Annotated in this window: 49 protein-coding genes and 1 pseudogene (1 of these 50 running past the window's edge); 24 read left to right on the forward strand and 26 right to left on the reverse strand. The window is 61.7% G+C overall.

Annotation, left to right across the window (positions count from 1 at the left end):
• Positions 1-279: 279 nt before the first annotated feature.
• A complete protein-coding gene (locus KBZ14_RS06000) occupies positions 280-765 on the reverse strand; it encodes a hypothetical protein (protein WP_255117413.1) in 486 nt (161 codons plus the stop codon).
• A 17-nt stretch (positions 766-782) separates the two neighbouring features.
• Positions 783-1,199, reverse strand: coding sequence for a hypothetical protein (locus KBZ14_RS06005; RefSeq protein WP_255117414.1), 417 nt, complete (start codon positions 1,197-1,199; stop codon positions 783-785).
• A gap of 562 nt (positions 1,200-1,761) precedes the next feature.
• Between KBZ14_RS06005 and KBZ14_RS06010 the strand changes: the two genes are divergently transcribed.
• Positions 1,762-2,337 carry a tyrosine-type recombinase/integrase gene (locus tag KBZ14_RS06010; protein WP_255117415.1) on the forward strand — a complete coding sequence of 192 codons (576 nt, stop codon included), beginning with the start codon at positions 1,762-1,764 and terminating at the stop codon, positions 2,335-2,337.
• 572 nt (positions 2,338-2,909) lie between these two features.
• Here KBZ14_RS06010 and KBZ14_RS06015 read toward each other — a convergent pair.
• Both KBZ14_RS06015 and KBZ14_RS06020 read right to left on the reverse strand, forming a co-directional pair.
• Complete coding sequence (locus KBZ14_RS06015; protein ID WP_255117416.1) at positions 2,910-3,632, reverse strand: hypothetical protein; 723 nt, start codon at positions 3,630-3,632, stop codon at positions 2,910-2,912.
• Entirely contained in the window at positions 3,632-4,969 is a 1,338-nt protein-coding gene (locus KBZ14_RS06020; RefSeq protein ID WP_255117417.1) for a hypothetical protein, read from the reverse strand. The genes KBZ14_RS06015 and KBZ14_RS06020 overlap by 1 nt, the downstream gene beginning before the upstream one ends.
• Positions 4,970-5,187: 218 nt before the next feature.
• On the opposite strand from KBZ14_RS06020, the pseudogene KBZ14_RS06025 reads away from it, so the two are divergent.
• Positions 5,188-6,325, forward strand: a pseudogene (locus KBZ14_RS06025) (IS5 family transposase).
• 240 nt (positions 6,326-6,565) lie between these two features.
• Here the strand turns inward: KBZ14_RS06025 and KBZ14_RS06030 are convergent.
• The 5 genes from KBZ14_RS06030 to KBZ14_RS06050 all read right to left on the reverse strand — a co-directional run bounded on the left by KBZ14_RS06030 (position 6,566) and on the right by KBZ14_RS06050 (position 12,047).
• Positions 6,566-6,748 (reverse strand): hypothetical protein, encoded by a 183-nt coding sequence (locus KBZ14_RS06030; protein WP_255117418.1) that lies wholly within the window; start codon positions 6,746-6,748, stop codon positions 6,566-6,568.
• 179 nt (positions 6,749-6,927) lie between these two features.
• Complete coding sequence (locus tag KBZ14_RS06035; RefSeq protein WP_255117419.1) at positions 6,928-9,492, reverse strand: AAA family ATPase; 2,565 nt, start codon at positions 9,490-9,492, stop codon at positions 6,928-6,930.
• Entirely contained in the window at positions 9,489-10,010 is a 522-nt protein-coding gene (locus KBZ14_RS06040; RefSeq protein ID WP_255117420.1) for a hypothetical protein, read from the reverse strand. Before KBZ14_RS06040 ends, KBZ14_RS06035 begins: the two co-directional genes overlap by 4 nt.
• A gap of 351 nt (positions 10,011-10,361) precedes the next feature.
• A complete protein-coding gene (locus tag KBZ14_RS06045; RefSeq protein ID WP_255117421.1) occupies positions 10,362-10,601 on the reverse strand; it encodes a hypothetical protein in 240 nt (79 codons plus the stop codon).
• 183 nt (positions 10,602-10,784) lie between these two features.
• Positions 10,785-12,047 carry a site-specific integrase gene (locus tag KBZ14_RS06050; protein WP_255117422.1) on the reverse strand — a complete coding sequence of 421 codons (1,263 nt, stop codon included), beginning with the start codon at positions 12,045-12,047 and terminating at the stop codon, positions 10,785-10,787.
• A gap of 1,087 nt (positions 12,048-13,134) precedes the next feature.
• Here KBZ14_RS06050 and KBZ14_RS06055 point away from each other — a divergent pair.
• The 3 genes from KBZ14_RS06055 to KBZ14_RS06065 all read left to right on the forward strand — a co-directional run bounded on the left by KBZ14_RS06055 (position 13,135) and on the right by KBZ14_RS06065 (position 15,183).
• A complete protein-coding gene (locus tag KBZ14_RS06055) occupies positions 13,135-13,629 on the forward strand; it encodes a DUF2493 domain-containing protein (RefSeq protein ID WP_255117423.1) in 495 nt (164 codons plus the stop codon).
• 61 nt (positions 13,630-13,690) lie between these two features.
• Positions 13,691-14,317: a siphovirus Gp157 family protein gene (locus KBZ14_RS06060; RefSeq protein ID WP_255117424.1), complete on the forward strand. Its 627-nt coding sequence runs from the start codon at positions 13,691-13,693 to the stop codon at positions 14,315-14,317.
• A gap of 89 nt (positions 14,318-14,406) precedes the next feature.
• On the forward strand, positions 14,407-15,183 hold the full coding sequence (locus KBZ14_RS06065) for an RAD52 family DNA repair protein (protein ID WP_255117425.1): 777 nt from the start codon (positions 14,407-14,409) through the stop codon (positions 15,181-15,183).
• A gap of 52 nt (positions 15,184-15,235) precedes the next feature.
• Here KBZ14_RS06065 and KBZ14_RS06070 read toward each other — a convergent pair whose 3' ends face one another.
• The gene (locus KBZ14_RS06070; protein WP_255117426.1) at positions 15,236-16,156 is read right to left on the reverse strand and encodes an Abi family protein; all 921 of its coding nucleotides are present in this window, start codon (positions 16,154-16,156) and stop codon (positions 15,236-15,238) included.
• A gap of 183 nt (positions 16,157-16,339) precedes the next feature.
• Between KBZ14_RS06070 and KBZ14_RS06075 the strand changes: the two genes are divergently transcribed.
• From KBZ14_RS06075 to KBZ14_RS06090, 4 genes are read left to right on the forward strand one after another with little or no spacing between them, the layout of a single operon-like run.
• A complete protein-coding gene (locus KBZ14_RS06075; protein WP_255117427.1) occupies positions 16,340-16,624 on the forward strand; it encodes a galactose oxidase in 285 nt (94 codons plus the stop codon).
• A gap of 7 nt (positions 16,625-16,631) precedes the next feature.
• On the forward strand, positions 16,632-16,919 hold the full coding sequence (locus tag KBZ14_RS06080) for a DUF1651 domain-containing protein (protein WP_255117428.1): 288 nt from the start codon (positions 16,632-16,634) through the stop codon (positions 16,917-16,919).
• A 56-nt stretch (positions 16,920-16,975) separates the two neighbouring features.
• A complete protein-coding gene (locus KBZ14_RS06085; protein ID WP_255117429.1) occupies positions 16,976-17,218 on the forward strand; it encodes a hypothetical protein in 243 nt (80 codons plus the stop codon).
• 9 nt (positions 17,219-17,227) lie between these two features.
• A complete protein-coding gene (locus KBZ14_RS06090; RefSeq protein ID WP_255117430.1) occupies positions 17,228-17,650 on the forward strand; it encodes an NUDIX hydrolase in 423 nt (140 codons plus the stop codon).
• A gap of 122 nt (positions 17,651-17,772) precedes the next feature.
• Here the strand turns inward: KBZ14_RS06090 and KBZ14_RS06095 are convergent, their stop codons facing one another.
• The 3 genes from KBZ14_RS06095 to KBZ14_RS06105 are packed head-to-tail and all read right to left on the reverse strand — an operon-like array spanning position 17,773 to position 19,093.
• Entirely contained in the window at positions 17,773-18,207 is a 435-nt protein-coding gene (locus tag KBZ14_RS06095) for a hypothetical protein (protein WP_255117431.1), read from the reverse strand.
• The gene (locus KBZ14_RS06100; RefSeq protein ID WP_255117432.1) at positions 18,204-18,815 is read right to left on the reverse strand and encodes a DUF4236 domain-containing protein; all 612 of its coding nucleotides are present in this window, start codon (positions 18,813-18,815) and stop codon (positions 18,204-18,206) included. Before KBZ14_RS06100 ends, KBZ14_RS06095 begins: the two co-directional genes overlap by 4 nt.
• Entirely contained in the window at positions 18,764-19,093 is a 330-nt protein-coding gene (locus tag KBZ14_RS06105; RefSeq protein ID WP_255117433.1) for a hypothetical protein, read from the reverse strand. Before KBZ14_RS06105 ends, KBZ14_RS06100 begins: the two co-directional genes overlap by 52 nt.
• Positions 19,094-19,278: 185 nt before the next feature.
• Between KBZ14_RS06105 and KBZ14_RS06110 the strand changes: the two genes are divergently transcribed.
• The gene (locus KBZ14_RS06110; protein WP_255117434.1) at positions 19,279-19,833 is read left to right on the forward strand and encodes a thermonuclease family protein; all 555 of its coding nucleotides are present in this window, start codon (positions 19,279-19,281) and stop codon (positions 19,831-19,833) included.
• Between the two features lie 63 nt (positions 19,834-19,896).
• Here the strand turns inward: KBZ14_RS06110 and KBZ14_RS06115 are convergent, their stop codons facing one another.
• The 3 genes from KBZ14_RS06115 to KBZ14_RS06125 all read right to left on the reverse strand — a co-directional run bounded on the left by KBZ14_RS06115 (position 19,897) and on the right by KBZ14_RS06125 (position 24,599).
• Entirely contained in the window at positions 19,897-20,361 is a 465-nt protein-coding gene (locus KBZ14_RS06115) for a hypothetical protein (RefSeq protein ID WP_255117435.1), read from the reverse strand.
• A 941-nt stretch (positions 20,362-21,302) separates the two neighbouring features.
• Positions 21,303-22,202, reverse strand: a complete 900-nt coding sequence (locus KBZ14_RS06120) for a hypothetical protein (protein ID WP_255117436.1) — start codon at positions 22,200-22,202, stop codon at positions 21,303-21,305.
• A gap of 198 nt (positions 22,203-22,400) precedes the next feature.
• Positions 22,401-24,599 carry an AAA family ATPase gene (locus tag KBZ14_RS06125; protein ID WP_255117437.1) on the reverse strand — a complete coding sequence of 733 codons (2,199 nt, stop codon included), beginning with the start codon at positions 24,597-24,599 and terminating at the stop codon, positions 22,401-22,403.
• Between the two features lie 127 nt (positions 24,600-24,726).
• Between KBZ14_RS06125 and KBZ14_RS06130 the strand changes: the two genes are divergently transcribed.
• The 3 genes from KBZ14_RS06130 to KBZ14_RS06140 all read left to right on the forward strand — a co-directional run bounded on the left by KBZ14_RS06130 (position 24,727) and on the right by KBZ14_RS06140 (position 33,598).
• Entirely contained in the window at positions 24,727-25,641 is a 915-nt protein-coding gene (locus tag KBZ14_RS06130) for a hypothetical protein (RefSeq protein WP_255117438.1), read from the forward strand.
• A gap of 115 nt (positions 25,642-25,756) precedes the next feature.
• The gene (locus KBZ14_RS06135) at positions 25,757-28,672 is read left to right on the forward strand and encodes a DEAD/DEAH box helicase (RefSeq protein WP_255117439.1); all 2,916 of its coding nucleotides are present in this window, start codon (positions 25,757-25,759) and stop codon (positions 28,670-28,672) included.
• 3 nt (positions 28,673-28,675) lie between these two features.
• Positions 28,676-33,598 carry an Eco57I restriction-modification methylase domain-containing protein gene (locus KBZ14_RS06140; protein WP_255117440.1) on the forward strand — a complete coding sequence of 1,641 codons (4,923 nt, stop codon included), beginning with the start codon at positions 28,676-28,678 and terminating at the stop codon, positions 33,596-33,598.
• A 97-nt stretch (positions 33,599-33,695) separates the two neighbouring features.
• On the opposite strand, the gene KBZ14_RS06145 is transcribed toward KBZ14_RS06140, so the two are convergent.
• Genes KBZ14_RS06145 through KBZ14_RS06155 form a run of 3 tightly spaced genes read right to left on the reverse strand, consistent with a single transcriptional unit; the run spans position 33,696 to position 35,351 of the window.
• The gene (locus tag KBZ14_RS06145) at positions 33,696-34,568 is read right to left on the reverse strand and encodes a hypothetical protein (RefSeq protein ID WP_255117441.1); all 873 of its coding nucleotides are present in this window, start codon (positions 34,566-34,568) and stop codon (positions 33,696-33,698) included.
• A 19-nt stretch (positions 34,569-34,587) separates the two neighbouring features.
• The gene (locus KBZ14_RS06150) at positions 34,588-35,046 is read right to left on the reverse strand and encodes a helix-turn-helix domain-containing protein (protein WP_255117442.1); all 459 of its coding nucleotides are present in this window, start codon (positions 35,044-35,046) and stop codon (positions 34,588-34,590) included.
• Between the two features lie 8 nt (positions 35,047-35,054).
• Positions 35,055-35,351 carry a type II toxin-antitoxin system HigB family toxin gene (locus KBZ14_RS06155; protein ID WP_255117443.1) on the reverse strand — a complete coding sequence of 99 codons (297 nt, stop codon included), beginning with the start codon at positions 35,349-35,351 and terminating at the stop codon, positions 35,055-35,057.
• A gap of 141 nt (positions 35,352-35,492) precedes the next feature.
• On the opposite strand from KBZ14_RS06155, the gene KBZ14_RS06160 reads away from it, so the two are divergent.
• The 11 genes from KBZ14_RS06160 (at position 35,493) to KBZ14_RS06210 (ending at position 53,654) form a co-directional block, all read left to right on the forward strand.
• Entirely contained in the window at positions 35,493-42,029 is a 6,537-nt protein-coding gene (locus KBZ14_RS06160; RefSeq protein WP_255117444.1) for a DEAD/DEAH box helicase, read from the forward strand.
• Positions 42,030-42,100: 71 nt separating this feature from the next.
• Positions 42,101-44,335 (forward strand): 3'-5' exonuclease, encoded by a 2,235-nt coding sequence (locus KBZ14_RS06165; RefSeq protein WP_255117445.1) that lies wholly within the window; start codon positions 42,101-42,103, stop codon positions 44,333-44,335.
• Positions 44,332-46,551: an McrB family protein gene (locus tag KBZ14_RS06170; protein ID WP_255117446.1), complete on the forward strand. Its 2,220-nt coding sequence runs from the start codon at positions 44,332-44,334 to the stop codon at positions 46,549-46,551. The genes KBZ14_RS06165 and KBZ14_RS06170 overlap by 4 nt, the downstream gene beginning before the upstream one ends.
• Positions 46,548-47,615: a 5-methylcytosine-specific restriction endonuclease system specificity protein McrC gene (gene mcrC / locus KBZ14_RS06175; protein WP_255117447.1), complete on the forward strand. Its 1,068-nt coding sequence runs from the start codon at positions 46,548-46,550 to the stop codon at positions 47,613-47,615. The genes KBZ14_RS06170 and mcrC overlap by 4 nt, the downstream gene beginning before the upstream one ends.
• Positions 47,612-48,214, forward strand: coding sequence for a hypothetical protein (locus tag KBZ14_RS06180; protein WP_255117448.1), 603 nt, complete (start codon positions 47,612-47,614; stop codon positions 48,212-48,214). Before mcrC ends, KBZ14_RS06180 begins: the two co-directional genes overlap by 4 nt.
• Before the next feature lie 138 nt (positions 48,215-48,352).
• Positions 48,353-48,625: a hypothetical protein gene (locus tag KBZ14_RS06185; RefSeq protein ID WP_255117449.1), complete on the forward strand. Its 273-nt coding sequence runs from the start codon at positions 48,353-48,355 to the stop codon at positions 48,623-48,625.
• A 277-nt stretch (positions 48,626-48,902) separates the two neighbouring features.
• Entirely contained in the window at positions 48,903-49,532 is a 630-nt protein-coding gene (locus KBZ14_RS06190; protein WP_255117450.1) for a sigma-70 family RNA polymerase sigma factor, read from the forward strand.
• A gap of 250 nt (positions 49,533-49,782) precedes the next feature.
• Positions 49,783-50,379 (forward strand): hypothetical protein, encoded by a 597-nt coding sequence (locus tag KBZ14_RS06195; protein WP_255117451.1) that lies wholly within the window; start codon positions 49,783-49,785, stop codon positions 50,377-50,379.
• A 168-nt stretch (positions 50,380-50,547) separates the two neighbouring features.
• Positions 50,548-51,267, forward strand: a complete 720-nt coding sequence (locus KBZ14_RS06200) for a hypothetical protein (protein ID WP_255117452.1) — start codon at positions 50,548-50,550, stop codon at positions 51,265-51,267.
• A gap of 782 nt (positions 51,268-52,049) precedes the next feature.
• The gene (locus KBZ14_RS06205) at positions 52,050-53,078 is read left to right on the forward strand and encodes a Fic family protein (RefSeq protein WP_255117453.1); all 1,029 of its coding nucleotides are present in this window, start codon (positions 52,050-52,052) and stop codon (positions 53,076-53,078) included.
• A 252-nt stretch (positions 53,079-53,330) separates the two neighbouring features.
• Positions 53,331-53,654 (forward strand): hypothetical protein, encoded by a 324-nt coding sequence (locus KBZ14_RS06210; RefSeq protein WP_255117454.1) that lies wholly within the window; start codon positions 53,331-53,333, stop codon positions 53,652-53,654.
• A 45-nt stretch (positions 53,655-53,699) separates the two neighbouring features.
• Here the strand turns inward: KBZ14_RS06210 and KBZ14_RS06215 are convergent, their stop codons facing one another.
• The 7 genes from KBZ14_RS06215 to KBZ14_RS06245 form a co-directional block, all read right to left on the reverse strand.
• Entirely contained in the window at positions 53,700-54,260 is a 561-nt protein-coding gene (locus KBZ14_RS06215) for a collagen-like protein (RefSeq protein ID WP_255117455.1), read from the reverse strand.
• Between the two features lie 70 nt (positions 54,261-54,330).
• Positions 54,331-54,798 (reverse strand): hypothetical protein, encoded by a 468-nt coding sequence (locus tag KBZ14_RS06220; protein ID WP_255117456.1) that lies wholly within the window; start codon positions 54,796-54,798, stop codon positions 54,331-54,333.
• A complete protein-coding gene (locus KBZ14_RS06225; protein ID WP_255117457.1) occupies positions 54,798-55,586 on the reverse strand; it encodes a hypothetical protein in 789 nt (262 codons plus the stop codon). The genes KBZ14_RS06220 and KBZ14_RS06225 overlap by 1 nt, the downstream gene beginning before the upstream one ends.
• The gene (locus tag KBZ14_RS06230; RefSeq protein ID WP_255117458.1) at positions 55,583-55,978 is read right to left on the reverse strand and encodes a hypothetical protein; all 396 of its coding nucleotides are present in this window, start codon (positions 55,976-55,978) and stop codon (positions 55,583-55,585) included. The genes KBZ14_RS06225 and KBZ14_RS06230 overlap by 4 nt, the downstream gene beginning before the upstream one ends.
• A 4-nt stretch (positions 55,979-55,982) precedes the next feature.
• The gene (locus KBZ14_RS06235) at positions 55,983-56,420 is read right to left on the reverse strand and encodes a hypothetical protein (RefSeq protein ID WP_255117459.1); all 438 of its coding nucleotides are present in this window, start codon (positions 56,418-56,420) and stop codon (positions 55,983-55,985) included.
• A gap of 3 nt (positions 56,421-56,423) precedes the next feature.
• The gene (locus tag KBZ14_RS06240; RefSeq protein WP_255117460.1) at positions 56,424-57,353 is read right to left on the reverse strand and encodes a major capsid protein; all 930 of its coding nucleotides are present in this window, start codon (positions 57,351-57,353) and stop codon (positions 56,424-56,426) included.
• An 84-nt stretch (positions 57,354-57,437) separates the two neighbouring features.
• Positions 57,438-57,671, reverse strand: partial view of a hypothetical protein gene (locus tag KBZ14_RS06245; protein ID WP_255117461.1) — the 3' portion only. It continues 162 nt past the right edge of the window; 234 of the gene's 396 nt are visible here — the last part of the coding sequence; the start codon falls outside the window, past its right edge — the gene reads right to left on this strand; it ends in the stop codon at positions 57,438-57,440.

The following is a 57,671-nucleotide window of genomic DNA, read 5'->3' on the forward strand; positions in this document are numbered from 1 at the left end:
AGCCCAAGGTCGCTGAGCATGGGGACAACGTCTACCAGAAGGAGCCCGCACAGAAAAATCACGGTGAAAGCAGAGTTGCTGCGTCCCGCGAACGGATCAAGACCCGTTTGTCCAGAGATTCCCTAGGGCCAGAGAGGCTCCTCAGTAGCCCCTGGAGGCGCTCGTGTTGGCAGCGCAAGAACCGCTTGCGCTGCCAACTGTCGTAAGCCTCAGGCTCGAAAACGCCCTCCGAGTCCCCTGCGTGGAGCATGAGCGCCTGTTCCTGAGGGTCTTCCTGTCTCAAGTCGTTGAGACCGAAGCGTTGACGTTGAAGGCTCTGACGTGAGCTGCAGCCGCCTCTTTGGAGGCGATGAGCTGGCGTTGGAGTTCCTCGGGGGATGGGGTTGCTTCGGCCCTGCGGGCTCTCTCCGCCTCGAGGTTTTCCTCCATCCGGCTCAGAGCAGATTCGATTTGCGCGTTCTGCATCAGCTCGTGCTGGAGAGGGCGCTTAACGCCAAGCTCACTGGCCAGATCCGGAGTCATCTCGGCGTGGCCGTCCAAAGCGGCTTGCAGTGCCAAGGAGATGGCGGGCCCGTAGGCGACTTCCGCCTGCTCCGCCATCGCCGGGTTGAGTGCACGGAAGGCGGTTTGCCAGGCAAAGGCACGGCTGTCCTTCCAGCTCCAAGGGGTTACGTCGCTTGGGATAGTCGACGGATCGATCTGAGCAATTTGTGCGGCTTTCAGCAGTTCAGCGATGAGCAGCTGGGGTTTGTCGGTGGATTTCATGGATTGGCCCTGCAGGGTTAGATGTCGATCACCTGCGCGTGCTCGACGCCATCTTCGATGGATTGGAGCTGGTTGCGAATGGCCTGGAGCTGCTTCCGCTGCTCGGCTTCCAGGACGTTTTGGTTCAGGATCTTGAAGCACTCGGCGATGGCACTTGTTCGCGCGTAAGCCTTCACCGCAGGGTCGAGGGCGATGGCCACCAGCTCCTCTGCAAGACGCGGGGCGGCATTGGCCAGGATGCCGTTTGCATTGTTGAGATTTTCGCGGACAACCCGTTCGATGAACTCAGTCGCTCGGGGGTCCTTGGCGTAGCGCCGCAGGGTTGGAGCCTTGATGCCCACTGCTTCTGCGGCTTCTGCCCACTTACTGCCGCTAGCCGCAAGCGTCAGGGCCGTCAGGATCCTTGGCGGAAGTGGCTTTTCGTTGATCACCATCACAACTCCTGCATGGGACAACGTTTACGTCGTGGCGTCACCCCACGCCCGAGTCGTTTGGCGAGACCTGGGGCCCTGCGGCAAGCAAGGTCCTCGGGTTCGATTCCTTCGAACTGCCACTTAGCCCAAGCCATTTGCCCCCAAGCATCTGCTGCAGAGCGGTCTCTACCGAAAAGGGTGGTTGCGACACGGTTGATCCGGCTGAGTTGTATCCACTCCTCCATGGACAAGTGCGCGTCGGCCAAGGGCTGAACTAATGCTTCCCAAAGTGTAACTGTGTTTCGCGATAAATTTCTTTTGTGCTACATTGCTGTCGTCGGTATTTGTGGTGCCTTGTCAGGTTCCCTGGGTGTTGCAAGGCATAAGCAAAACTTGAACCCTGCCCCCTCGGGCAAGGCTTCTCTATGACAGTAAAGCTCATATAAAGTGGCAAAAGTATTGGCAATGCTGTTGTTGGGTCTCTGGCTCTTGGGTTCTACTGTTGCACGCTAGCCGCGTAAAATGTCAGTTAGACGCGGTGCCCCTCTGGCACTGGGTTCTAGGACCACCCAAATCCAATCCAATGAAAACGAATCGCTTTGGTCAGGCGGCGGTTCTGAGCACGGATCAGCTCGATCGCCTCATTGCGGCCCTGCCTGGGCGTCATCACCAAGTTCTGGCAGAAGTGTGCCGTCGGACCGGTTGCCGGATCTCGGAAGGACGCCAGCTCACGTGGGGGTGCGTTTGCCGCGGCGGTGTCACGTTCCCGAAGACAATCACCAAGGGCAAGTTGGCGTCTCGGACGGTGCCCGCTACGCCCAGGCTCCAGGAGATCTTCGCCTGTTGGCGTGAGGACTGGTCGCATCTGAATGGGCGCGATCCTGCAGGCAGTGACTTTGTGTTTCCCGGTCGCTTTGCCGGCCAATGTCTCTCCAGTCGAGCCTTCATGGATGCTCTTGAATTGGCCGCCATGGAGGTGGGCCTGGAAGGCGTCTCAAGCCACTCTTTTCGGCGTTCCGCTCTATCTGCCGCAAGCGAAGCTGGAGTGCCATTGGCGGCGCTTAGAGCGTTGTCTGGGCACCAGTCACTGTCGACACTGCAGCGTTATCTGGAAATCAGTCAGACAGCGAAGGAACAGGCGGCTGCGGCGTTTGCTTGAGGTTCTGAGAAAATGTCGCAACATCGAGATTGTCGCATTTTCCGACAACCTCAGAGGCTGCTGAAAAAGGTTTCTATACCCCCTCCCTTATCCGCGAAGTGCACCAAAGGTGTACTCCAAGATGTTGGTGTTGACGGAGGGGGTATTCAGGCACCCAGAACCAGATTGAATCGGGAAGATTGCCTGAGATTGTCAATAGTGCGGAGGCTTTTCAGCAGCCTCCCAAATCTCTGCAGCACTGCCAGCATTCGGAAAAAGATATGCACGCCACTGCTCTTCTACGGCAGCGCCGGCAGCGGCCTAATGCTCTCGAAATACTTCGTGGCCAACCGGCAGATGGTGGTGACCCGCTCCACTAACTTTACATAGCACTGAATCCATGGTGATCCCGACAATCCACGCAACCGGGGCTACGTGAATAACCTTCTACGCCTGAACATCGCTGAGCTGGCACAGCTGTTCGCCGAGGACTTTGCAAGGATGTGGGGCTATGGCACCCATGCTGACATTTATTCAGCCATAGCCCCTATCAACTCGTCCCTGGCACTGCCATTGCTAGCAACAGTACTGGCCTACTCAGAAGACCGTGGCTCCTTTCTTAAAAGAGACTCAAGCACCTCTGGATCAGAGCCAGAAATTACAACTAGTATATTTTCAACAGTGAAAATAAGTTCTGAGTGCTCCGCGCTGCGAGCGGCACCGCCCCATATAACTCCTTGCGCAAATCTCATCGCATTCTCGGCATCGCCTTCGCTTCGATACTCGAAATAATAAAGCGTACCTCGCTTCCCATTACACGCAAACGATTGGTAATCCTTGCGCTCCGGGTTCATTGCAGCATTTACCGAGGACTTTCCGGAGATAGAGAAAAAAAGACTAGCGTGCGAAGAAGAGGCATGCTCGCCATTGATAGACGCACACTTTGGCGCAATGGCTTTTTCGCTAAGCCTGACATCTGCTATCCCGCGAGCATAGCTCGGCGCAATCTTGCTTCCGACAAAGAGGCAACAAGTAGCAGCGAAGCATACTTGCAAGCAAAGCCTGCTCAGACTTTTTCTTGGCATGATCACTTTAGCCCTCCACAACCACGAATAAAACCAGCATTCAGCAGCCAGATTGACTGCCAACAACATCAGCTTCACTTTGACCCGAGACGACCAGATGCCGACCAAGGGCGGCATCTGTGAAGACAGATGATCCGAGTCACGATTAAGACGGTGATCCACGCATTCCGGCTGGATGTACGTATTTGGCTGGCGCCACTCGACGCATTGCGTATTTTTATCCCATGCCATTATCGCAACGGAATAAGTGTGCTGCCGTTGAATAGGTAAAGACCAGGACTGTGCGGAGGTCTCGCTACCGCGCAAACAACTTGACCGCCCAAGCCCTTAATCACCATTGGATAATTTGAGCAGGTGGGATCTAATGTGAGACCCAGTACACTCTTTAGATCTGATTCAAGTGAGCTCACAGTGCCCGTGCCAGGCAAAGGATAAGAGGGGTTATAGCTTCCATTATTTCCGCCAAAAGCCTGTGGATAAGGTGATGCTTGCTGAATTGGGGCTGGAGGGCGAGGCTCAGAAGAGGGGCGCCCAAGATTACTCAAAAGATTGCCGAGCAATGCAGCGCCGGAGTTAATGAGCGTCATTGTCATCTCCTGCTTAGATCTTTGAGCATCAAGATTTTCCTGCGCTATACGAGAGCGACTTTCCTGCTCAAGTCGCAATGCCTCAGCCTGAGAGTTGAGCGTATTTAACGAGGGTGTGAACACAGATTCTGCGCCGCTATCCCTTATTGCAGGCACAAGAGACCCGCCAGCCAGAGGGCCTGGAGGAGAAGAAGGGAATGGCGAAGCTTGAGTTGTCGCGTCTCTGGGGGCTCCAATTGCTTGTCCTATTACCCTCTCGTAGCCTTCAGTTTTCACAAGCACACCCTCATTGGTCCTAGTGTATCCATTGAGATTAGGCTGCCTCCCGTAAAGGATCTGGCACGACAACATGCCATGCTCTCTGTGCATCTTCGCAGAGATCTGTCCAACTTGTGGTGGCATCGGATATCCAAAAGCAGCCGAAACAGCGGTGATTGCAGCGGGCTCAGCAGCAACAAGAGACTCCACTAGCGCACCGCACATATCAGCGCCAGACATTGGAATCGTTTTCAAGGTTATATAGGTAGCCTGAAAGTCTGGATTCGCGCATGTAGCAGCCCCAGCAGTCATACACACTTTTGCAGCGCTCTTAATCCCTTCGCCAATAGCATCTCCCACTGGCTGAAGGAATTCCTCGTCAAACCCCCTTAGAGCCTTTCGGACATCAGAGTTCTTATCCAAAACGTCTATTGATCTAAGCCCTTTGCGGATTCCTGAGCCCTTGCAAAATACATCAAAGTAGCCACAGCCGGCATTGGCTGGAGCTGCCGTTATGCCGACCATGGCATTCGCAGAAATTGCGGCCAGGCATAAGAGGCCGATAGACTTTGTTTGGGCAAGCAACTGTCGCCCCTTTGGCGTTCTCAGCATTGCCTTGGCCTCCTCTTGGGCTTGTAGTGGATTGGAGGATCTCGCTTTCCACCAGCAGGTATTAATTCCTGGAGACTGCAACTCTGCCGCAACCGAAGTCGCAAGCTTCATCAGGCTATTAATCCTGACTGACGTACAATCTCAATATGCTGAATCACAAGAATCATGCCCCCTGCTCAAAGCCTGGCGCTTGAGCTTTGTCTAGCAAAGGGAAGCAGCGTAGGTGCACTGATTCAGTCACGAGTTCGCAACGGCATGCAGCAGCTGATCTAGGAGGCTGCTGATAAAGCCAGCCAACTGCGGGAGAATGGTGCAACGGCGTTGAGTTGATGCGCAGCCAGCAGGAACGCACCGGTCCCCTGTTCTCGTACATCTCCACAGAAGACCGCATCCCGGCATCCCATCCCCTGCGTCAGGTACGGCGCCTGGAGGATCAAGCTCTTGATCGACTGAATCCGACCTTCTGCAAGCTCTATCCCGAGGGCGGGTAGGCCCTCGATTCCGCCGGAGCAGCTGCTCTTGGCCCTGTTGCTGCAGGCGATCTACGGCATTCGCTCGGAGCGCCTGTTGATCGAGCAGCTTGACTACAACCTGCTGTTCCGCTGGTTTGTCGGCCTCAACGCCGATGATCCCGTCTGGCACCCGACCTCATTCACCAAGAACCGTGATCGGCTGTTGAACGAGGCGCTCATGGCCAAGTTCCTTGAGCTGCTTCTTGCTGCATCTGAGGTGAAACCCCTGCTGAGTTCAGAGCACTTCTTGGTGGATGGCACCCTGCTTCGGGCCTGGGCCTCTCACGGCTCATTGGAGCGGATCGATGGGATCGACGACGACCCGCCATCGCCGAGTGGTGGCAAAGGCTTTGGCGCTTTTGCCAACACTGGTAAGACGCGTGCCAAGGGCGACTTCCGCGGCCTGTTCCTCTCCAACCAGACCCACCGTTCGACAAGCGACGACGAGGCCTGGCTGTTCAAGAAGTCTCCTGGCGTCGGCGCCTTCCTGAGCTTCATGGGGCACTGCGTCATGGTGAACCGCAACGGCCTGGTGGTAGCCAGTGAAGTAACCAAAGCCACCGGCAAAGCTCAACGAGAAGCCGCGCAGCGAATGGCTCGTTCCCTCAGGGGTGCACACCAGAAGCCCCTCGGTGCCGACAAGGGCTACGACACCCGGGAGTTCGTGGTTGATCTGCGCATCAAGGGCATCACGCCCCATGTCGCGCAGAACCTCACGCGCCGAGGTGGATCGGCGATCGATGGCCGCACGGCGTGGCATCAGGGCTGTGCCCAATCGATCAACTCCCGCAAGCGAATCGAGCAGGTGTTTGGCTGGATCAAACAGTCAGCCGGGCTGAGGCAACTCAAGGCTCGGGGTAGGACCAACGTTGGAGCGGTGTTCCGGCTGCATGTAGTGGCCGATAACCTGATCCTCATCACCAACCTGCTCAGGGCACAGGCGGTGATGGCATGAACGCAGCCGGGAAAGGAGCCAAGGGGCGGGACAGCTGGTCTCGAATCATGGACTCAGGCCCGGCTGAGGCACCGGCCTGTCCATTGATGGCGGTCAACTTGATTGACACGCCGCGATCAACGGTCATGAATCGGCCAGCGGGCCGGCTTTACCCCGGATTTTCAGAAGCCTCCTCAGGATGTGTCTCAACAAGACGTTGCCATGCGTCGCGTGGGTTTTTCTGCCCACCTAGCACCTTGATCATGTCGAAGACGCTCGGCCTGCCGTCCGCTTGGGTTCGATCACTAGGTTCAGGCGCCAGGGGGAGGGCGGCAGCTCCTCTCCGGGGTTGACTGTCAATAGCTCCAGCACCGGCGGGTTTTGAAGGATCGTGAGGCGATTGGCCCTGCGGAGCAGGGATGCGAGTTCGCGGCTGTTGTCCATGGTGACGGCGGCAGGTTTCCCCTCAGGATGGCGGATTTTCAAGACGGCGATTTTCTGTGCGCTATCGGCCCTGCAGGCTCTCGTGATGAACAAAAAATAGTTGTCTTCTCTGTCCTTTCTGTCTTTTCAGTGAGTGCCCCTGCAGGGCCATAAAGACAGAAAGGACAGGAAAGACACGTTTATCCGAGAGCTGATCGCACCTCAATTGCTCCCGAATCGGTCAGTGACCACACCTGTTGGGTCGCCGCACCCGAGAAGCCACCGCGTAGGACATCGCATTGGATGACGCCTTGCTTCTCGTAGTGCTTGAGTTTCCGCTCAAGACGCTTGCGATTGGTGTCGCTCTTGAGATCAGCCGTGATGCGCACAGACTGATCACACCCACCCGCCAGCTTGAGAAGCTCCAGCGTCGAAACCGCTTCCAACCCTTTGTCACGGCGTTCAAGCAGCTTTCGGAAAGCGTCCTGAATTAAGCCACCCTCTTTCTGAAGCCCCATTTCCATCTTGGATCCATCCTGTTGGTTCAGGTGTTCCTCAAACGTCATCACTCGACGAAAAGCCCCCGCAGGGCCAATCGACACCACAAGATCAGTCGCCTCACCACCGGACCTGCCTTCCCGGAACAACCGACGCTCGGGGATGGTCTTCTGAGCTGTCTTGCCGTCCTTACCAATTAGGTAGTGCAGTGTCACCACGCTGTTGCCGGCCCCGGGAATCGACGAGTGGCCTGATAACGCTTCCACACCCACTTCGTTTGACGTTTTCGAGGCGTGATGGATCATCAACAGCGTCCCCCCAGCTGCCATCACTGCCCCCTTCAAGTCGTACAGCAGTACACCAAGGGCCGCATCGTTTTCGTTGCTGGTCAGTCCACGGCTGATGCTGCGGAGGCTATCGACCACAACAACGGCGCCAGGATTGGCCTTGATGTCGTCCAGCAGCAGATCCAGTTGCTGTTCATCCAAACGAAACTTGCTCGACCACAGCAGCCGTTCGTGATCCCATAGGCCCTGCTGCTTCAGCATCGTGCGGGTATCTCTGTCGCCTTGGTCATCGGTTACGAGAATCACCGTGTGCTTCTGACCGGTGGATGGGAAGCCAAGCCAGCTCTCACCATTGAGCAGGCAACGGATCAGATAGATGACAAGCAGCGTCTTGCCGACCTTTGGCCGTCCACCAAAGAAGGTCAGATCATTTGCCGGGATGACACCGGGCACAAGCCATTCCACATCGGACAACACCAATGCCTTACGCGCGGAAGCGGTGAGCGATTGATACACCCCACCCATCCGCTTGGACATTGCCGCGACCACCCGCTCCGGCAAATCCGTTGGTTTGACCAAGCTGGTGAGATCCAACTCCTTCAACACAGCCCGCAGGAACACCAGCCGCCGAAATGGATTGCGATGGCGTTTGAGCGATAAGTGCAGGTACAGCTCGAATGCTCGCAGCTTTTTGTGTAACGGCAGCTCCTTTAGATCGACTTTCTTCGCGGAAGCAGCATCAGCCTTTGCACTAAACCCCTTCCCACTTCGGAAAGAAGCGGGTTTCCAACGCCATTGGCCGTTCTCCTCTGCCCACTTAGCGATTGCGCGCCGCAGGGCCGACTTACTGAAGTAACCCTCCCCCACGTCTTGTGGGATTGCGCAGTGTCGTGCCCGGAGATCTTCTAGGTCCTGCTCCCCCTGTCCAATACCAAGCCAGTTGCTGTTGCGGCAAAAGGTATCGAACAGATCTTCGACGCTTGGTGAGGCAGCCACCTCGTGGCCCAGCGCTTCGATTTGTGCTTTGGCTTCCTGCGCTTCACGCGAGAGAAGGAAGGCTCGGACCGGCCTTTGGTTCCCTTGCTGCCCGGTGTGGATTAGTTCAAGTGACTCCTTCCGCATCGCAACGGTGATCGGCACTGGCTGCGACAGCTCATCGGGTGTCGGGTATTCCCCTGGCTTCACCACATCGCCCGGATCATCAGCACGGAAGAGGTTGTCGGAACTAGCGACAACCTTCTTCTGCTCCTTCACCGGACACGCCGCCATCACCTCTTCGAAGCTGTACCGCTTGCCGGTGACGTTGATCAGAACGCTCCGCTTGCCGGTTATGGGATGGATGCCACCCGCCAGCCGCGATGGCTGGTGTGGTGAGTGCATCGAATGATCGGTCTTCATGCCTGTCGCCTGCTCTATCGCCAGTGACAACCTGGCCCTGCCTTCCCGAATCTGCTCGGCACTCACCATCCGATCCAGCACCCAGATGTGGTGGATGCTTTTTCCACCCGTGTCGAGCTGGTATGTCGGCTCCGGCAGCTTCGCCAGTTTCCAGATACTGGCCTGGAAGTCTTTGTCCAGCCCCTCCTTGTCGATCTCTGCAATCAGAACGCGCCCTTCCTTGATCTCTTGGCGACTTTTGATCGCTGTCCCCCCGGGACAACTGATGTAGCCAGCGTTCGGCGTCCTCCCGTCCGGGTTGGTCAGATGCCTTCGCAGGGCCGAGTAGTCACGCCCTCCAAGTGCCGCTTGGGCAGTCACCGCATCCCAGTCGTAGGGGGTGTCACCCCCACCTTGCCGCTGCGGCACGTACCGGTTGGTGCCGTCCTTCTTGTTCAACGGGTAGGCGCACAAGATCACCGGATCGTGCGGTCCAATGCCGTTCAACGCCAAATGCCGTTCCCCTTCTGCTTCGTCGATCGGCTCCGGCTTTGCCGCTGCAGCCACCAACGTTTGCAGCTCCTCTTCCAGTGTGCGCTTCATCGCCCCAACTCCAGGAGTTCCTGCACTTGTGCAGTGATCGCATCCCGACGCGCTTGCATCAGCTCGGCCCTGCGGCACACATCCATCCAGCTTTCCTTACCCCAAAACAGCCGCGGCGGATCAAATAGCGCGAAAGCAACCGCGAACAATTCCCAAGTGCTGGGCATTTCGGAGATCTCACCAAATAGCCGCTTGTACGTCCCCAACACCAACTGCCTTGGCAGGGCCAAAACACCAAGGATCAGCCTCGTCTCGCACGCTATCGAGCGGTACGGGTCGGCACCCTTGTATCCGACTTCTGATCGAGCATGATCGCGGTAACGCTGACCAATGTCGTCCCAGGCTTCTCGACGGCCCTGCAGCTCTTCGGGGGGTGCAACCTCCTGCAGGGTGCATTGAGGAAGTCGCGGTTGGAGGTTCTGGATTCTTCCAAATCGCCCTAGAACCAACTCCCAGTTGACTGGATCCTGCCAGTCGTCAGAAGACGAGCACGATGTGTGCTGTAGCGTTGTCGCCACGGTAGACTCCTTTTGTGTGGATCGAAATGCCGTACGGGCGTTGTGGATCTGACAGCAAGCCACCCCTGGCTGGGGGTGGTTTTCTTGTTTCAGACGCAGGTGCGTGAGAACCCTTGGGAGGTTGCCCACTTTTCGACGGCGTAGCGAAGCACTGTGGATTCGCTAACACCTTCGGTCAGTGCTGCCGCCTTCAAAAAGACAGCAAGCGGCTTCGGAAACCTTGCGTGCACCATCGTTTTCAGCGGTGCACCTCGGCTTTCCTGTTGCGCAAACTCGTGAATGGACACGTTTTGTTCGCCGGGGGTGTCACACAAATTGTATACCCACAAAACGGAAAAGATGCCTGGCTGACTAGTCAGACTGCTCAATAGTCCCAAAAAAGATGAACCCCTTTTCCAGGAGTTCTTTTCTGCACTCCTCAATGCACCAGCCTTTGCTGCTGTTGGGATACGGCCCGGGCTTCCAGTGCTTGCCTTTGCGTAAAAAGCCTGTTTCTGGGTGTCCGTAGTAGCGCTTCAGCGTCTGCGGATTGATGCCGAGGGGCTTCGCTGCCTTTGATGTTGGCAGCCAAGTCTGAACTGGATGCTCCATGCTGTCTGGTGCGAATTGCTGTGAGGTCGTGTTTCTCACGACGCAAAACTAAAGCATCTGAAACGACGTGTAAACGCCCTATTCTTTACTGTGTAACTCTACTCGCTGTTTTTTGGCCACTTTCTGCTTTGCGCGTGCGCAGGGCCTTCCCGTGCCGGGCGTGATTGCTATTCCTTATGAGTTCTAATTGTGTAACTCTATGGAAGCGTTGCCTCGGTTTGCGGCGGCAAATGCGGCTTTGACGCCTGTGATGTCGAACTGTTGGGCGTACGTTCCTACGTGAACGGCGAAGCTGTGTCCCATCGCTGCCGCTGCTGCTCTTGGGTTCACTGGCGGTGACGCCATCGCGCATCTCCACGCGAACAAGTGCCGCAGGCTGTAGACCGAAATCCTTTCGCCGTGTGCTGCCTGCACCGCTTGCTTTAGTTCGTTCCAGACCGCATTGCGCCTTAGGTAGACACTGATCGCGCCTGAGGCTTCCGAGTCGGAGCTGCCAAGCGGCGGAAGTTCCACGATGCCGCTCTCAAGCGTCAGGAGGAGTTGTTTCCCCAGTCCAGCTCGGCCCTGCGGGTCCAGGATCGGAACCAGCCTCTGCTTGGTGGAGCCTTTCACAGTGTTCTTCTGGTAACCCACCCACAGGCCGTCCTCCCTGGCTCCGACGTAGTTCAGCTCCACCCCTCGTAAACCGAACTGGCCGATCAATCCGACCGCTAGGCGCCACTTCGGGTTCGTGATCGAATCCAGCAGTCGTAGGAACTGTTCATCTGTCAGGGCTCGCGCCTGCCCCGCATTGTTCGCTTTGGGTGCAGTCGGCTTGGTTTTGCCGATCAGTTGCCCCATCCGCGTCTCGTCTGGGGGCAGCCACCGCCTGTCCAGTCCGACCTGCTCCACCGCGAATCGCAGCATCTGGGCTGCGTACTGGATTCGGAGTTTGCGTCCGCGACTTCCCGGCTCCCCACCCTGACCATTGCGGCCAACTCGCATCGCCTCAAGCGCCGTCTCCCCGTTGTTCGCTCCCGCAGGGCCGTTGAGCTTGTCCACCAGCCACTGCAGGCGTGGCTCGTATTCCTTGAGCCAGGTGCTGTCCTTGACGGCGCCTGATTCGAGCTTGTGCGTGCGGAACCGGGCCAGCACCTCCTGCCAATTCACGCGGACAGACGGCCCTGCGCTCACGTCGAACGTCAGCCGCACCGCCTCTTTGAGGCTCAAACCACGCCCGATCGCGGCGTTGATGCCGTGCAGGGCGTTCAGCAGCTCCCGTTGTGAGGTGGGGTGCCATTCGAGGGGGAGTGAGGCGCTTTCTCGTTTGCCGGTGTCCTGCCAATACCGCTGAACCGCCACCTTCCCCTTCATCTCTCGGATGGAGTAGCCGAAGGGGTGGTGCGCCCTTACTGCTTCCCGAAGGCGCACCTCCCATGGCGCTTCGTTGGCCCTGCGCTTCGGCATGGTCGAGCGGGCTCTCTGTTGGCACGCAAAACTACCCTGCAGCACGCAAGGCGGCACGCAGAAGGCACGCAAAAACCCTCAAGTCAGCCTTCCGACACGCAGCGTCACGTTCTGTCTTATTGCGTGAAACCGACTGCGCTGCAGTCGGTTTAAGAGACGCCCCCTGTTGGACTCGAACCAACGACCGGCTGCTTAGAAGACTCAGGGTGTAATCTCCGTAATCCCTTTCTGCATCTGGGGATTGTGGCTCTAGTGCTTTGGGTGTGAGAAGGTATGTGAGAAGTTTTCCTGGTTTCACGCGCTCCGGACGCCTGGGGAATCCCTGGACTTCGAGCAGCTGCTTCCAGGGCAGCTGCTCGATAGAGGGGGCTGGAGAGGCATGCGCGCATGCGCCCCGGAGGCTGCGGCGGAGTTAGAGAGCTGCGCTGGATGCGCTAACGCCCCCTCCCCCTTATTCAATGGAAGGGCCGATTCTTTCAGCAAGGCGAAGGCTTAATCAAGTTTCCTGCGGAAGTGCCCCTATCGATGTGCGGCGCCAAGTCACCAATGCGCTTTGATCGCTCTTCTCCACAGCGTCGGGCTTGCCGACGTAAGGCGTGCCACAAGTTCTGCGGGCACCGGCAGGGCTCCGTTCGGCAGCGGCCGTCCTTCAGCGTGCCACGGCTGTGCCGTGGCCTGCATCGGCCAGCCGCCGCCGCCCTCCGCTCCGGGGCCGGTGTTGGGGTGGCAGGCAGGGCTGCTCTCCCGCGGCTGCGGTGGCCTAAGGGCTGGTCACCGGCGGTAGCTGCCATAGGGGCCCCAGCGTTTCTCTCGCAGCTGCGCGGCGGGGGGTATTCGGCCCAGATCTGATGGTCTTGATTCTCAGTGAGCCGGGGCTCCTCTATGGAGCTCCGCTTTTAGTAGATCCATTGCATTGCAGTGGTTTTGCTGCCTCCGGAGTGCATCTGTACTGGTAGGATAAGGGCTGCGCCAAAGGCCCCGAGCCCATCGCCTGCGGCAACCTCATCCCCTGATCTCGCCATCAAGGCCGCGTATTTCTGAGCGGTTGTGATGCCCCGATTAGTTGTCACTTTTGGCAGCTGATTCCATGGCTATCTGTAATTCACTCGAGCCACGTTCTGGCTCTGCTTATTCGCTTGTGATCGCGGCTGGTGGCGGCCGAGATCTGGCCTGGCCGCATCAGCGGGTCGCCGCTGAGTTGCTCGCCCGCAGCGGCGGCCGGCTGGTGCACCTGCTGCTCCATGGCGGTGCCCGTGGCGCCGATGCCGCCATCGGCCGAGCGGCCCAGCAGCTGGGCTGGTCGTCTCTGGTGATGCCCGCTCAGTGGCAGCGCAACGGCCGAGCCGCTGGGCCGATCCGCAATCGCGAGCTGCTGGAGCAGGCCATTGCCCGAGCGGTGGCTCACACCTCCTCTGGCTCGATCGCCTCGGTGCTGGTCGTGGCCTTCCCCGGTGGAGCTGGCACCGCCTCGCTGGTGCAGCAAGCCCGCCGCATGGCCGCCCGATCTCCGGTCCCGATCTCGGTGGCCCAGGTCAGTCCCTCGGCAGGGATCTGGGCTGTTCCTGCTTCCGCCCGCTCCTGAAGGTTTCCGCGCCATCGGCGCTTCGTTCTCACTCCAGTTCCTTTATTCCTCTTCCATCGTCATGACCGTTCTCACCCCCATCCCCGCCTCTGCTGCTGTCGTTGCGTCGGCTCCCCCAGCGGAGGGGCCGGCCTGCTCCCTGCAGCGCTCCGGCTCCCTCTGGCAGCTGGGCATCGAGGCCCAGGAGCTCACCACCGCCATCTCCCAGCTGGCCGAGCAGCTGGAAGCTGATGATCCCGAGCAGCGCGCCCTGGCCCTGGCCGAGCTGGAGGCGGCACTGCTTGCTGAGGAGGGCAACAAGGCCGCCCTGGCGGCCAAGGCCGATGCCACCTGCTGGGTGATCGACCATCTGCGCGGTCAGGCGGTCTATCGCCAGCAGCAGGCCAAGCGTCTCAGTGATCTGGCCCGCAGCGATGCCGGCCGGGCCGATGCGCTGGAGGAGTCGCTGGTGTTTGTCCTCACCCAGCTGCAGCCCACAGCCACCCGCTTCTCGTTCCCGAATCACGAGCTCAGCAGCCGCAAGTCCTCCTCAGTCGTGATCGACGACGAGCAGGCCCTCGATTCCGAATGGCTGGCCATCAAAACCACCACCCAGCCCGATAAGGCCGCCATCAAGGAAGCCCTCAAGGCCGGCCGTCAGATCACCGGCGCCCAGCTTTTCTCCCGCCGTTGCTGGCGCATCCACTGAGGGGGCAGAGCCCCCTTTCACGTGGGTCCGTTTCAGGCGCGGGCCCACACCCCTTCCACCCAAATCCCTTCTCACATCGCAGCATTCCCATGGCCACCGCTGTCTTCTCCCCCGAGCAGCTCGCTGCTCTCAGTGCCCCACTCGATCGCGCCAAGGTCCAGACCCGCAGCCAGGCCGGCCGCTCTCTGGCCTACCTGGAGGGCTGGCAAGCGATCGCGGAGGCGAACCGCATCTTTGGTTTTGATGGCTGGCAGCGCGAAACCATCGCCGTGCAGTGCGTCTCTGAGCGCGAGCGCACCCTTGGCAGCAGCAGCCGTGCCGGCTGGGGTGTCACTTACACCGCTCGCGTTCGTATCCGTGTCGGGGATGTCATCCGAGAAGGCAGCGGTGCCGGCCACGGCATCGACGCCGATCTGGGCCAGGCCCACGAATCCGCCCTCAAGGAGGCTGAAACCGATGCCATGAAGAGGGCCCTAATGACCTTTGGCAATCCGTTTGGTCTGGCGCTCTACGACAAGCAACAGCGGGAGGTAACCAGCTCAACTGCTTCCGCACCAATCCGCCACGCACCAGCACCTCAGCGCACCACCACGCCTGGCGAGCCAACAACAGAGGTGGGCCTGGAGCCCCTCGATCCAGCAACCGTCAAGCAGATCCTGGCCACCGTGCGGGGATTGCCCCGCCCTGCTCTGGAGCGCTTCACCAAGGCATTCCGCAAGCGGTTCCAGGTGCCAGCCGAGGCCGCTTCAATCGCCGATCGAATCTGCCAGCGGAGGCATCACGAATGGATCGAGACCTTTCTGGTGTCGCACACCGGCGACAGGCATCCCGTGGTCGCTGCCGGAGCTGCGTCAGAGGCCAGATGAGCGGACCCGAAGTGGATCCACCTCCTTGGGCTATGGGCGTAAACGGGACCGCTCAGCTCCAGATCTGTTGCTGTTGCCAGCCCACAGGGCAGCCCATGGCTTCTTGCTGCTCGCTTGGCATGGGTGAAATGACTTTCGCCATGCGCGATGGCCAGGTGCTGAGAGGCGCAACCTTTCGCACAATGATTGCCATCACGACAAGGTAGTTGTACAAATTCTTGGATGGCTGGACCCCTTCTCCGTCAACATCCTCCAGCACAAGGAGGTGCTGGAGCTTCTTGATCTTTGGGAGCCGCTTGACGATGAGACGGTTCCAGAGCCTGCCGTGGTGGGCGCTGATATTTCTGAGCAGATTCAGGGAGTGCAAGACACCATTCAGCACCTGGGCCGACGGCGTTCCCAGGGATCGCGCCACCTTGGTCTTGCTGTCCAGTTCTGTTGCCTCAATCCAGGTGCGCAGTGTGCCAAGGGAAATCAGCTCCGTCATTGCCCAGATCGGAGGAAGCTCGGGCTCTGAGTAGGTCTGCTGGTAATGAATCACGAAGGTTTCATTGCTTTGCTGCAGTTGATCGCGCAGCTGCTTGATCTGTTTTTCGTGATTAAAGTCAGGCCTGAATAGATGCTGGTCAAGGTAACAGTGGGGGCCATGCTTGATGCTCAGCTCTTGAACCCAAGCTGATCTGGCGGCGATTTCGATTCGCTCAATGGCGTCAATCACCAGCAACCGAATCAGACGGTCCCTGTCATAGAGCTCAATTACCTTCTCAAGACTGGAGCCAGGCTTGAAGCGGTGGCTTCTGGTCTCCCCTGGAGCTGGAGGTTCTTCAAAAAACAACCAATACGCGCTCAAGCGGTAGTAGCCGATCAATTCGAGAGCATTCAGCGCTAGGTCGTCTGACCCAATCAGCAGGCCTCGATCGCGTAACTGCTGGAGCTGATCGGAAATGTTCAGCGGAGGCTTGGAATACCTCAACAAGTGTCCGCTGGGAATAGTGACCCTCCTGTTTGGGCATGCCGGAAGCCGGCAGAGGCCTGGAGGGTGTTGCTCCCAGAAAAATAGCAGGCTCGTCAACCGCCTCGAGGTCGGCCCAGCAAATCTGTGGCAGCCAGAAGACTGGAGGCGTGCTAGTACAGGTGTACGCATCTGGAGCGGTTCATGGGTGTCCACCTCCCACGGCCTGCGGCCCTGGCCGCCCGGCTTGAAATCCCTATCGAAGAGTGGCGTTACCTCGATGAGGCCGTGCTGCTCAAGACCCGCAGCCGCAAGGTCTGCATGACCTGCCATTGGTTTAGGCATCACGCTGGGGTGAACTGCATCCCGGTGCTCACCTGCCAGCTGCACCAAGGGCTGATCGCCCACGGCGAGCACCTCACCAGCCGCTGTCAGGGCTGGACTGATGACATGACGCACAGCCGCGGCTGGGCACCGGAGGTGGCGTGAGCGGCCGATGAATGTCACGGACAGGACCGGCCGGCCGCCGCTCTCCCCTCAGGAGGGCTGGATCAGTGATGGCTGCCAGGTGCTGCACTTTCGGCCGCGCCGCTACGACCATTGGAGCCAGAGCCTGGAGGTGACGCTGGGAGAAGTGATGACCAGTGGCGAGCCGCCGCTGCTGAAACGCCGCAAAGAGCTAACGCGGGAGCAGGCGATGAAGCTTTGGGCCCAGAAGCGCCAGCAGGGCTGGCAGGTCTGCAAACCGCAGTGGACGCCGCCACCGCTGCCGCCCAGAGCTTGAGTGAAACCACCGCACCCGGATCGGCCCGCCAGCATGAGGATGGCTGTGATGACACCATGCTTCTGAACCCTTTCTGCCCGTTGAGCATCGCCAAGGTTCTGGCCCTCAAGACCACGGTGCTGCTGCTACTCACCCTTTTGATCAAGGCCAGGGTGCAGATCGCGGCCGGCTCGGCTCTGGGGTTTGTTCTACTGCTGCTGCAGACCCTGGTGTTTCTGGCCATCAGCGGTGGCTTGGTTCTAGCGGCTGGTGGAGCTGCGGTCTACGCCACGCAGCGGCGTCGGCCGGCAGCAGCCTGAGGCAGATATATGGCTGTTGAAGTCGCCCTGGCAATGCTGCAGCGGGATGGCCGCTGGCTGATGCAGCTGCGCGACGAGATCCCCACGATCGTCGCGCCCGGCTGCTGGGGGCTTTTTGGTGGGCACCTCGATCCGGGCGAAACGCCGGAGCAGGCGCTTAGGCGGGAGCTGCTGGAGGAGATCAGCTGGCAGCCCCTCGCTGTGGAGCTGGTGATGGTGCATCACATCCACCGGCGCACGGCCCACGTGTTCCGAGGCGAGCTGTCCGTGCAGCTGGAGCAGCTGCAATTGCTGGAGGGCCAGGACTTGGGCTTGGTGAGCCCGGAGGAGCTGCTTGTGGGATCGATCTGGAGCACCAAGCTCGGCAGCCATCGCCCCCTCGCCGATGGACTGCTGGAGGTGATGCAGCACGTCCTCACTAGGCAGGAGTGAGCACAACAAAGCGCGGTGCGTTGGCCCCGGGCGTTTTCCTGCTCAGTAGTGGTTTTTTCCCGAGGGATCGGGCCTAAGTGGGTCGGACGCAGCTGTGCGTGGGCTTGTAAGTGGCAACCGCATCACTCCAAATCCACCAGCTCAAACTCCACAGCCAGACGCACCACCTCCTGGATGCGCTCGGTGATCTCCAGTGCCCGTGATTGTGCAGTGGCGCCATCGAGGTCTTCGCAGACGTAGCTGCAGACCCCATCCCAGCTCGCCACCAGCTCCAGCTGTTCCTTTGCCTCACCGCTCAATCCGGTGGCTTCAATCACCTTGGGCACCAGATCGTGGTCCCAGATCAAGGAGCCCCAGCCACTCTCACTCAGCAGGTTTTCGCGCATCAAGCGCAGGATCTCCAGCACCATGGCGGCCGAACCCCCATCCGCTTCGATTAGGGCGTCGATCAGGGCATGGCCGTGGAGGCGCAGCCAGGCTTGGTCGCCTGGGCTGCAGCGCACCGCCTCAGCAAAGTCCCGTACCAGTAGCGGCATGGCATCGAGCTCAACGCTCATCCCACTCTCCGCTGATCGGCGCTCAACCGCTGCGCCAGCTGCACCGCCTCGATACAACGCTGGGCGCGGCGTTTGGCATCGTCCTGGCCCTGGGCTCGCAGCAGGTAGGCCTCCATCGCCTCATGCGTCTCGATCAGCGCCAACAGGCCCGTGGTGCGCGCAGAGAGTGAGCCATCTGCGAGGAGGCGGCTTATCAGGCCGTGCTGCCAGAGCTGTTCCCCGGTGGAACCGGGAGCGAACAGCTCTCTGTGCAGAACCTCAAGCAGCGACTGCTTGAGGGCATCGAGTTGGCCGGGCCGCAGCCGGCGGCTGTTGGGTAGACCCGCTGCAGGGCCAGCAGGGAGCGCAGCGGGGTGATCAGTGGTGTGCTCCACACTCCAGCTCAGGCCGGTGCCCGGCAGCCCCACGGTGGTGCGGGCCCCGCCGCTGCGGCTCACCGGGATGTTGAACGAGGCTCCCCTGCCGCCAACGGAGATCGAGCTGAGGCCCCCCTTGCTGAAGTTGAAGCGCAATGGGCCCAGCCGGGCGGAGCGGCGGAAACGGAAGCCCATGGCGATCAGCGGCTTTTGACGCAGTAGCCGTTTGAGCCGTACCAGCCCAGAGGGCACGACTTACCCACCTTCTCGATGGCCTCACGGTCGTTGCTGGGGCTGCTGACGCAGTAGTTGCCCGAGCCATAAAAGCCGAGAGGACAACTGTTGCCGCTTTTCTCAATGGCGCCAAGGGTATTGCCGCCACTGCTCGGCACGCAGTAGCTCCCGGAGCTGTAGTAGCCCAGCGGGCAGCTTCCCACTTTTGGGAGAGGGCGAATGGGCTGCTGGGCTAGGGCGCTGCCGGCTGCAAGAGCCGCCAGAGCAAGGGGGATCAGCAGGGGAGTGCGGCCCATCGGAGGCAGAAGCAGAGGTCCAGATTGGCCTGAATCACACCAGCCCGCCCAGACGATGCAGGGGCTGCATGGAAACGGCGCCGGTGCAAACTCCGGCGATGGTCAGACGGGTTCTGCTGGGTGTCGCGCTCTGGGTGTCCTTGGCCGGGCCAGCTGAGGTCCATGGCCAAAGCGTCAGGGCCACCGTGCTTTCCATCGGTGACGGCGACACGATTCGTGTGCGCCAGGCCGGCCGGGCTCTGACCGTGCGGTTGGCCTGCATCGATGCCCCCGAGACGGCCCAGAGCCCATACGGGCAACAGGCCCGCACGTATTTGCAACAGCGGCTGCCAATTGGCCGGGAGGTGACCCTCGATGTGAAAACCACCGATCGCTACGGCCGATCTGTGGCGGAGGTGATCAGTGACATCAACCTCAACCTGGCGATGGTGGAAGACGGTCAGGCCTTTGCCTACCGCCAGTACCTGGGTGTTTGCAATGCCAAGGGGTATCTGGATGCCGAGCACCGGGCGAGCAGGCGGCGCTCTGGCATTTGGCAGGTGCCAGCTGGCATCACTCGACCGTGGGACTACCGCCGCGCCCGCCGTTCAGCCTCCATCGCCGATGGAACCACTCCCGGGGGGCGCCGTTACCGCTGCAGCGAGATCGGCGCCTACGACCGTGCCCAGGAGCTGTTGCGGCAGGGGCACAACTATCTCGATGGCAATGGCGATGGCGAGGCCTGCGAAAGCCTGCGCTGATCGCATTGCTGCAGGCCCCCTGTTCGGGGCTGCCTGAACAGGGGGATCTGACAGGGATCGCCGCTACGGGAAGTGAATCCACATGGCCGTCGGGAGCTTGAGATCACGGGCCTGCTTTGCCACGGTGGTGGCCAGGTCCGTGAGGGCAGAGGCTGCTGAACCTGTGCACGTCGGAGCCGTGCTGCTCGCTGGCGGATCTTCCTCTGCAAACAGTGGATCTGGCAGTCCGTCGAATTCCATGGACGACGACGAACAACAGGTTTCATCGCAGCTGTCGCTGGTCTCGATGGTCTGTTCTGCCCAGGGCCTGAGCTTCAGTCCGCTGCGGGTTTGCAGCAGGTTGACCTCGTGGCCTTCCAATTCGCTGAGCTTGTCGAGGTCGCCAAAGAGCTTGCTGCAAGCCAGTGCCGTATGGGTGTTGCCGGCAGGATCAATCATCAGAGCTACGGCATAGGGATCTCCGTAGGGCGATGTGCGTTGATACAGCACCTGATGCAGCAGGCAGCGGGTGGGAAAAGGCTCAGTCATGAATTCCACCTCCAGTGAATGCAGTGCCGTACTGAGCAGCAGCAGCAGAAACGATGCAGGCCACACCAGCACGATGCCGGCTGGGTAGAGGTGGATTGACCAGCTCTGACAGTTCTGTCAAGGGGCTGAGGTCAATTGCTGAGATGTATCGCGAAAGGGGTAAAAAAGACGGTCTGTGGGTCACCATGAATCTGCTGACAGAAAGCAGCACCCCTCAAGGGGAGGCCCAGGGAGGTGATATTCCCTGGGCCTTTCTTTGCGAAAAGCCCGGGTCTCCCCGTGTCGCCCGGCCAAGACCGGGAGTGCCACCCCTTGCCAAGGCGCCCATCAGTTCTATCAGCACCGGTGGGGGCCTGAACCAACCGCCACCACCACTGGTGGTGTCAATTCCCAACCAGACCCTGAAGCAAAGCTTAAATATTTGGCGGGTGGGCCTAGAGTCGCGCGCTGGTGATTTCCTGGCGCGAGTGTCTGAGGGCTGCGCACCACGGGCTCGTATGACCAAAAATAATCGACACTTTTGAGATCAATTGCAGTGCAAGCGATCTTGCTGTCTTCTCGCAGGTCTCATTCTGAGTGGGTGTGGCGATTGTGAATCTGGCGCGGCGCGGTAATCAGGTGTCGGCATGGGCCATTACCCCTGGCCAATCGCGAGATTTCCATGCCGTTTGTGCATCGTTGTCTGCAGTTGCGCACGTATAGCTGCGCCCCTGGCTGATTGGTGAGGTTCGGTATTCACGCTCTCTCGTAAGTGCTGGCCCTCGATCTAGGTCCAGCGCCTGCGGACTTCAGGCTTCAATAAGTCGTTGTGCCTCGTGCCAGCTCTGTGGTGTCAGCAAAGTGATGCAGGTTTTGCATCATTTCCATGGCCAGTTCCTGCGCCTCTGTTGCTCAGGCTTTTGTCTGGGGTGAGAGGCGCTGCCGATGCCGGCGCTGATCGCTCAGCATTGTTTCAGCGTCTGTGCCTGCTGCTTGTAGGTCGCCGCCCATTGCCTGAGGCCCGGCTTGGAATCCAGATAGGCCTGCCACTGCTGGTCGGTCGATTGGGTAGCCAGGTCTTGCATGGGCGGCAGCTCCAGCTTGCGGCGCAAGGCATTGATGTGCTCAACCATGCCCGTGTAGGCGGCACTGTCTGGATTGCCGCTGAGCTTGATGGTTGAGCACCACGGCTTTTTGTTGTTCACCACCAGAAGCGGTTTCTTCAAGGTCTCCAGCTCAAGCAGCGATTGCTTGAGTCCGGCTTCGTAAAGGGGTTTGGTGGTTTCAGGTCCGCGCCTGGTGCCTGCAGCCAGCCCCGTGGAAAACCGCAGCAGCTCCATCGCTGGCCTGGGGCTTTCGATGGTGGCGAAATCAAGGCTGACATCTTTGCCGAACCGATCGATGGTCTCAACCTGAAAGCCCGTGATGGTGTAGTTCTTCACCATGAACGGGGCCGCCAGCATCATCGGCCAGAAGAACAAGGCGCCAGCAACGGCAACGCTCACGGCGCTGCTGGCGTCGGTTCCTGAGCCTGCGTTTGCCGATTTCCAGCTGATGATCTCGACTGGTTTCAACACCAGGCTTTCTTTGTTCTTGCCGTAATCGAGCGTGATCTCACTGCCGTCTTTGGAGAGCAGCGTCAAGCCAATCTGCTTCCCGCTGGTTGGTTCAACCGTCAGGAAGCCAGGCCGGGAGAAGGGATAGGTGGGAGGCTGCAATTCATCCGCTTTTTTCTTGGCGGCTTGGGCCTTGGCCGGGTCTTCCGCGCAGCGGGCTTCTTGGTCGGGGGTGAGTCCGCGACCCGGCGGATACTTGCAATACAGCGGCATCTCGTCCGCCAGTACTGGAAGCTGGCTGCTCAATAGCGCAGCTGCGGCGAACAGGCTGAGCGGACCATGCTTTGACTTCACGATGCAATTGCTCCTGTTGGCGACGGCTGGGCTCAGGCCTTTATGTAGACGCTGGCGTGGGCCATTCAGGAGCGCGGTGATGAATGGTTGTAGCCATGCGAAATCCGCATCGAAATAAGACCTCTAGAGGTCGTGTTGGGGCAGGCTTGATTACAGCAACCGCCTCTCTTTGCGCAGGCGATTTACAAATTGAGTCGATTGAGAGGGCTGGTCCTCGGTATTGGCTGGGCTTGCTGGCCCACCATTGGCCTCCATCGCTTCTTGGCAGCGCCGCAGCAGCTCCTGTCTAAGGGCATCGGGTTGTTCGATGCGGATGCCGCCGCCAAAGGCGAACAGCCAGCTGCGTAGGTCGATGTCGGCGGCCAGGGTCCAGGGCGGTAGATCCAGCTCCACCGGGTAGGGATGGCTGGAGCTGACTGGGCCGGGTTCGAGCAGGTGCGGGGCCTTGGGGTGGTGCCACCAGCTGTCTGCGGGCAGGGGTTTTGAAAAGCGGGTGTGCTCGATTGGGTAGCGCTGCAGGCCCTCGCGGATGAAGGCAAAGGCCCAGGGGCTGCAGCAGAAGCGCAGGGTTTGCAGGATCTGGTTGCGCCGCGAAGCTGAGCTACTTGCCACCGCCAGCTGCTGGTCTATGTCACCGCCGAAGTAGATGCCGCCGCTGTGGTGCAGCAAGCGCTCCAGCCGGTTGATGGCGGCGGCGTGCTGCCCTGGGGAGCGGCGTAGATCGCCATCAGTGCGGGGCATGGCGAGGCGATCGAGCCGTTCGCTGCGGATTAACCCCTGCTCACGGCCGATGTGGTCTTCCTCGAATAGCAAGTACCAGCCCACGTTGTGGAAGATCAGCTGCAGGGGCCACACCCGCAGCTCGCACCCGGGGCTATCGGCAAAGCCGCCCACGCCGGGGTAGCGCTGCAGCAGCACGCGGCGGTGCTCCACGATCGCCGCCTCGATCGCCTCGGCGCGGCGGGGTGCGGCCAATGAATCACGGCGCACCAGCTTGGTGTCGACGACCGCATGGCGGGCATAGCTGCGCACTGGTGGCAGCCCGTCGGCGCTGATGCCGGCCCAGCCCAAGCGTTGATCGAGCTCTGCCAGCAGGTCTTGAGCGGATGGATCGGCCAGCTGGCCTGCCGCCTGCCGCACCACGTTGTGCACCTCCTGCAACCGGGGCGGCGAGAGCACGGCGGTGCCCAGGCAGTAGCCATGGCGCACGTTGTCGTGGCGATTGCGGAAGCCGTAGGGGGTGAGCAGTTTTTCGAGGTCCTTGCGCAGGGTGGCGGTTTCGCCGCTGAGGTAGGCGCCGGGGATCGTTTCTGTGGCTGCGATCAGGTGCTGATGCAGGTTGCTGCCGCGCTCGGCTGGCCGATCAAGGGGCACCTGCAGCAGGTGGCGCAGCAGGGTCATCACCCGCACGAATACCGGCCCATCGCCCATGGGCGGGATCCCGCCATGGATGGCTCCGGCGGCCCGGGGCGCTGGCGCCAACTGAATCGGCGTGGTGGAGGGAAGCGCGCTGCAGAAGCCAGCGGCTTCCAGCCAGGCCAGATCAGAGCGAATGGCGCTGACATCGGCAAAACAGGCTCCGTGCAGTTTGCCGAGAAAGGCCGCCGCCCGATCGGCCAGATCGCCCTGGGGCAGGGGCGAAAGGATCGCGTCGAGCTCTTCTGCGCTGGCGGGGTCGGTGGCGGCCAGATCGGGCCAGGTGCTCAACAGCCGGATCAGGTGAAGCAAGCGCTCGAGATCGAGCAGGCGCGAGTAACCATGGCGCTGCAGCCTGCGCTCGCGGTTGGTGGCTGAGCGAATGCGCTGATCGAGGCCGGCCAGTTCGGCCTGCAGCACTGGCACTAGATCTTTGTGGTGGCTGGGCACCACGGCGCAGAGTGCCGCGAACCCTTCCGCCCGTGATGGCCCGAAATGGGGATCGGCCAAAGCGGCGGCCATCTCCTGGATTACCGGCACCGGTACCGCTCGCTTGCGCTTGGCGTTCCAGGCGAGTGAGGTGGGCAGGTCGGTGTAGAGCCACCAGCCGATCCACTCCACAGGTGCCGGCAGGGGTAGGGCCTGGGTGATCGCCAGCCGCCAGGCGCGGCGGGCATGGGTGGCATCCACGATCACCGGGATGCCTGCGGCCACGCACTCTTGGATGCGCTGGTGCAGCCGTTGCTGGATGTCGATCCAGGGCCCCTGCACCGCCGCATCACCAAATATCTCTGCGCGAATCGCGTCGGTGGAGAGCAGCTGGGCTGGGGGATCACCCGGGCCCGTGAGCAGGGGCGCCAGGGCCTTGGCCAGGGTGGTTTTGCCGCTGGCGGGCTGGCCGATCAGCAGGTGGCAGCGCAGCGCAGGCGGCATGGACAACGGCAACTGAGGGCGCACATTCGCAGGCGCATCCTGATCCGCCTGCTGCTCTTTCGCACGAAAAACAGCTCGGTTTGCGATTGCGGCGCTGACGCTGCAGCCAGCAACGCCCAAGTTCGCCGTGGCCCCATCCAGCAGTCCTGCTTTCAGCAGCCCTGCCCTTAGCAGTTACGCGCCACCCACGGCGCTGGCGGACCTGCACATCCTCGACTTTCTTGAACTGGCCGGATCCCAGGCCAAGGCGGGCATGGCGCTGTCGATGCACCAGAGCACCGTGAGCCGCAGTGCACAACTGATGCGGGCGCAGTTTCGGTTGATGCCCCGGCAGGGATCCTCGGTGTGCCGCCATGGGCACAACCCCTGCCTGCAATTTTTGCGGCTGGCCTCCCGCGAACACCGCTTGATGGAGGGCCTACTGCGCATCGGCACCGATCTGCTGCACCAACGGCTGCTGCAGAACTTGGCTGGGGTGCAGCTGGTGCCACCGCGGTTTCGCAGCGCTGGGAACTGGGCGGAGTTGGTGCGTAATGGTCTGCTGGATGGGGCGCTGCTGAGTTCGTTCGGCCTGGAGGGCAGGCTGCTTGCGGGTCAGCTGCCGCAATGGGAGGGGCTGGTGGTGCTGCCGCTGGGCCAGCTGCGCCTGCTGTTGGTGGCCCCTGTGGCGACGGTGGCTACGGGCCGCCGGGTGCTGCTGCCCCGCAGGGCTGCCGCCCCCCTGCTGCATAGGGCGGTTGCGGCCCAGGGCTATGGGGTGGAGCAACAGCCAGCGGCCTGCCAGGAGCTAGAGGCGTGGATCAAGCGGGCCCGCGACCGCCAACTGGCGCTACCGATCTGCCCGGAATTGCTTGAGCCGAGCTGGGTGGAGCGGCATGGCTTGATGCCCCTGGCCGATCAACCGCTGCTGGAGGAGCAGCTCTGGCTGCTGCTGCCCGAGGGAGCAACCAACGGATCCGCTGCCCGTGGGGCAGTGCGGGGGCTGCTCCAGCAACTGCGTATCGCCGAAACAATGCAGGATCCGCATGAAACCCAGCTCTGATCGGCGTTTCGGTGGGTGCGGATTGGCTGCAGATGGAAGCAAAGCCACGCAGACTTGTTCCACACCAAACCGCGCTTTTCGTGGGCCCTGCTCCCTTCAGCACAGCCCCCCTGTGATGCCAGAAGCCGTCCTCGCCCCTGGAGCCCGCATCGAGTGCCGCAGCGCCGAATGGCTGGTGCGCAGCCTGGGCCGCAGCTCTGACGGCCAGCAGGTGGTCGACGTGGTGGGCGTGTCGCCATTCCTGCGCGAGAAGGAGGCCCGCTTCCTGGTGGAGGTGGAAAAGGCGGCAGGCAGCTTCAAGGTGCTGCAGCCGGAAGACACGGCTCTGGTGAGCGACCCTTCGCCCCGCTACCGCGACAGCCTGCTGTTCCTCGAGGCGCACCTCCGGCGTTCGGTGCCCACCGACAACGCCCTGGTGGTGGGCCATCGCGCGGCGATGGATGCACTGCCCTACCAGCTGGAGCCAGCTGCCAAGGCCCTGGCCATGCCCCGCCAGCGGCTGCTGATCGCCGATGCGGTGGGCCTGGGTAAGACGCTGGAGTGCGGCATCCTCTGCAGCGAGCTGATCCGTCGCGGCCGGGGCAAGCGGCTGCTAGTGGTGACCACCAAAAGCATGCTGGTGCAGTTTCAAAAAGAGTTCTGGACACGCTTCTCGATCCCGCTGGTGCGGCTGGATTCGGTGGGCATTCAACGGATCCGCGAGCAAATCCCCACCAACCAGAATCCGTTTCACTACTACGACAAGGCGATCGTCTCGGTCGACACGCTCAAGAACGACCGCGACTACCGCTATTACCTCGACAACGCCAACTGGGACATCATCGTGATCGATGAGTGTCAGAACGTGGCCGAGCGGGCGCGAGGTGCCCAGAAGAGCCAGCGCGCCCGGCTGGCGGAGCGATTGGCAACCCGATCGGAGACATTGCTTCTCCTGTCGGCCACACCGCACGACGGCAAACCAGAGAGCTTCGCGAGCCTGATGAACATGCTCGACCCCACGGCGATCGCCGATCCGAGCAAGTACACCAAGGACGACATCAAGGATCTCTACCTGCGGCGCTTCCGCAAGGACGTGATCGCCGATCTGCGCAACAGCGTCAAGGAGCGCGACACCGCCGATGTTGAGTGCCCGGCGAGCGAGAGGGAGGAGTGGGTGTTCGCCCTGCTCAAAGACCTCAAGCTCCCCGACAGCGACGCCAAAGCCAAGGCCGGCCAGCTGTTCAAGACCACCCTGGCCAAGAGCCTGCTCTCCAGCCCAATGGCGGCGCTGGAAACGGTGCGCAACCGGCTGAAGCGGCTTGCAGCTGCTACGACACCGGCCCCCGCCGATCAAGCAGCCCTGCAGGAGCTGGAGCCCTTGCTCGCCGCCATCGGCCCGGTGGAGTTTTCCAAATACCAGTGCCTGCTTCAGCTGATCCACGCCGACTGGGGCTGGAACGGCAAGGACCCCAGAGACCGGATTGTGCTGTTCACCGGCCGCCGCGAAACCCAGCGCTTCCTGGTGGAGCACCTGGCAGCCGATCTGGGCCTGCCGGCAGGCGCGGTGGTGGGCCTCGATGGCGCCATGCCCGATGTGGAACAAACGCGGGTGGTGGAGCAGTTCGCCCAAGAGAAGGAAGCGGTGCGGATCCTCGTCGCGACTGAGGTCGCATCCGAGGGCCTCAACCTGCACTACCTCAGCCACCGGCTGGTGCACGTCGACATCCCCTGGTCGCTGATGACGCTGCAGCAGCGCAATGGCCGCATCGACCGCTACGGCCAGGCGCAGCAACCCCAGATCCGCTACCTGCTCAGCTGCTCCCGCAGCGAAGGCATGGGCGATGCCGAAAAGGTACTGCGGTTGCTCAAGCGCAAAGACGAGCAGGCTCAGCAGAACATTGGCGATCCGGCGGTGTTTCTCGGCGTCTACGACGCCGTGGGCGAAGAGGAGGAGATCAGCAAGGCCTTTGAGAGCGGCACGGTGGAAGCGCTGGAGCAGCGCATGGATGCCAACGCCCAGCCCTATCTGGAGCAGGGCAGCGGCGACAACCTCTTTGAAGAGCTCTTTGGCAGCGGCCCATCAGACGGCGCAGACATAACTGCCGACGCCACTCCTCCTCTTGAGGTGCAGCAGGGCCAGCCCTTCAGCCTGTTCCCCAGCCTCTGGACCTACGTGGACACGGCCCTCGAGGCGGTGGGCGAGCAGATGGAGCGCCGCGCCGAAAAGCTCGATCTCCGCGCGGATCATGAGCAGCAGCGTCTGGAGATCACACCGCCCAGCGATCTGCAGCGCCGCTACGACCGCTATCCACGGGAGCTGCAGCCACCGCGGGGGCAGCGCCTGGATCTCTCCACTGAAGTGGCGGCACTGCAGCGGGCCCTTGAGCAGAGCCGCCGGCAGGATTCCAGCCGGCCCGAGCTGGAATACCTCTGGGATCTGCACCCGCTGGTGGACTGGCTGGCTGACAGGGGCCAGATCACTTTCCAAAGGCACTGCGCACCAGTGCTTCGGCTGAGTGATGGCCTGGAGGCAGGCGAAGTGGTGATGGTGTTTCAGGGCACGATCCCCAACCAGAAAGGCGTGCCGGTGGTGCAGGAGTGGGTGGCGGTGCGCTTCGCCGGAACGGGTCTGAATGTGGAGGCTGTGGAGCCCTTTGAAGCGGTGGCCGAACGCTTACAGCTGGGCCGCAAGCCCTATGCCAACCCCAACGCCGCGATTCCCGAGCATCTGCGTAAGCAGCTGCCGTATGCGGTTCGCAAGGCCAATGACTACCTGATGAGCTGCGCCGATCGGTGGACGGCTCGCATGCAACCGGAATTGCAGGCCCAGCGGGAACGCCTGAAGCGATTGCGAGGCCGCCAGGTGGAGCAGCTGCAGCTCAGCTTCGCGGCGGATCAACGGCCGCAGCAGATCAAGGAGAAACGGCGCCTGGCCCAGCAGAAGGCGATCGACGTGCGCTTCGACGACCACGAACGCTTTGTGAATGAAGTGATGACCATCGAACCCGCCCCCTACCTGAAGGTGGTGGCCGTGCTGCATCGGGAGGCTTGATCCATGGCACTACCAGGCATCAGCAACGCCAACGAGTTCTATTCCGCCCACTACCTCGAGAGCGTTCTGACGAACGACATCAAGAAGGTGCGCGAGCGCTGGGCTGAGGAGGCCACGGCTCAACTCCAGGCCGATCCCCTTGCCGATGTCTCCACACCGGAGGCGCAGTTCAAGGCCCTGCGCAAGCCATGGCAGAAACTGCGGGAGGCGGAGCTGGGCATCACCGGTGATCCCGCCGAGCGCCTGAGGCTGCAGCGGCAGCTGTTCTTCCAGCCGCTGTGCGAGGCCCTGGGCTACCCCTACGCCCCCAAGGCGGAGCCCGTGTTAATCGGCGGCGAGGCGTATCAGATTCCGCTGCTGGCGGAGGTGAGCAACGCCAAGGGTGAGCCGTGGCTGTGGGTGGTGGAGTGCTTCAACCCCAGCGATGAGCCGGCCGATCCGCTGGAGCTCACGATCGCCACCAGCTGGGCCTGCCAGATCAACGACCCTTCCCTGGGCACGGTGCTCACCGGCGGCGATGGCCAGGGCAGCGAGAGCTGGGAGGAGCTGATCAGCGAGCGGGTGTTTGGCCAGGAGATCCCGCCGCGCTGGGTGCTGGCGGTGAGCCGCGACCAGCTGCTGCTGATCGATCGCCAGAAGTGGGCGGCTTCAAGGCTGCTGCGCTTTGAGCTCGACACCCTGCTGGGCGACAGCAATGCCGATGCGCTGCTGGCGGCCGCCACGCTGCTGCACCGCGAGCACACCTGCCCCAGCGGTGGTGGCACGCCGTTGCTGGATGAGCTGGATGAGAACAGCCACAAGCACGCCTATGAGGTGAGTGGCGACCTCAAGTACGCCCTGCGCAAGTCGATCGAGCTGCTCGGCAATGAGGCGATCCACTGGCGCCGCAGCAAAAACGAGGGCGTGTTCAAGGGCAAAACCGACGCCGACCAGCTCACGCTCGAGTGCCTGCGGTTTATGTATCGGCTGCTGTTCCTCTTCTACATCGAGAGCCGGCCGGATCTGGGCTATGCGCCGATGGGCAGCGATGTGTATCGGCTCGGCTACAGCCTCGAAAGCCTGCGCGACATGGACACCGCCGAGCTCGGCAGCGAGGAAGACAAGGAAGGCACCTACATCAGCGATTCACTCGATCGGCTGTTCCAGATGATCTGGGAGGGCTACCCCAAACGCGACGACGCCACCGCCCAGCTGCCATTGGCGGACAGCGATGATCCGTTCCACGACAGCTTCCGGCTCACGCCGCTGAAGGCACACCTGTTCGATCCCGAGCGCATGCCCACGCTCACGCGCGTGCGCTTCCGCAACGTGGTGCTGCGCGAGGTGATCGAGCTGATGTCGCTCACCAAGGAAGGCAAGGGCAAACGGCGGGGGCGGGTGAGCTACTCGCAGCTCGGCATCAACCAGCTCGGCGCTGTGTATGAGGCCCTGCTCAGCTTCCGGGGCTTCTTCGCCGAGGAAGACCTCTATGAGGTGCAACCCGCTCCAAAGAAGAAGGCCGCCAGCAGCGATGACGATGACGACCTCGAAAGCGAGGGCGACGGCGCCGACGAGGCAGACGACAACACCAAAGCCAGCGGCGCTGCCCACGACGAGCTGGAGGTGGGGCACTTCGTGAGCGCCGAGCAGCTCAAGGCCTACAAGGCCGAGGAGATCGTGCCCGATGCCGGCACCGGCAAACCGAAGTGCTATCCCAAGGGCAGCTTCATCTACCGCCTGGCGGGGCGCGACCGGGAGAAAAGCGCCAGCTACTACACGCCCGAATCTCTCACCCAGTGCCTGGTGAAGTACGCGCTCAAGGAGCTGCTGCCGGGCAAAACCGCGGCAGACATCCTGACCCTCAAGGTGTGTGAGCCGGCGATGGGCTCAGCCGCGTTCCTCAACGAGGTGGTGAACCAGCTGGCCCAGGCCTATCTGGAGCTGCGCCAGCAGGAAACCGGCAAGGGCATCCCCCACGAGCAGTTCGCCACCGAGCTGCAGAAGGTGAAGATGCGCCTGGCCGATCAAAACGTGTTCGGCGTGGACCTCAACCCGGTGGCGGTGGAGCTGGCGGAGGTGAGCCTGTGGCTCAACAGCATCTTTACGCCGGAGAACGGCCGGGCTTTTGTGCCCTGGTTCAGCCAGCAGCTGGTGTGCGGCAATTCGTTGATCGGGGCCCGCCGGCAGATCTACCGGCTGAACCAGCTGCCCACGGGCACCGGCCGCAAAGCGAAACCCAGCAAGCTCTGGCATGAACACGCTCCAGAGGAACTGGCCTGGGATGCGGAACTCCCGGGCGACGCCATCTTCCATTTCCTGCTGCCCGATCCGGGCATGGCGGCTTACACCGACAAGGTGATCAAAGAACTGGAACCCGAGGCGATTGATCGCTGCAAGCGCTGGAACAAGGCGTTTGTGGGTGAGGCTTTTTCAGAAGCCCAGATCGCCCACCTGCTGCGGCTGAGCAAGCTGGTGGATGCCCTCTGGAAGGATTGGGCTGAGCAGCAACGGCAGCTGCGCCAACGCACCACCGATCCGCTGCCGGTGTGGAACGACCCCACCGGAGCCGAGGAGGGCGACTGGACGCCGCTGAAGCTGAAGGACCGCATCCAGGAGCAGGAGGTGCTGGGCCGCGATGTGGCCAACACCAATGCGCGCCTGCGCTTGAAGTGGGCAATGGACTACTGGGTGGCGCTGTGGTTCTGGCCGATTCGCCAGGCGGGGTCGCTACCCAGCCGCGACACCTGGCTGCTGGAGCTGAGCATGATCCTGGGCGACCTGGAGCAGGGGGTGACGCCAGAGCTGGGCCAGGGAAATCTGTTTGCCGACACGCAGCCGCGCCAGCTGGCGGTGGATTTCTCGGATCGCCACGGGTTTGTGGATGTGCAGAAGCTCAAAAGCGAATTCGAGCGCCTGCGCCAGGTGGAAGCGGTGGCCCAGCGCATCCGGCCGCTGCACTGGGATCTGGAGTTTGCCGATTTACTGGCGGCTGGCGGCTTTGATCTGATCGTGGGCAACCCGCCCTGGTTGAAGGTGGAGTGGGAGGAGAAGGGCGTGATCGGCGACACCGACCCGATGGTGCTGATCCGCAAGGTGAGCGCCAGCGCGCTGGCCAAGCGCCGCGGTGATGCTTTTTCAGGCCACCAGGATCTCCGGGAGGCTTATCTGCAGGAGTTTGAGGGGCAGAACGGTAGCCAGGCGTTTCTCAATGCGCAGACCAACTACCCGCTGCTCAAAGGCAGCCAGACGAATCTGTTCAAGTGCTTCCTCCCGCAGGCATGGCGGGTGGCGTCATTTCAAGGGGTGCAGGGTTTCCTGCATCCGGAGGGGGTCTATGACGACCCGAAGGGCGGGGAGCTGCGGGAAGTCCTCTATAGCTGGCTACGTTGTCACTTTCAATTCGAAAACGAGTACAAGTTATTCGCAGAAATACATAATACTGTCAAATACAGCATAAATGTCTACCAAAATCCTGCCCAGAGATCACGCCATATTCGCTTCGTCTCTATAGCCAATGTCTTTGGCGCTTCAACACTTGGCGAATGCTTCAGTTCTATTGAAACTGGTTTAGTTCCAGGAATTAAAGATGTCAATAGCCGCTGGGAGCTGAGAGGTCACCCTCAAAGAATATTACCCGTTGATGACCAGACACTAAGTCTATTTGCTCGTCTCTACGATGAACCAGGCACCCCATGTGCCCAAGCACGTTTACCGGCAGTTCATTCGCTGCAGCTGCTCAATGTGTTGGAGAAGTTTGCGGATTGGCCGATGCGCCTTGGTGAGCTGCAGGGAGAGTACATCGCATTAGAAATGTGGCACGAGACTAATACGCAGAAAGAAGGAACAATTAGACGAGAGACGTCCTTCCCTTCGGACCCGTCGGAGCTAATTATCTCCGCCCCTCTGCTCGGTGTTGCCAACCCCTTGTATCAGACGCCCAAAGCAGTTTGCAACACCAACAGATCTTACAAAGGGCTAGATCTTGCCTTCATACCAGATGAATACCTTCCCAGAACGAATTATCAGAGGAATGTAGCAACGGCGAAATACCGCGATCGAATGCCGGATGTTCCATGGGACCCCGGCAGAAAAGTCGTTGATTTAACAAGGGTTATTGCGAGACGAATGCTTAGCCAGTCAGGAGAGCGGACTCTGATAGCGACGCTGCTTCCAATGGGTGCAGCACATATAAATACTGCTTTTTCAATTGCATTCCAGGATGCCAGAAAAGCATGCGCAGTGGCTGGACAAATGGCTTCGTTGCCAATGGACTTTTTTGTAAAGACAACAGGAAAGGCTGATTTTAGAAATGAGATAGCTCGCCAACTGCCCTTCCTTAAGACATCTGGGAATCTTCTGGTGCGCACCCTAGGGCTCAATTGTCTCACCAGCCACTATGCCGATCTCTGGGCCGAATGCTGGGATGAGACCTTCGTGCAGCAGCGCTGGGCCAAGCAGGATCCCCGGCTGCCATACAGCTTTTTCACCAACTTGTCTCCCGGCTGGCAGCGCGATTGCGCCCTGCGCAGCGATTACGCCCGCCGCCAGGCCCTGGTGGAACTTGATGTGCTCGTGGCCCAGGCCCTCAAGCTCACCCTCGAAGAACTGATCACCATCTACCGCGTGCAGTTCCCGGTGATGCAGCAATACGAACGCGACACCTGGTACGACCGCAACGGCCGTATCGTGTTCACATCCAGCAAGGGGCTCACTGGTGTGGGGTTCCCGCGCAAGGGTTCAGGGCGTGGGGCGAACAAGAGCACGGGTTGGGAAGACATCCAGACCATGACCTCCGGCACGGTGTCGCGCACGATCATCGATGCCACGCTGCCTGGGGGGCCGGTGGAGCGCACGATCACCTATGAGGCGCCGTTTGACCGGTGTGATCGGGTGGGGGATTATCGGGCGGTTTGGGAGTTTTTCGAGCATGCAGACCAAATGAAGTGACAACTAATGCAGAGCACTTTCTGGTCATTCTTGCATTATTAATGCAATCAGGTCCGTTCGCTACTGCGTCCAATCTGCTCCGTCAATGATAATTGCTTCAGGAGTCTTTCAGCATGAACTCCAGGATTCTACCGATCGATTCTCTAAAATGTGATTCAAGAACAATATCGCCCATCCTCTTCTCGCTTGCCGCCCATTCTCTGAAGCATTTTGCTCCTTTTACGCCTGATACGTAGAGGATTGTTCCCCTAGCCGTCGCGAGAGGCTCCCAAATATGCCGATCTGGTGCATGAACACGTGCGCCAATAACAGAGACTCTATCTGCCTTCTCAACAAGTGCTTTGAACTTTGCGCGTTCCCTCTCGATATAGTTTGCGCCACTCACCGTGAACTTGCTAGGCTCATAATAGGACATGACTGGAGGGAAAACATTTGACGCCTTCTCTCGTATAAACTCTCTTCTATCGTGAAAATATCGGACCCGCCCTGATGTCGCAACGTGGCCGCTATAGGTTACTCCCCTGTTGCCCGAGACGTTGTCGCAAAAAAGCGCCGCGTTGCCATGGGGGAGGCACAAAGAGAAATGTTTTTCATCAACACCAGAGAAGTCCCGAGCTTGAAATAGCAGCGTCTCATAATTAAGCGTGGCAAATGCAATTCCCTTGATGTGTTGTTGCAGCCCCCTGATCAAATCAACATATGCACTTGTGGGTGTCACTTGAAATTCCCCATAGAAGAAATCTGCCATATCCCATTGATACGGTGCCGCAAAGTCGCCTTTAATTAAAAATGAGCTCATCGCGGCTTCGAAGTTGTCGCGAAATCGCTCAGGCCAGGGAGGTAGCAATGAGCCCCAGGTGTCAGGAGCAAACTTGGCTAGCTCATCAAACAGCTGCTCACCAAGAGGCGGGACTCGACCTTCTAGTTCGGAGCCAAAGCTTGCGCCAGCACCAAATAAAATTACTTTCATGTAGGCCAGTCAAAAACGACTACACCGACACGCGGGGCTTCACTCGTTTCGCCCGAGTCATGGCAATGCCACGCCCCCGCGAATGCCCTGTGGGTGTGAGGCCCTGGGCTGCAGAGCTCCCTGTGCGACGAATCAACACATCAGCCGGTAGGTCAAACTTCTCTACCAGCTTTCGGATCATGGCCAGCGTTAGCGAGCGCTGGTTGTTCATCACCTCTGAGATACGCCCGCTGCTCCCGATGACTCCTTCTAGATCTTTCCTCGACAGCCCGCGTTGCTCCAGTACAAATTCAATCGCTGCAATGGGCTCAGGTGGGCTGATGGGGTGATGCTTGGCCTCATAGTCATCCACCAACACAGTCAGCACTTCAAGCCGATCCCGTTCAGGGCTGCCTGATGCGGCATCCAGGCAGCGATCAATCTCTTGAAGGGCAAGCTCGTAATCGGCTTCGTTGCGAATGGGTTTGATGGGTTGCATGGGCTGTCTCAGATTGTGGATGCGTCGATCTTGTCGTATTCGGCGTGGCTGCCAATAAAGCGGATGTAGACCGCTCGAAACTCGTATTCAACCTTGACGACAAGCCGATACTTGTTGCCACTGATGTTGAACACCACCCTGTTATTGGCAAGAAAACTGGCGGTTGAGAATTTGGCCTTGATCTCCTTGGGATGACTCCAGCTGGCCGACTTGACCAGAGCGTGCCAGGACTTGAGGGGTTGTTCGGCATCGCCATGGCCTGACTCCCAGAACCGCACCAGGGTTCTCTTGGCGATGACGCGCACACGGCTTTGCGGCTCCTCCCATTATGGGAGGAAGAGGCCTCGCTGCCGAGCGGGCTCGGAGTATGCATGGAATGCATGGTTCAGAATCGTTGGCAGCACTGAGATCTCGCCTAGCCTGAGGGTGCAGCTCTGCCGCATCCCTTGCTCCCCTCCGTTGTTGCCAGCGAACTGGAGCAGGTGGCCGCTGATGCCATCCGCACCGCCTTCCACCCCACCACGCCCGGCTTCCGTGGGCTGATCGATCGCTTCCTGGCTGAACGCGAGCAGCTGCTCAAAGGTCCCTATGTGTCGGTGGCATTGCCCTTTCACCAAGGCACCGGCCGCAACTGGTTTCCGCAAATCACCCTTCCCTTCCCGCCCTACCGACACCAGGAGAAGGCCTTCGAGCGGCTGTTGCCAGGCAGCCCGCGCAACACTCTGGTTGCCACGGGCACCGGCTCGGGCAAAACCGAGTGTTTCCTGCTGCCGCTGCTCGAACACTGCCGCCAGCAGCAGGCCCAGGACCAGCGGGGCATCAAGGCGATCCTGATCTACCCGATGAACGCCCTGGCCACCGACCAGGCCAGGCGCATCGCTGATCTGATTCACTCCATCCCCTCGCTCGCTGGCCTGCGGGCCGGGCTCTACATCGGTGCGTCCGATGACGCGCCTACGGCGGCCATGACCGCCACCAGCGTCATCACCGACAAGGAGGCCTTGCACAAGGCTCCGCCCGACATTCTGCTCACCAACTACAAGCAGCTGGATTATTTGCTGATCCAGCCCCATGTGCAGAGCCTGTGGGAGCACAACGGGCGGCTGAGCGATGGATCCAGCGTTCTTCGCTATCTCGTCGTCGACGAGTTCCACAGCTTCGATGGCGCCCAGGGCACAGACCTCGCCTGTCTGACCCGCCGTCTGCGTGATCGGCTCCAATGCCCCGGTGACGAGCTGGTGTGCGTGGGTACCTCCGCCACCCTTGGCGGCCCCGACTCCCGCGAGGCGATGCGCAGCTATGCGGGGCAGATTTTTGCCAGCAGCTTCGAGGCCGCCTCTCTGATTGAGGAGGAGCGCCTCAGCCCCGAGGAGTTCTTCACCGGTCACACCGCCTATGGCGCTGAGGGGCTGCGACTCTTGCCCCTGCCAGGGCTGGAGGCACTGGATCAGCTCGATCCTGAACATGCCGCCAGCGCAGATTCTTACCTCGCCGCCCAGGCGGCGCTCTGGCTAGCGGACTCGCTGCCACCAGCGCCTGAGGGCAACATCCACGACGACACCTGGCGGTTGGCGCTGGGCAGCCAGCTCGGCACCTTGCCAGCTGTGCACAACCTGGTGCGCCAGGCTGCAAGCACCTGCTCGATCGAGGAGCTGCTGGAACGCTTCTCGCGCCAGCTCGGCCTTGGTGATCAGTACCCCCGGCATTACCGGGTGTTGCTGCTCGAGAGCCTGCTGGCGCTGATCGCCCATGCCCGCCGCACCACCACCAAGCTCGATGGCAGCCCCGTCGTGGTGCCCTGGCTCAACCTGCGCGTGCAGCTCTGGCTGCGGGAGCTAAAGCGCATGGTGGCTTCTGTGGAAGCCACACCACAGCTGCGCCATTCCGACGATCTGGCCGGCAGCGACAGCAGCATCCACCTGCCCGTGGTGCATTGCCGCGATTGCGGCGCCACCGCCTGGACCTCCACGGCGCTGAACTCCACCAGCAACACGCTGGACCGCGCCAACAACCTTCGCAACTTCTACAAGGCGTTCTTCTCCGGTGCTCCTGAGCTCCGCTACCTCTTCCCCCAGGGCCATGCAGACGCAGAGGGTTGCAGCCACCAACTCTGCAGCAGCTGTCTGTCGTTCCACCCCGTCAAAGATCTGGCCGACGCCACGCCCACAGGTGCGATGCCCGTCTGCCCAAGCTGCCAGAACCGCGAGCTGGTGCCGGTCGACATCCCCGACTGCAGCACGGTCGACGACAACAACCACCCGCGCGTCAGCCGCGATTGTCCCTACTGCAACGCCCAGCAGAGCCTGCTGTTGATCGGTTCCTCGGCCGCCAACCTCACCAGCACCTGGAGCGCCTCGCTGTTTGCCTCGGCCTTCAACGGCGACAAGAAGCTGCTGGCCTTCTCCGATTCGGTGCAGGACGCTGCCCATCGCGCCGGCTACATCGCCGCCCGCGCCTACCGCACCTCCTTCCGCACCGCCCTCACCACCACGCTGCAACAGGCCGGCACCCCGCTGCCGCTCGATCAGCTGCAAGAGCGCCTGATCAGCGCCTGGCAGCAGCGCTTTCCGAATCCGGTGGACTTCGCCGCCACCTTCATCCCCCACGACCTGGAGTGGCTCAGGGAGTGGGATGCCCTGCAGCAGCAGCTCACGCCCAGCCTCGAGGCCAATGGCACCCTGATGCGCTTCGTGTGCGACCGGCTGCGTTGGGAAGTGGCCGCCGAATTCGGCTACCGCTCACGTCTGGGTTCGTCGGTGGAGCAGGCCGGGGCGCTGGCAGCCGCTGTGGATCCCGTTGCTGTCAACAAGCTGCTCCCGGGCCTGCTCACTCGGCTGCAGAACGAGGTGGAGCCGCTGCGCGGCCTCCGCCTTGGTCAACTGCAACAGCTGGTGGTGGGGATGCTGCAGCACCTGCGCCAGCGCGGTGCTCTGGCCCTGAGCGAGCTGGTGGGGCGCGACGGCAAGGTGAGCCGCTATCTCGAGAGCGGCGGAGAAGACACCTATCCCTTCAACCAGATCCCCCACACGCCGAAGTTCGGGCGCACCGCCAGCAGGCCGATCTTTCTCACCAGCTTCCGCGGCAAGGGGCGCTTCGAGCAGTTGGTGCGCGACTCCGGCCGGCCCACCTGGGCCCAGCACTGGCTGGAGCGCACCCTCATCCCAGCTACTGCCCTGGATGCCGAGCAGCAGAAGGAAGCCCTGAACGCCGTCGTCGATGCGTTGTGCCAGGCCGGGTTGCTGGAGCAGTTCAGCGGCGGGCGCGGTGAGCGGATCTGGGCGATTCCGCCCGCCGCCATCACCGTGAGCCATGAGGCCCATCCCGTGCGCTGCGAGCACTGCGGCGACATGCACAGCGTGCCCACCGAGCAGCTCAGCCTCTGGGATGGTCTGCCCTGCCAGGTGCGCCATTGCCCCGGCAGCTACCGGCCCGATCCCCGCGGCGGTCTACCCCTCTACCGGCGTTTGTATCAGCGCGGGGAGGTGCATCGCATCGTGGCCCGCGAACACACCGGCTTACTGGAGCGTGGCGATCGCGAACGCCTGGAAACCCAGTTCATCCGCGGCGAGTACCGCAGCGATCCCAACCTGCTCTCGGCCACCTCCACGCTGGAGATGGGCATCAACATCGGCGATCTCTCCACCGTGCTGCTGGCTTCGGTGCCGCCGGAGCCGGCTAACTACCTGCAGCGCATCGGCCGGGCCGGCCGCCGCGACGGCAACGCCATGGTGGGCACCCTGGTCACGGGCACCGCCCACGACCTCTATTTCTTCTCCGACCCGCGCGAGATGTTGCAGGGGCAGGTGAATCCCCCCGGCTGCTATCTAGATGCAGCCGCCATCCTGCGCCGCCAGCTGCTCGCCTACAGCCTCGATCGCTGGGTGGCAGGCGGCCTCGATCCGCTGGCGCTGCCACGCAAGCTCAAGCCAGTGCTCGATGGCGTGGGAAAGGCCCTCAGCGGCACCATCCCCCAGGAGTTCCCCTACACCTGGCTGGGCTGGGTGCAGGCCCACCAAGCCGATCTCTTGGAGCGGTTCTGCGCCCTGTTCGGCGAGGAGCTGCAGCCCGCCAGCGCTGCTGATCTGCGTGCGTTCCTGCTCACCCCCGCCGATGGGGGCGGAGATGGGGCCTTCGATGCACCCTTCGCCCAGGAACTGCTGGCTCGGTTGCGGGATCTGGTGGCGGAACGCAAGCGGCTTGGTGCAGAAGCCCGCAAGCTGCGTGAGCGCTACAACAAGCTCTGTGAACGCCCCGACGACGGCCTCACCCCCGAGGAACGGGAAGCCAAGGATTCAATCCGCCGCGAGCAGTTCGCCTATAACCAGCTGCGCAAGGACCTCGACGGCCGGCCCCTGCTGGCAATGCTCACCGACGAGGGCTTCCTGCCGAACTACGCCTTCCCGGAAGCGGGAGTCACGCTTAAATCCGTTCTCTGGCGCAAGCTGCCTGGCCGATCCGATGATAGCCGCCGCAGTGAGGAACTGCCGCCCCTCTCCTACGAGCGTCCCGCCAACGTGGCCATCCGCGAGCTGGTGCCCGATGGCCAGTTCTATGCCCAGGGCCGCCGCGTCAAGGTCGACCAGGTGGATCCCAACCTCAACCAACCCGAGCGCTGGCGCTTCTGCCCCTCCTGCTCCTACGCCGCTCGCGAAACCGACGACGACTTCGGCCGCAAGGAATGCCCCCGCTGCGGCAACAGCGGTTACGCAGACCACGGCCAGGTCAAGGAGATGGCCCGCCTGCGCCAGGTTCAGGCCACCACAGAAGACGCCCGCAGCCGCTTCGGCGACGACAGCGAAGAGCGCAATCCGCTGTTCTTCCACCGCGAGCTGCTGATTGTTCCCGACCACAGCCGCCGCGAGATCTCCCTGGCCATCGCCGATGAGGAGTTTCCCTTCGGCGCTGAATATCTGGCCAGCACCACCTTCCGCGAGATCAACTTTGGCGAGCAGGCCGTGGTGGGCGCCAGCCATGCGATCGCCGGCAAGGCCCTCAAGGTGAAGGGCTTTGAGCTCTGCCGCAGTTGCGGCAAGGTGCAGCGCGGCCCCGCCAAGGCCAGCAACCACACCTGGGGCTGCAAGTATCGCGACAAGCCCGATGACGCCCAGCTGCGCCAACTGCTGTTCATGTACCGGGAGTTCAACTCAGAAGCCCTGCGCTTCCTGCTGCCTGGCGCCAGCTTCTGGGATGAGGCCGGTCAGCCCTCCTTCGTCGGTGCCATGCATCTGGGTTTGCGCCAGCGTTTCGGCGGCAAGGTGGATCACCTCCAGTCAGCCCTGGGAGAAGAACCCCAGCCCGGCAGTCAGCAGCGCAAGACCTTCCTCTACCTGTTTGATTCAGTCCCCGGCGGCACCGGCTACGTGCGCCAGCTGATCGAGGCCGGCGGTGCGGATCTACGCGCGGTGTTTGAGCAATCGCTGCAGACCCTTCAAGCCTGCTCCTGCAGTGATGGCTGTTATCGCTGCATCTTCATGTACCGGCAGCGCTTCGATCGCGAGCGCACGAGCAAGCGCCGCGCCATTGAGCAACTGCAAACAATTCTGAACCGGTGGGAGGAGCTGCAGCCCTCAGAGCGCAGCCTCTCGGAGGTGGTGATCAACACCCGCGCTGAAAGCGAGCTGGAGCTGCGCTTCATCGAGAAGCTGCGAGAGGGCAAGTGCAAGCCACCGGGTGTCACCGTCACCCTCCGGGATGACTTCATCAAGGGCGACAAGGGCTATCTGCTCACGTTCAACAGCGGCTCCAGCGTGGTGAGCTGGAAGGTGGAGTTGCAGGTGCCGATCGGCGAAGCGGAGGGTGTTGGCGCCTTCTCCCGCGCTGATTTCCTGCTCACGCCCACGGCCGGCGGCAAGCCGATCGCCATCTACACCGATGGCTGGGAATACCACCGCAGCCGGCTGGCCAAAGATGCTGAACAGCGCATGGCCCTGCAGCGCAGCGGCCGCTACCTGGTCTGGGCTCTCAGCTGGGACGACGTGGTGGAAGCGCCGCCGACCGCCCAGGCGCCGCTTGATCCCAACGGGCTTGCGGTGGGAGTCATCCCCGCATTCGCCAACAAGCCCGAAACCTTCATCGAGCGCTGGTGGCCCCAGCCCCTGCTCGACAGCCTGACTTCTGCGCCGCCGCTGATGCCACGGCAGGCGCAGCTGGCCAGTAGCCTACAGCTGCTGATGGCCTACCTGGCCAACCCATCAGAGCCGTTGTGGCAGGGCATGGCGCAGCAGTTCTGCCTGGCCCAGGCTTCCCCACTCGCGGTGGAGTCGCCGGAGCTCAGCGCTTCTGCCGTTGCGCTTCAACTCGTCCCACATGTCCAGGAGTGGCAGAGAACGGAGCCCTCACGCCGCGTTGGCCAGCACCTCTCTCCTGCTCCTGGCCTGCAGATCGTCAACCTGGTCGACATGGGTCTGCATGAGCGCCGCCACCCAGCCGCCAGCTTCCGGGCCATTCACTTCGAGCCAGATCCGAACGCCTCTGAGCAACAGCAACAGGCCAGGTGGCGGGAGTGGCTACGCCAGAGCAACCTCTTCCAGTTCTTGCCCCACCTGCTGATCTCCACCCCGGGCTGGGGCGGCAGCGAGCAAACCGTTGCGGTGGACCCGCCCCAGGTGTGGGTGAGTGCCAGCCTCAGATCCCCTGAGGCGACTGCGCCTTCTGACCATGAGGCTGCCGGTGCCGAGCAGCAACGCGCCTGGAAGGAGCTCTTTCGAACTCCCCCTCAACAAGCACTGCCCTTGATGGAGGCCCTGGCTGCTCTCTGGCAAGGCTCCGACCTGCCGGTACCTGAACAAGCCTTTGAGCTGGAAGGCACCCGAGGAGAGGTGGTCGCCCAGGCAGAGCTGGCCTGGCCCGTCCAGCAATTGGCGGTGGTGATCGATACCGCCGATGGTGAGGCGTTCTCGGCCGCAGGCTGGCGCTGCTGGTCGTTAGAGGATCCTCCAGGCACCACAGCCACCGCCCTGCGAGAGGTGCTCACCTCCCCCTGATCGACAGCCCAATCCACGCAGTCCTAGCCAAAGCCACTCCCAGTCATCGCCTTCAACGCCGCGCACCTGTCATGAGCGAGTCCCGCCTCACCGTCGCCCTCTCCAACGACTTCTTCAAGGCGTTTGGCCGGCTGCCGGAGAAGGCCCGCGGCAAGGTGGCCACCTTCATCTCCAAGTTCCGCGACAACCCCCGCAGCCCAGGACTGAACTACGAGCGCATCGAAGGCGGCAAAGACCCCTTCATCCGCTCCATCCGCGTGGATCAGGACATTCGCTGCATCGTGCGCGCCCCCGATGAGGGCGACACCTATGTCTTGCTCTGGATCGACAAACACGACGACGCCTACCAGTGGGCCCGTCGCCGCACCTGCCATGTGAACCGGGTCTCGGGTGCGCTGCAGGTGGTGGATGTGGAAGCGGCCGAAATGGCTGTGGGTGATGCGATTGCCGCGGCTGTCAGCGAAGCTCTGGCGAATCAAACGCCAACAGCCACACCAGAAGAAACGCCAGCGCTAACCCCGCAGGCATCTGTCCAGAGCGGGTCACTCTTTGCCCACTGCAGCGACGAGCAGTTGATGTTGCTCGGCGTGCCTGAGGCTCTGCTGCCAGCTGTGCGGGCCGTCACCAGCGAGGAGGCGCTGAGTCGTCTGATCGAGTGGGTGCCTCAAGACTGCGTCGATGGCCTGATCCTGCTGGCCGATGGCAAAGCAATCGATGAAGTGATCGAGGAGTTGGAGCGCAAGCGACCTGCCGCCATCGACCCCACGGATGTAGCAGCTGCTCTCGAAACACCGGAGAGCAAGGCCGAGTTCATGGTCATCACCGATGACGATGTGCTCGAGGCAATGCTCTCAGCACCGCTGGAGCGGTGGCGGGTATTCCTCCATCCCAGTCAGCGCCGTCTTGTCGAGCGCAACTGGAGCGGCGCGGTGCGCGTGCTGGGCGGGGCCGGCACCGGCAAGACCGTGGTGGCGATGCATCGGGCCCGCTGGCTCGCCAAGGAATTCATCAAAACGAGTACCCCTGGCCGCGTGTTGTTCACCACTTTCACCCGCAACCTGGCCACAGACATCCGCGCCAACCTCACCAAGATCTGCAGCCCCGAGGAGCTGCAGCGCATCGAGGTGATGCACCTTGATGGTTGGGTGATGACGTACCTCAAGGCCCAGGGCCTTCAAGTGCGCGTGTTCAACGACGACGCCCGCGATAGCTGCTGGAGCATGGCCATGGATGTGGCCGACACCTCACTGGAGCTTGACGAGCGCTTCTACCGCGAGGAGTGGAAAGACGTGGTGCTCGCCCAGGGCTGCCGCAGCCGCGACGAGTATCTGGTGGCCCGGCGGGTCGGTCGGGGCACCCGCCTCAACCGCCAGCAGCGGGCTCAGATCTGGCCGGTGTTTGACGCGGTCAGGGCCGAATTCCGCCAGCGGGGGCTGTGGGAACCAGAGGAAGCCAAACAGATTGCCGCTGACCTGCTCAACCGCTCCGGCCCACCACCGCAATACACCTCCGTGGTGGTGGATGAGGCCCAGGATCTCGATCTGGCTTCTTTTTCGCTGCTTCGCGCCCTGGTTGGCGAACCGCGCACGAACGACCTGTTCATCGTTGGCGACCCCCACCAGCGCATCTACGGCAAGCCGGTGGTGCTCAGCCGCTGCGGCATCGATATCCGCGGCCGCGCCCGCAAGCTGCGCATCAACTACCGCACCACTGAAGAAACCCGGGCCTGGGCCACCGCCGTGCTCCAGGGCCTCGACTTCGACGATCTGGATGGGGGCAGTGATCGCGCCAGCGATTACCGCTCCCTGCTTCATGGCGACCAACCCCTGGTGAAGGGTTTTGAGGACCCCGGAGAGGAGCAGCGTTTCCTGGTGAGCACCCTGCGTCAGCTGCGAGAAGAGCAGCAGTCGCTGGCGTCCACCTGCGTGGCGGCTCGTACCAACAGGGCCGTGGAGAAACTTGAAGCCCTTCTCAATGGCGAGGGGTTCGCCACTCGAGTGATCCAAGCAGAGGAATCCGACGACCCCAGCGATCCAGCACTACGGCTCGCGACCATGCACCGGGTCAAAGGGCTGGAATTCGATCAGGTCTTTCTGCCAGCACTGGATGCCTCCCAGATGCCCCTGAAGGTGGAGCTCAACAAACGGCCAGATTCCCTCTCCAGGGAACTCTTTGAGCAGCAAGAGCGCTCGCTGCTGCACGTAGCAGCCACCCGAGCAAAGAAGCGGGTGGTGGTGAGCTACAGCGGCAAGGCTTCCCCCTTCCTGAACCTCAAACGTCTGCAACCAGAGGGCTCCCAGTCATGACTGAAGCCAATTCATCTTCAAGCCCCTGCTGGTTCGTGGGCGCCATGGTCAACCGTGGCGACGACCAAACCGATCGCTTCATTGAAGAAGGCATCTGGGAGCACGACTTCGACGACAACAGCAAAGTGCTCGCACAGGTGCGCTCGATGCAGACCGGCGAGCGCATCGCCATCAAGGCGGCCTACACCAAAAAACACGGCCTGCCATTCGATACCTGGGGCAACACCGTCTCGGTGATGGCCATCAAGTCCATAGGCACGATCGAGGCGAACATGGGCGATGGCCGCCGTCTACGCGTGCAATGGCAGCGCGTCAGCCCTGCCCGCGAGTGGTACTTCTACACCTACCAACCCACGATCTGGAAAGTCACCCCCGGCGACTGGAAAACCGACGCCCTGATCGACTTCGCGTTCCAGGACAAGCCGCAGGACATCGACCGCTTCCGCAATGCCCCCTATTGGCGAGAGCGCTTCGGCACCGATCCCAGGGAGCACAAGCGCTTCCGATGGGCCCGCTTCTACCAGGCGATAGCCGACGGGCTGCTCAGCCACCGCAGCGATCGCAGCCAGCTGATCGCCTTCCTGCAGCAACTCCAGCCCAATGTGGAGGGTCTGGGCTTGCTCAGCGGTGATCAGTTCGCCGATGGCAGCAAGGGGTTCATCCAGGACATCGACCCTTTCACCCTGTTCGGTCTGTTCAATCGCGGCATCAAGGACAGCAACCGCCAGGCCATCGCCTCCGCCCTGGCCCAGTTCCTGGGCGTCGAGGAAGCCATGCCCGAGAGCTTCGAGGGCATCCCGGTCCTCAACAACCAGAAGTCGTGGTTCTTCCCCTACAGCAAGGATCGCGACCCCGCCCAGATCGATGCCCTCTGGCAGGTGTTTCAGAGCGGTCTAGCCCTGGCTGAGGGAGACACCGAGCAGGCGATCGAAGCCTTCAGCAGCGACTTTGATGCAGCGATGGGCTACTACGGCGTGGCCTGGAACCTCACCTTCGGGCTCTATTGGTGCCGCCCCTGGAGCTTCCTCAGCCTCGATGAGCGTTCACGCGGCTACATCAGTGAGAAGCTGCGCCTCGCCATCGGCCGCAACGGCCCGAAAAACCGCTGCAGCGCCACCGACTACCTGCAGTTGATCGAGGCCCTTAAACAACGCTTCGAGGAACCCGACTTCAGTGTGCACTCCTTCCCTGAACTCTCCTTAGAAGCCTGGACCTACACCGGCAGTGCACCTGAACCCGACGACGACCCGTTAGTCCATGGCGACGATGACGATCGGGATGACGACGACTCCGCAGTCGTAGAGCCAGTCACGCCGGTGACGCCATACGGCATCGACAACATCCTGGCCGACGGCTGCTTCTTACCTCGCAGCGAGCTGGAGCGCATCCTGCGCCGCTTACGCGACAAGAAGAACCTGATCCTCCAGGGCCCACCCGGCACCGGCAAAACCTGGCTGGCCAGGCGCCTTGGCATGGCGCTGGTGGGCCAAGTGGTGCAGGAGCCGCAGCTGCGCTCCGTGCAGTTCCACCCCAACCTCTCCTATGAAGACTTCGTGCGCGGTTGGCGCCCCATCGGCAACGGCGGCCTGGTGCTGCATGAGGGCGTATTCATGCAGATGGTGAAGGCTGCGCTGGAGCACCCAAGCAAGACCCACGTGCTGGTGATCGAGGAGATCAACCGCGGCAATCCCGCCCAGATTTTCGGGGAGCTGCTCACCCTGCTGGAGGCCGGCAAACGCACACCGCGCGATGCCATGCAACTGTGCTACCCCGACCCCGACGGCACCCACCGGCCGGTGTACGTGCCCGAAAACATGGTGGTGATCGGGACGATGAACATCGCCGATCGCTCCCTGGCCCTGGTGGACATGGCCTTCCGCCGGCGCTTCGCCTTCATCGACCTGGAGCCCTGCTTCGGCGAAACCTGGCGGGAGTGGGTGGTGACTCGGCTGCAGATGGATCTGGCCGCCGCGGCCAACATTGAACAGCGCCTTGGCCAACTCAACGCCGCCATCGTCGCCGACAGCCGCCTTGGCAAGGCCTTCCAGATCGGCCACAGCTATGTCACCCCGACCCAGAGCCTGGAGGGGCGCTCCAGTCGCGATTGGTTCGCCGAAGTGGTGGCCAGCGAACTCAAACCCCTGCTGCAGGAGTACTGGTTCGACGCCCCGGAGGAGGCCGAACGCCAGGCCGCGGCTCTGCTGGAGGGTTGGTGAGCATCCCAGTTCGCAACATCTGGTGGCTGATGCTCTACGCCTCAGACCTGGGCAAGGCCGCCAATCCCGCCAAGCTCGCCTCAGAAGACCTTCCCGACGAGATCCCCGATCTGGTGGCCGAGATACTGGCCAGGGCAGTCGAACAACGGCAGCGCCGCCAACTCTCCACCGCATTTCAACCAAGAGAAGCGGTGCTCACCCGTGTGAGGGGGCGCATCGATCACCTCACCACCAGCCGAAGACAACTGCTCGCCAAAGGACAGGTGGCCTGCCGCTTCGAAGAACTCTCGATAGACAGCCCACGCAACCGCTACGTGCGCGCCGCCCTCGACACCGTGGGCAGGTTGGTCCGCAAGCCTGAGCTGGCCCACCGCTGCCGCGGCCTCGCCCATGGCCTGCGCCTGCAGGGAGTGGTTGGAGAGCCGCCCACTCGCCAGAAGATCAGCAGCGAACGCTTCGGGCGTCATGACCAGGCCGACCAGCCCATGCTCGCCGCTGCTCGATTGGCGATGGATCTAGCCCTACCCGCCGAGGAGGCCGGCCCTAATGCCCTGATCGACCCCGAGCGCTGCGAGCATTGGCTGAGGCGGCTCTATGAGAAGGCGATCGGAGGCTTTTGCCGCCTCCATCTCGATGAAGCTCACTGGCTTGTGAACACTGGCAAACCACTCAGCTGGCCCATCGAAGACGCCACCGCCGGCATCGCCCAGGTGTTCCCCTCCATGCGCACCGACATCGTGATCGACCGACGCGACCAGCCCCAGCGCCTGGTGATCGACACAAAGTTCACCAGCGTGCTCGGTCGAGGGTGGTATCGCGAGCACTCGCTCCGTGCCGGCTATGTCTACCAGTTGTATGCCTACCTGCGCTCCCAGGTAGGCCGTGGGGACCCCTGGGCCGATCAGGCCGCGGGGCTGCTGCTCCATCCGGCCATCAACGGCGACTTCGATGAATCCGTAGCGATCCAGGGGCACCTGATGCGCTTTGCCACTGTTGACTTGACTGGCAGCCACCAGCAGATCAAAGAGGGGTTGTTGGACTTGATGCTCAGCCCAGCATCATGACTGGCAAACAAGCAACCGGTTCCGATGCGGTCGCGTCTCAGGCGGCCCGCACCATCGCCTTGCAAATGCTGGAGGAGCGCGGCCGCGGGGCTGTGCTGGTGGGCGTAGCCCGCGTGGATGCAGCACTGGAGCATCTGCTCCAGGCCGTGATGAATCCAGCAACCGCCAAAGGCGATGGGCTGTTTCTGCCTGAGCGGCCGCTGGGCTCCATTGGCGCCAAGGTGGCGCTCGCCAGCCGGCTCGGCCTGATCGATGGTCCGGTGGAGCGAGCCCTGAACGTGCTGCGCAAGCTGCGCAATGCCTTAGCTCACTCCGCTGAATCGGCCTCGCTGGGCGATGCCGCCCACAGCTCTCGCCTTGCGGAGGTGTACGAAGACGCCCGCACCAATCCGCTCTGGACGCCACTGGAAATGGTCTTGGCCGCTCAGCCGCCTTCGGCCAATGGGGTGCTGGAGCCTGCCCTGCGGGATTACATCCTGTTGATCACGATCCTGGTGGCCTTCTTAGAAGCCACAGCCCAGCAGCTTCGGCCGATGCAACCGCCGGTGGTGATGGGTTTCTCGGGCGTCAGCCGGAACAACGGCGCCATCCAGGAGTAGCTCGCAGATCGGAGCCCCTAAAGCTTGCCGCGCAGGCCTGTTCATGGTGCGGGGCGGCGTCAAGGATCGGAGCCATGCCCGCGGTTGGTTGACGTTGGTGCCGCATGACGCGGCACGTCAGGCGAATGGCGCGGGTCCTTGACCCCGCCCCGCCTGGAGGTGGGGTCCTGCGCTGGGTCCGCCATGGCCACGCTTTGCCTTCCCGCTCACACCCCTGTTCACCTGCATGCCGCCCGCCGGCTGCACTTCTCAGCCAGCAGCGATGGCTTGCTGCTCTGGCTTTCAGAAGAGTGCTGGTGCCGCGGGCTGATCCGGCTGGCAGCTCTGCTGGATGATCTGCTCACCGAGCGTCAGGCGGGGCAGCCTGAGGCCCCTGCTGATCCCGAGCTGGAGGCGCTGTTGCCCTTCTGAGGGCTAGGGGCTGCGGCCCCCTTTTGTTGACGCCAGGCCGGTGGGGCGTCCATGCCGAGCCCGCTTGTGATGGGGCAGCTGCGCCGTCGCCGGCTCCTGCTGCGTTGGGGGAATGGTCCGCCAGTGAGCCGGCGCACACCCACCGCATCCCGTTGGCCAGTCCTCACGCCATGGCAAGGATCAGGCCTGGCGCCCCTTGAGGCCCTGCCTCGGCGGTGCGTCCTTGCCGCGGCGATCCGGCCGGCCGTTGGGGGTGGGGTTCTGTGCCGTCCCGCCGATGGCTGCCCTTGCTTCCCCGTCCCGCCGCCAGCCGCAGGCCTCTGCACCGCAGGCTGCATCCCTTGCTGCGCGCGATGCCCTGGTGCTGGAGCACCTCCCGCTCGCTGATGCCCTGGCTTCCGCCGCCGCCCGGCGCCTGTTCCCGCTGGTGGAGCGGGATGATCTGATCCAGGTGGCCCGCGAGGCCCTGCTGCGCTCGGTGCCGCGCTGCAAGCCCGGCGAGCCGGCGGAGCCCTATCTGCGCCGCTGCATCACCGGGGCGCTGCAGCACCACCTGCGCGATCGGGTGCGGCTGGTGCGCATCTCCCGCCGGCAGCACGAGAAGGGCACCTGCCCGCTGGGCCACGTCAGCCTCGATGTCCAGGTAAGAGGCGAGCACTCCCTGCTCGATCAGCTGGAAGCTCCCGCAGCCGAGCTGGCCTCAGGCCTTGGTGCTGAGGAGCTGGCCCTGGAGCAGCTGGTCGAGCAGCTCCCTGCTGCCCAGGCAACTGCGTTGCGGCTCACCCTGCTGGAGGGCTTCTCGCTACGGGCCGCTGGGCTCAAGCTGGGCATCAGCGCCATGGCCGTGCAGCGCGCCCAGAAGAAGGCCATCGCCGCCCTGCGCCTGCAGTTGGTGGGCGGGGGCTGAGGGCCGTTGCCATAATTCCAGTGAAATCGTCACCTAATCCAAGCTTGATAGCCGTCAACCGCAGCCACTCAGCATTGTTCTTTGCCAGGTAGTCGGTCAGCATTGCGGATTCACTACGGGTTTACGTAGAGCCCCTATGTCACATGATGGATTCAGCCTGAAATCACGCGATGAAGTTCTGAGGTTCGAAGAGCTACTGGACAACTACTCTTCCAGTCTCACTCGGCTCCCCCTGAGGCACATATCTTTGTTGGAATCATACGATCGCTTGATCAAAAGAGAGGACGGAGCAAGAATTTTTTCCTCCATTCTCGATATTCGGATCAACACGGTATTGTTGTTTTTGGATGCTCATGCAGTAGGCGCCACTTGGAACGCCTTGTTTTCAAGTGGCAAGCTCGAGGGTGGCTCAGTTCTTGAATCACGAGAAAAATTTTTTGGCAAGATAGAAATTCATCGCTTCAATTCGTCGTATGTATTAAGGTATAGAGCGATATGGGATAAGATAATGGGTCTTATTATTTTGGTTTATTCGCCTGGTGAGTACCAGCGGTTTTCTGGGGCAAAAAGCAAAAAGAAGGCTTTTGTGAAAATTGCCAATACTCACGGGTTCTTGGAGTCTGAAACCGTGTTGAGCCTTAGCAATCTTTTGGCCGAATTCGACGAGAAATTCCGTACGCCTGAGGCTCACGGCACTGGCTCGCTTCGCAAGTATTCTTTTACAATGGAATCGCTTGCAGATAACCCTCAGATTGAGCTGATAGAGTATTGGAACATAATCAATTCTTTTCTTACGGATCTCGGGAGATCAATACCGGTTGCTCTAGAGCACTCTGAGGTCAAATAGGGCTCTGTTTAGCCAATCAAACAGCAGCAGCTTTTTGTCAATAGTGTGCTCACTGACCCTCTACTTTTCAGCTCCGTGCAAGTGGGATGTGTACAGGGGTTGGTAGGGAGCAGTTTTTGGGCTGAGCATGGGTGATACTATCGGTTTGGAAATGATTTGACAGGGAAGATGAGGCCTGATTCGGTTAGATCCCAGATTCAAGATGTTCGCGCGCGATATGCTGAAACTTATGCGATAAGAGCGGGTATTCAGGCTATTCCCGGGATAGGTGGAAGCCTCGATACGCTGTTGGCTGGTGGCGCCTCGAAGATCCAGATGCGGCGTCTTGAAAGCTATGTTGAAATATTGCAGTCTCGCTTGAGTGTAATTGAGGAAATTGCAGCAGATCTGGATAGCGAAGGATTTTCTGACTTTATACTGTCAACGATAGATCAAGCAGTTCATACGCGCTCTGTAGAAAAGCGACAGCGATTAGCCCAGGTTGTTTGTCGTCAGACGACCCTGGGCTTTTCTTGGGATGAGGCAGAGGGTGCAGCTCGTCTTCTGGCATCTCTAGAAGAGATGCATTTATCTGTTCTGCGTGAAGCGGTAAATGCGCCTATCGCAAGTGGTCCTTATGAAGGTCATCGGCTTGTTACCTTGGAGAAAGCAGACCCTGCGGGGGCAAGCTCTAATGGCGTCAATTTAAGGAACCTGTTCTTCTCTCATGATAACCATGTCCTGGAGTTAATCTTCTCTGACCTTGTATCACGTGGGCTCTTGCGTGACGAAGGAGTCGGACGACTTAGCACAAAGTCAATGACCGTATTTATTGCCACTGACTTGGCCAACTGGTTGTGGAAATGGATCTCGCTTCCTGAGGAGGTACTGAATGCAGAAGCCGATTGACGCAATCTGTCGAGGCTGACAGGCCCTTCTTTTTCTAATGTGGCGTGCTTTATGGGTACTTCTTCCGCGCAAAACCCTTGGGCTAATAAGGCCAAGCTCGGTAATTTGTCTTTATTAAAGGGTCAGGTTGATCAAGCCACTTGAACTAATGTTGTTTAGCAATGAACTCGTTGGTGGCACGAAAATTGACGCGGGGGGGCTTGGTCTCTGCCAGTAAACCCAACGAGGCCCACACCCATAGGAGGTTTCGAAAGGGCAAGCAAGGCAGCAGTTCTCCCTCCGTAAATGTCCTGCGCGTTGCCACCTACTCCGAATGGCGGGCGCATTTTGCGGCTGGATCCGTTTCAGGCCCAAGGGCACGCTTACGGGGCCTTGCCCTAGTGACAACAGCTGCTGCACGCGGTGCGCCTTCGGTGAGGGCAAGCCTGCAAGAGCGCAAATCGTGCAGGCCTACCCCTTGATGGATCGGCTCCGCGCAACCCTCTCCATGGTCTGGGCGGCCTCGGGGACTGACGCGAGGTCGCCGCAATGGGGAGCACCATCTGGCCACTGCCCGCCCTGCTTCGGGGTCTCCGCTGCGCCCTATGGCCAATGGTGATCCCGACGTGCCGGGAAGAGGCCTGTGCCGGCCGTCTTGTTAGCAGGGTGGGGGCTGGTGCCACCTATCGTCAAAACACGTCAGCAAAATGGCGTTTTCTTAACTGGTGCCAGTCGACGTGTCAGCTTCCCACGGCTTCCTACAACCGTTGCCTCCTCCCGTAGAGCTGGAAACAGTGGCGGTCATGCGTGCTCTGGCTGCCGCCAACCGTGCTTTGGCGGAGCTCAAGGGACGGGCGGCCACGATCCCCAACCAAGGGATCCTGATCGACACCCTCGCCCTGCAGGAGGCAAAGGCCAGTTCCGAGATCGAGAATATCGTCACCACCCAAGATGAGTTATTCCAGATGGATCTGTTCCCGGACGGTCTGGAGTCGGGTGCGGCCAAGGAGGTTGCCCGCTACCGGGATGCCCTCAAGCTGGGGCTGACGCAGCTGCTGGATACGGGCGGGTTGATCCGTAACGCCACGCTCATCGACATGTACCGGTTCCTGAAGGCACGCAGCGATGGTTTTCGCTCAACGCCAGGCACCGCCTTGAAGAACGATCGGACGGGGGAAGTGGTCTACAGGCCTCCACAGGATCGCAACGAGATCATCGCCGCAATGTCATCACTGGAGGCGTTCATCAATGATGATGAGCTCTGCCGTCTCGATCCACTGATCAAGATGGCACTCATCCATCATCAGTTTGAGAGCATCCATCCCTTTGCCGACGGAAACGGACGAATCGGGCGCATCCTGAACGTTCTCTACCTGACAAGAACAGGATTGCTGGACATCCCAATCCTCTACCTGAGCCGCCATATCAACCAGCACAAAGCTGAATACTACCGGCTGCTCCAATCCGTTCGAGAAGAAGGCGAGTGGGAGCCCTGGGTGCTCTATATGCTTGAGGCCGTCGAGAAGACCTCTAGAACGACCCTTGCGCTGGTGGAGGGAATCCGGAAGCAGATGGCAGATGTGAAGCAGCGCATGCGCACCCATCTCCCGAAGCTTTACTCCCAGGATCTGCTGAACAATCTCTTCCGTCACCCCTACACCAGGATTCAATTTGTCCGAGATGACCTGCGCGTGACCCGGCAGACAGCTGCCGAGTACTTGGAGCAATTGGTGGAGAAAGGTTTCCTAGAGAAGCACAAATCTGGTCGGAGTAACTACTACATCAATACAGCCTTGGTGGCCTTGTTCCTGCAGGTCTCAGAAGGCCCCTGACGCGCCATCGATTTGGCTTGGATCAATTATTTAGGCATGGCTCGGCCCTCTTGATGGTCCGCAGCTAGGGCAAGGGGCGGCCACGACTTCACTGCGCATCCTGATGAGGCAGCACATCACTCTGCCCTGGACTTCTATTGCGTGGGGCCAGGAGGAGAGCTTGCTCGGGGCCTCTCCAGTCTGAGGCCCTCCTGCGGTCGCGCCTCCGCTGGGATCGGTCCCGTCGCTGCGCCGCTCTCGGCGCCGATCGTCATGGCCACACGCTCTGCTGCTGGCATCCCGGCTTCCGCGGAATCACCGTTCTGCCGCCCTGAGGAAGATCCCTTTCTGTTGCTGGAATCCACGCTTCGCTCCGTGCAGGAGATCCTGCTGCGCCGGCGCGGGCTGGCGCTGCGGCGCACCTGGATTGAGCAGCCCTATGGAGAAGAGGAGATCACCCTGCTGGAGGAAGAGGTGATTCCCGCGATCCAGCAGTGCCTGGCTCGCATTGATGAGCTCGATGAGCGGCTGCTGGCCGAGCAGGAGCTGCTGCGGCGCTCTCAGCTCGAGGCGCAGCGGCGGCTGATGCTGGCCTGAGCCCATCCCGGCCCGGCGGGCGTGATCATCACGCCGCGCCGGGCCTCAGCTCAGCACGTACACATCGCCGCTGGTCTGATCCAGGTACAGATCACCCGGCACAGATCCAGGCACCGATGTGGGTGCGCCACTGCCGGTGAACCAACCGGTGCCGCGGTTGCCCTGGGGGCCATTGGGGCCCTCCACCCCCTGCAGGCCCTGGGGGCCGGGCTCTCCCTGCAGCCCTTGCGGTCCCTGCGGGCCGGCGATGCCCTGGGGGCCCTGGATCGAACCCCCATCCACCCAGGTGCTGTTGGCGGCATCCCAGACGCGGAAGGAGTCATCCGCTTGCACGATGTAGGCATCGCCTTGGGCGGCATCGGCGGGCAGATCCTCCACCGTGGGCACGTGCCCCTTGAAGGTGATGCCCAGGCCCGGGGCACCCTGGATGCCCTCCTGGCCCTGGGGGCCTTCTGGACCAGCAACGCCCTGCATCCCTGTTGGTCCCTGCGGGCCTTGCACGCCCTGGGCGCCATCGGCACCGGGTTGGCCCTGCACCCCCTGGGGTCCCTGGGGACCGGGATCACCGTGCGGACCCTTGAGTGAACCGGTGGGAATCCAGGCCATGGCAGAGCAGCGGCCCAAGGGCCAGAGAGAACACTCCCTATTGCCGTTGGTGAGCTGATCTGAGGGCAGCTCAGTGCTGCAGCACCTGCCACCAGGAGCCGCGCAGCACCGTCACGGCTGTGCCGGCCACCTCTGAACGAAAACGCAGGCTGAGGTTGCCGGCGTTGGAGCCGTTCTCCACCGTGCCGCTCACCTGGGCCCTGAGCACCGAACTGCCTGCTGAGCTGGTGCCGATCAGGGGCGTGTCGTAGCTGCTGGCGCTGAGGTTGCGAAAGCTGGTGAGCGATTCACCGGTCACCAGGTTGTGGAGCACCGCCTGCGGCGCTATTGGGCCAGAGAGGGTTGTCACCAGGCCAGTGTTGTTGGCGCCGCTGGAGAAGTAGAGCTCAGCTGCAAAGGAGAGCACCTGCTGCGCCGCCAGCCCTGTGCTGAAGAGGGTGAGCCAGCTGCTGTTGGAGCTGTTGCTGAGTGCCGCGGGCAGCCGCGCGATCCGCAGCATCGAGGGGCCCTTGAGGTTGGTGCTGCGTGTCCAGGGCATCAGCTCAGTTCCAGTTGGTAGAGAGCACCGCTGCGGGTGTCGAGATAGAAGTCGCCCGCCTGGCCATCAGGCAGCACTCCGGGTGGCCCCTCGCCGCTCCACCAGCGAGTACCGCCGCCACTGCCCGGTGGGTTGGCCCAGAGGCCGTCGGCCCTCAGGAAGTGGGCGTTAGAGCCATCGCTGGCGGGTACACCGCCACTACTTGTGCCTCCACTCCAGCGCTGCAATTGCCACTGCTCGCGGCGGCGGCCATCAAACGGTTGGCCCAGCAGGCCACTGCCGGGGATCAGCGGTTGAATCGCACCCGGCGGCTGGGGTGGCGGCGGCGGCCAGATCGGGCAGCCCAGCAGATGCACCGCCAGCTCGGCGCTGATGTGGCTGCCGCTCAGTTCTGCCGAAACCTGCCAGTCTTGAGCGCAGGCGTAGACATGGCGTAACCGCGGTGAGTAGTCGCCGCTGGGCCAGGGCCTGGTTGCAACGCTGCCGTCCCCCCAATCAATTGTCAGCGCCGTTGGCACAGGCGGCCGGGCCTGGAGCAGCAACAGCACAGCGCTACTGCCAGCTGGGTCCTGCGGCACGGCTGCCGCCGGCAGCCAGGCCAGCTCAAGTGGTGCTGCGGGGATGGGAGCAAGGCGGTAGCCCTGCTGCAGCCAGCGCTGCACCTCATTGGGGGGCACCCACACGCCCTCGCCCGGGCAGCCCAGGGGCGGCAGCAGGCGAATCAGCTGCGGGCTGGCTGCTGTGCTGCTCGCTTGGGAAGGCAGAAAGGAGCGCACGGAAGCGATCACCCCTCAGAGCAGCTGGTCTCCAGCTCCCAGGTGGCTGCCAACTCGGTCTTGGTATCTCCTGTGGTTACTTCCACTGAGATCGGCTCTGGCGTTGCTGCAGCCAGTGGCACCTCGATCACCCCTGCAGGCGCTGTCGGCTGCGGCGTGATCTGAACGCCGGTGGCGGTGGCGATCAGGCTCCAGCCCTGTTGCTGCCAGCCGCCTAGGTGCACCGGCCAAATGAAGCGCTCCTGGCCGCCATTGCTGATACGCACCAGGCCGGCCGGCACGGTGGGGTCCACCAGGTCGTGGCGGGTTGCGGCGGCGGACGAAACCTCGATCGCCGTCGGCTGCGCAGGCAGCTCCTCGACTGCCGGTTCCGCTGCAGGGCTGGTGGAGCGTTTGCGGGCCATGGGCTCAGGCGGCAATGGTGGCCGTCATACCCACGTGCATGCCCGCCGGGGTGGTCGGGGTCACGAGCGCCTTGGCAAAACACACCGCCGGCAGATCGAGGTTGGGCAGATCCGCCGGTGTGATCTGGATGTCATGGCCCGAGAGAAACGCCTCCACCCGGCCCCCTTCTGCCGGTAGGGCAACGCGGATGGCACTGATCCAGCTGCCGGTTGTGCCATCACGTAGTACTGGCGCCAGCTGCAGCTCCACCTCCACCGCCGCTGCTGCTCCGGGATGGGAGACCAGCAGCGAGAAGCGCGAGGCCGCATCCAGCTTGGTGTTCAGCAGCACCTCTTCTCCTGAGAGGAAGGTGCACTCGCTGTTGCGGATGGCGCTGCGGTTGGTCCAGCCCACCAGGGTGGTTTCCGCATCGATCAAAGGGTTGCCGTTTGTAAGGGCCATGGCTCAGGCAGCGGGGGTGATGTTGAACAGACGGCCGGCGGCGCGGGGCTGCAGCACGGCAAAGCCCACGTACCAATCGACGCGGGTACGAAACACCGGGGCATCGGGCACCTCGCCCAGGTCCCGCACCGAAATCCCATAGCGGCCCTGAAACGGACCCTGCAGGCCGGTGACGCCCTGATCACCAAAGGTGCAGCAATAGATCGAGCTGGTGCCGCCCGCCTCGTCGTAGCCCATCACCTCGACGCCCTGGGCATCGCGGTCCACCGTCAAGATGTCGCAGTCCTGGTAGCGGTGCACCGTCATCCCGTAGGAGTTTGTGCTGGTCTGGTACACGCCACCGCCGATGGAGGCGCGGGCAAGGGCATTGAGCTGGCGGCGCATCGCCTTGCTCATCACCAGCACCTTGCTACCGCCATAGGCATTCACCGAATCGATCAGCTCGTCAAGCCGATCGAAGTTCAGCGGTGCACCGGGGATGGCTGCGGCGGCATTGTTGATCGCCATTTGGTTGCCAGGCTGCAACCGCTTACCCAGGCCGTCAAAGGCCCGCGGGTTGGCTGCGGTGTCGCCATTGATCACCGTCGCCTCCAGGGTGAGGCGCATCGAGCGCACCTTCATCTCAATCTGGCTGGCGCGGGCCTCAGGGCCCATCAGATCGACGATCGAGCGGTCCACATCCACGTCACCGCCAAAGAGGTGCACTGCTTCTGCCCGCTGGTCCACCACGCCGTAGCTCTGGGTGTAGCCCTCATTCACGGCACGGAAGCCCACCGAGGGCAGTTCCTGCTCAGCGGAATAGAAGAGGCCGCTGCCGGCGATGTTCATGAATGGCAGCCGGGCGAGCAATTCGCCCTCAGAAAACGTCTTGAGCACAGCCAGGTGCTCGAGCCGGTTCTCGTATTTGGCTGCCTCGATCAGGGTGAGGCCCATGGCACAGGTGGGGCAGTGCCCCTGGGTTGTCAGGGGCTATTGCCGAGCAGCTGCCCTGAGCGTTTTGGGCCGGCGTCCGTCCCCTCAGAGTTGCTCCAGTGGGGTCTGCCGCCCTGGAAGCGTGTTGATGGCCAGTCTTCTGCTGCTCCGGTAGCTCTGCCCGAACACAACCAGCAACAGGCCGATCAAGGAGCGCGGGCGCTTGCGCTCAAGAGTGGCCGAGCTCCACAGCCCCCGGCTGATCAGCCAGCGCTTGCTCGCTTCTATGAGCCGTCCACGACGGCTGGCAAGCCAGAGAGAACGCTCAAGTTTCTGACG

It is taken from the genome of Synechococcus sp. HJ21-Hayes (genome assembly GCF_024345835.1).
Taxonomy (GTDB): domain Bacteria; phylum Cyanobacteriota; class Cyanobacteriia; order PCC-6307; family Cyanobiaceae; genus Vulcanococcus.

Coding starts and splice junctions, on each gene's coding strand:
- KBZ14_RS06200 (WP_255117452.1), top strand. CDS start 50,548: ATGAGGCCTGATTCGGTTAGATCCCAGATTCAAGATGTTCGCGCGCGA.
- KBZ14_RS06085 (WP_255117429.1), top strand. CDS start 16,976: ATGCTTCTGAACCCTTTCTGCCCGTTGAGCATCGCCAAGGTTCTGGCC.
- KBZ14_RS06080 (WP_255117428.1), top strand. CDS start 16,632: ATGAATGTCACGGACAGGACCGGCCGGCCGCCGCTCTCCCCTCAGGAG.
- KBZ14_RS06030 (WP_255117418.1), bottom strand. CDS start 6,748: ATGGACAACAGCCGCGAACTCGCATCCCTGCTCCGCAGGGCCAATCGC.
- KBZ14_RS06205 (WP_255117453.1), top strand. CDS start 52,050: ATGCGTGCTCTGGCTGCCGCCAACCGTGCTTTGGCGGAGCTCAAGGGA.
- KBZ14_RS06005 (WP_255117414.1), bottom strand. CDS start 1,199: ATGGTGATCAACGAAAAGCCACTTCCGCCAAGGATCCTGACGGCCCTG.
- KBZ14_RS06020 (WP_255117417.1), bottom strand. CDS start 4,969: ATGAAGCTTGCGACTTCGGTTGCGGCAGAGTTGCAGTCTCCAGGAATT.
- KBZ14_RS06115 (WP_255117435.1), bottom strand. CDS start 20,361: ATGACTGAGCCTTTTCCCACCCGCTGCCTGCTGCATCAGGTGCTGTAT.
- KBZ14_RS06190 (WP_255117450.1), top strand. CDS start 48,903: ATGGCTGCCCTTGCTTCCCCGTCCCGCCGCCAGCCGCAGGCCTCTGCA.
- KBZ14_RS06050 (WP_255117422.1), bottom strand. CDS start 12,047: ATGCCGAAGCGCAGGGCCAACGAAGCGCCATGGGAGGTGCGCCTTCGG.
- KBZ14_RS06125 (WP_255117437.1), bottom strand. CDS start 24,599: ATGCCGCCTGCGCTGCGCTGCCACCTGCTGATCGGCCAGCCCGCCAGC.
- KBZ14_RS06075 (WP_255117427.1), top strand. CDS start 16,340: ATGGGTGTCCACCTCCCACGGCCTGCGGCCCTGGCCGCCCGGCTTGAA.
- KBZ14_RS06060 (WP_255117424.1), top strand. CDS start 13,691: ATGACCGTTCTCACCCCCATCCCCGCCTCTGCTGCTGTCGTTGCGTCG.
- KBZ14_RS06220 (WP_255117456.1), bottom strand. CDS start 54,798: ATGCCCTGGACACGCAGCACCAACCTCAAGGGCCCCTCGATGCTGCGG.
- KBZ14_RS06065 (WP_255117425.1), top strand. CDS start 14,407: ATGGCCACCGCTGTCTTCTCCCCCGAGCAGCTCGCTGCTCTCAGTGCC.
- KBZ14_RS06150 (WP_255117442.1), bottom strand. CDS start 35,046: ATGCAACCCATCAAACCCATTCGCAACGAAGCCGATTACGAGCTTGCC.
- KBZ14_RS06210 (WP_255117454.1), top strand. CDS start 53,331: ATGGCCACACGCTCTGCTGCTGGCATCCCGGCTTCCGCGGAATCACCG.
- KBZ14_RS06010 (WP_255117415.1), top strand. CDS start 1,762: ATGAAAACGAATCGCTTTGGTCAGGCGGCGGTTCTGAGCACGGATCAG.
- KBZ14_RS06215 (WP_255117455.1), bottom strand. CDS start 54,260: ATGGCCTGGATTCCCACCGGTTCACTCAAGGGTCCGCACGGTGATCCC.
- KBZ14_RS06015 (WP_255117416.1), bottom strand. CDS start 3,632: ATGGCATGGGATAAAAATACGCAATGCGTCGAGTGGCGCCAGCCAAAT.
- KBZ14_RS06095 (WP_255117431.1), bottom strand. CDS start 18,207: ATGAGCGTTGAGCTCGATGCCATGCCGCTACTGGTACGGGACTTTGCT.
- KBZ14_RS06240 (WP_255117460.1), bottom strand. CDS start 57,353: ATGGGCCTCACCCTGATCGAGGCAGCCAAATACGAGAACCGGCTCGAG.
- KBZ14_RS06090 (WP_255117430.1), top strand. CDS start 17,228: ATGGCTGTTGAAGTCGCCCTGGCAATGCTGCAGCGGGATGGCCGCTGG.
- KBZ14_RS06165 (WP_255117445.1), top strand. CDS start 42,101: ATGAGCGAGTCCCGCCTCACCGTCGCCCTCTCCAACGACTTCTTCAAG.
- KBZ14_RS06055 (WP_255117423.1), top strand. CDS start 13,135: ATGGCTATCTGTAATTCACTCGAGCCACGTTCTGGCTCTGCTTATTCG.
- KBZ14_RS06230 (WP_255117458.1), bottom strand. CDS start 55,978: ATGGCCCGCAAACGCTCCACCAGCCCTGCAGCGGAACCGGCAGTCGAG.
- KBZ14_RS06180 (WP_255117448.1), top strand. CDS start 47,612: ATGACTGGCAAACAAGCAACCGGTTCCGATGCGGTCGCGTCTCAGGCG.
- KBZ14_RS06145 (WP_255117441.1), bottom strand. CDS start 34,568: ATGAAAGTAATTTTATTTGGTGCTGGCGCAAGCTTTGGCTCCGAACTA.
- KBZ14_RS06140 (WP_255117440.1), top strand. CDS start 28,676: ATGGCACTACCAGGCATCAGCAACGCCAACGAGTTCTATTCCGCCCAC.
- KBZ14_RS06235 (WP_255117459.1), bottom strand. CDS start 56,420: ATGGCCCTTACAAACGGCAACCCTTTGATCGATGCGGAAACCACCCTG.
- KBZ14_RS06035 (WP_255117419.1), bottom strand. CDS start 9,492: ATGAAGCGCACACTGGAAGAGGAGCTGCAAACGTTGGTGGCTGCAGCG.
- KBZ14_RS06045 (WP_255117421.1), bottom strand. CDS start 10,601: ATGGAGCATCCAGTTCAGACTTGGCTGCCAACATCAAAGGCAGCGAAG.
- KBZ14_RS06135 (WP_255117439.1), top strand. CDS start 25,757: ATGCCAGAAGCCGTCCTCGCCCCTGGAGCCCGCATCGAGTGCCGCAGC.
- KBZ14_RS06170 (WP_255117446.1), top strand. CDS start 44,332: ATGACTGAAGCCAATTCATCTTCAAGCCCCTGCTGGTTCGTGGGCGCC.
- KBZ14_RS06105 (WP_255117433.1), bottom strand. CDS start 19,093: ATGGGCCGCACTCCCCTGCTGATCCCCCTTGCTCTGGCGGCTCTTGCA.
- KBZ14_RS06000 (WP_255117413.1), bottom strand. CDS start 765: ATGAAATCCACCGACAAACCCCAGCTGCTCATCGCTGAACTGCTGAAA.